The following is a 56221-nucleotide window of genomic DNA, read 5'->3' as shown; positions in this document are numbered from 1 at the left end:
CGGTCGCCGTCGATGGCCGTCACCGTAAGGCAGACGCCGTTGTGGGCCACCGAAGCGCCGAGCTCCAGCCCCTCGCGCAGAGATTGCGGCAAGCTCACGACATGAGTGCGGAATGCCTCGGCTTCCTTGATGGCGACGATCTCGGCCGTGCCTTGAACGATGCCTGTGAACATGACGTCTCCTGCGCGCCTCCCGGTCGAGGGAGAGAAGTGGATGGGGCTCGCAGTGTAAGAATTCACGCCACAGACGTCCATCCGTCAACAGACACTTCCCCAAAGGCGTGTCATCCAGCAGAGCATTCCAATAGGAATCCACGTCTGAAGAGCACTTTTTAGTGTTTTTCACCACATGTTCGCCTGACGAACCGAAGCATCTTTCGCTCCCGTTGACATGTTACGTCTTTGGTCTTACTATGCCGCCTCACATTTCAGGCGCCGATTTGTACCCGGCTTGCGGGCGCCCACGATGCAGACGGCTTTCGTCTGCCGCGTGAAGTGCAGCTAAAAGGGTGTGTCCAGCGTTGATGGCCACCCGCCAGGGTGGCCTTTTTTTTCGTTACGGCTATCCATTCTGGCTCTCGCTGCGCCCGCCCCACCGGGACGGCCTCTCAGGAAGCCAGATGATCACGCTAAGCAACGTTTCCAAGACCTATCATCTCACCGGCCCCAGAGGCCGGCTGCCGTTCGCTGCCCGCCGACGCGACACCTCGGCCCGCACCATCGAGGCGCTGAAGAACGTCGACCTTCACGTTCCGGCGGGCAGCATCCATGGTGTCATCGGCCTCTCCGGCGCCGGCAAGTCGACCCTGATTCGCTGCGTCAACCTGCTCGAGCGCCCTTCCAGCGGCAGCGTCGTCGTCGACGGCCAGGAGATGACCACCCTCTCCAACAGCCAGCTCAACCAGGCGCGCCATCGCATCGGCATGATCTTTCAGCACTTCAACCTGCTGACGACGCGCAACGTCTTTGCCAACGTCGCCCTGCCTCTGGAGCTGATGGGCATGAAGCGCGCGGCCATCCGCGAGCGCGTGCTGCCGCTGCTCGAGCTCACCGGCCTGACCGACAAGGCACGCCAGTATCCGGCCCAGCTCTCCGGCGGCCAGAAGCAGCGCGTGGCCATCGCCCGGGCGCTGGCCAGCGAGCCCCGCGTACTGCTGTGCGACGAGGCGACCTCGGCACTGGACCCGCAGACCACGGGCTCGATCCTGACCCTGCTGCGCGACATCAACCAGAAGCTGGGTCTGACCATCCTGCTGATTACCCACGAGATGGAAGTGGTCAAGTCGATCTGCCATCGGGTCAGCCTGATCTCCGACGGCGAGCTGGTGGAAGAGGCCGAGGTCGGCGACTTCTTCACCGCCCCGCGCACCCGTCTGGGCCGCGAGTTCCTCAACGACTTCCTCCAACTGGAGCCGCCCAAGGCGCTGATCGAACGCCTCGAAGACGCCCCCGGCGAGCATACCCACCCGGTGGTGCGCCTGGCGTTCTCCGGCGATACGGTTTCCACGCCGCTGATCTCGCGCCTGGCGCGCGAATGCGGGGTCGACGTCAGCATCCTTCAGGCCAAGGTAGAGTCGATTCAGGAGCGCACGCTGGGGCTGATGATCGCCGAGCTGCTCGGCCCTCCCGAGCAGACCCGCCGCGCCATCGACTATCTCGAAGACCACGACCTGCATGTGGAGGTGCTCGGCCATGTCCAGCGCGATGATTGATCTGATCCTGCAGGCGACCCTGGATACGCTCTACATGGTCGCAGTGTCGGGCACCATCTCAGCGCTGCTCGGCGTGCCGCTGGGCGTGCTGCTGTACGTCACCCGCCCGCGCCAGATCCTGGCCCGCCCGGTGCTCAACCAGGTGCTGGGCATGGTGACCAACATCGGTCGCTCGATCCCCTTCATCATCCTGATGGTGGCGATCATCCCCTTTACCCGAATGATCGTGGGCACCTCTATCGGCACCAATGCCGCCATCGTGCCGCTGACCATCGCCGCCATTCCCTTCGTCGCCCGACTGGTGGAAGGTGCACTGAACGAGATCCCACCCGGTCTGGTGGAAGCCGCCCAGTCGATGGGCGCCACGCCGCATCAGGTGATCACCAAGGTGCTGCTGCCGGAGGCTCGCGGCGGCATCATCACCGGGCTGACGATCACCGTCGTCACCCTGGTGAGCTACTCGGCCATGGCCGGCGCCGTGGGTGGCGGCGGCCTGGGCGACCTGGGCATTCGTTATGGCTACAACCGCTTCAACCCCACTGTCATGCTGATCACCGTGGCCATTCTGGTGGTCATGGTGCAGGGCTTCCAGAGCCTCGGGGATTATCTGGTACGCAAATCGGATCGCAAGTGACGCCACACCCAAGGAGAACGACCCCATGCAAGTGACCCTGACCCGCCTGTTCGGCGCCGCCACCCTGGCCAGCGCCATCCTGGTTGCCGGCTGCGGCAACGACGACGGCGCGACCGAAACGCGCTCGATCAAGGTAGGCACCATGTCCGGCCCCGAGTCGGAGGTGATGGAAGTGGCCGTCCAGATCGCCCGCGAGCGCTACGACCTCGAAGTCGAGATCATCGAGTTCACCGACTACGTCTCGCCCAACGCCGCACTGGCCGACGGCAGCCTGGATGCCAACGCCTTCCAGCACGAGCCCTACCTGCGCAGCATGATCGAAGACCGTGGCTACGACCTGGCCGTTGCCGGCTACACCTTCGTCTATCCGATCGGCGCCTACTCCGAGCGCCACGACAGCATCGAAGAGCTGCCAGAGCGCGCCATCATCGCCCTGCCCAATGACCCCACCAACGGCGGCCGCGCGATGATCCTGATGCACAACGCCGGCCTGATCGAACTGGACGACCCCGAGAACCTCGAGGCCACCCCGATCAACGTGGTCGAGAACCCGCTCGGTCTGCGCTTCCGCGAGATCGAGGCCGCTCAGCTGCCGCGCGTGCTGACCGACGTTGACCTCGCTTTCATCAACAACACCTTCGCTCAGCCCGCCGGGCTGCGCCTGGACGATGCGCTGATTCAGGAAGGCGCCGAGTCTCCCTACGTCAACCTGATCGCGGTACGTGCCGGCGACGAGGAGCGTGAAGAGATCCAGCAGCTGGTCTCTGCCTACCAGAGCGAAGAGGTGGCCGCCAAGGCACAGGAACTGTTCGATGGTGGCGCCGTGCCCGGCTGGCAGTGATGCCGCGCTGCGCTTCTGACGAGTGACAACGGGCCGACGCCATGCGTCGGCCCGTTCGTTTGGCAGGTGCCGGACTCAGCCGATCTTGCGCTCGACCTTGCCGATCCGGTCCTCGAGACTCTGATCCTTATCGGTAGCCGTGGCGATACGAATCGCGCTGTCCACCCGTGGCGCACCGCGCTCGTGCAGCACGTCGTGACAGCGCTGGATCACCTTCATCACCTCTTCCCAGGAACCTTCGATATTGGTCCCGTGGGCATGCAGGCGATACTTGAGCCCAGCCTCCTCTATCACCTCTTCGCAGGCGGCGATATGAGACGACAGCGAAGCTCCCGCCCCGATCGGGGTCACGTTGACATCGGCAACCACATGCATACTCAATCCTCCTGATTGACCTACGGCTTTCCCTCACCCGAAAGCTAGTGTCGCTCAGCCCATTGTTCAAACCTCTAATCTGTGAGCCGATAGAACAGGAGCACCCATGGCACCAGACATGTCCTATTCGCTGCTGACCCGTCAGCTCGAGGCCCTGCTCGACAGCCGCGACTGGCTGACCAACAGCGCCCAGACCTGCGCTTTCATCATGCAGCAGGTGCCGGACCTCAACTGGGTCGGTTTCTACCTGCAGCGCCAGCCCGAGCTGCTCACCCTCGGCCCCTTCCAGGGCAAACCGGCCTGCAACCCCATCCCCTTCAGCAAGGGCGTGTGTGGCGCCGCCGCCAGGAGCCGCCAGACCCAGCGCATCGACGACGTGCACACCATCGCCGACCACATCGCCTGCGATGCGGCGTCGAACGCGGAACTGGTGGTGCCGATTCTGTGCGGCGAAACGCTGTGGGGCGTGCTGGATCTCGACAGCCCGCTGCGCGGGCGTTTCAGCGCCGCCGATCAGGCGGGCCTGGAAGCCCTGGTCGAGGTATTCGTCAGATGCAGCGAGCTGCCCGACTTCTCACTCGCCTGGTAAGCAAAAGCCGTCGGCCCGGGAAAAAAGCCGCAGGTGCCGGAAAGCGAAACGCCCCCTGACAGATGCCAGGGGGCGTTTCGGAATGCTGGTAGGACCAAGCGGATTTGAACCGCTGACCTCCACGATGTCAACGTGGCGCTCTAACCAACTGAGCTATGGTCCTGAAACTATGTGAAACCGTATCGAAAAAGCCGATAGAGAAAGCTGGTAGGACCAGGCGGATTTGAACCGCCGACCTCCACGATGTCAACGTGGCGCTCTAACCAACTGAGCTATGGTCCTGTGTTCGGCTTTCTCGCTTTTCCGCGTTAACCGCCATTCAAGCTGCGGCAACGGATGCATATCTTACCGATATCGCTGGATTTTGCAAGCCTCACACTAGCTTTTTACCCGCTCCACCGCTTCGAGCCAGCCTTGATAGAGTCGCTCCCGTTCGGTTTCCGGCATGCTGGGCATGAAGCTGCGCTCGCAGCGCCACAGCTCGGCGATCTCCTCCAGATCGCGGTACCAACCGAAGCGCAAACCGGCCATGTAGGCGGCCCCCAGCGCAGTCGTCTCGAGCACCGTCGGCCGGTCGACCTGGACCCCCAGCATGTCGGCGAGGAACTGTACCAGCCAGGAGTTGGCCACCATGCCGCCGTCGACGCGCAGGGTTCCCGGCGGCACGCCCATGTCGTCGCTCATGCAGGCTTGCAGGTCGCGGGTCTGATAGCAGACCGCCTGCAGGCCGGCAGCCACGATTTCGGCAATTCCGGTGTCGCGAGTCAGGCCGAAGATCGCCCCTCTCGCCTTGGGGTCCCAGTGGGGCGCTCCCAACCCGGTGAAGGCCGGCACCAGATAGACGCTGTGACCGGCACGGGTCTGCTGGGCCAACGCTTCCGTCTCAGCGGCATCCTTGAACAGTTTCAAGCCGTCGCGCAGCCACTGCACCGCAGCGCCAGCGACAAAGATGCTGCCCTCCATGGCATAGGTGGTCTTGCCGTCCAGGCGATAGGCCACAGTAGAGAGCAGGCGGTTGCGCGATCTGGCCGGCCTGTCGCCGGTGTTGACGATCATGAAGCAACCGGTGCCGTAGGTGCTCTTGCCCATGCCGGGCTCGAAGCATGCCTGCCCGACCAGCGCCGCCTGCTGGTCGCCCACCACCCCACCGATGGGAAGCTCCGCTCCCAGCCAGCGCGCATCGGTGGTGCCGAAATCTGCGCTGCTGTCGCGCACTTCGGGAAGTAAGCCATGGGGAATCCTGAACAGCTCGAGCAGCTCGTCGTCCCACTGCTGGGCATGGATATCGAACAGCATGGTGCGCGAGGCGTTGGTGGCATCCGTGGCGTGGACCCGCCCTCCGGTAAGACGCCACAGCAGAAAGGTGTCCACCGTGCCGAAGGCCAGCTCGCCCCGCTCGGCACGCTCACGCGCCCCTTCCACGTTATCCAGCAGCCAGGCCAGCTTGGTTGCCGAGAAGTAGGGATCGATCAGCAGTCCCGTGTGCGATTGCACCAGCTCGGCATGTCCTTTTTTCTGCAGCTCGCGGCAGAAATCGGCGGTGCGTCGGTCCTGCCACACGATGGCATTGTAGAGCGGCTTGCCGGTCGCACGATCCCACAGCAGAGTTGTTTCACGCTGGTTGGTGATACCGACGCCGGCGATCTCGTCCAGCGCAACGCCCGAACCCTCGACCGCCTCCCGGCAGGTCGCAAGCACCGTGTCCCAGATGTCTTCAGGGTCGTGCTCGACCCAGCCATCGTGGGGAAAGTGCTGCGGAAACTCGCGCTGCGCAACTCGGATCACATGGCCGCCACGGTCGAAGAGGATGGCGCGCGAACTGGTGGTGCCCTGATCGATGGCAAGCAGATAGTCGGCCATGAGTCATCCTGTCACTGTATGTTCGTTTATGATCACCAAGAGTACCCGAGTATGTTCGCAATGCTTTACGACTTTCGTATAAGCATCCCTCGAATACCTGCGCAAGCGTACCGAATCGCTTACACTCGCGTGATCGATAGGGAGCCGTCATGAACCAGCAACAGCGACAAGATGCCATCGTTGAACTGGTACGCCGCCAGGGCTACGCCAGTATCGAACAGCTGACCGAGCATTTTTCGGTCACGCCACAGACCATACGCCGCGATCTCAACGCTCTGGCGGAAGAGGGCATGATCCGACGCGTGCACGGCGGCGCCGGGCTCGAATCGAGCACCGTCAACACCGCCTACAGCACGCGCAAGAACCTCAACCTCGAGGCCAAGCGACGCATCGCCGCTCTGGTGGCAAGCCACATTCCCGATCACGCCTCGCTGTTCATCAATATCGGCACCAGCAACGAGGTGGTCGCCGAGGCGCTACTCGATCACCAGGGGCTCGAGGTGATCACCAACAACCTCAATGTGGCGGCAATTCTGCAGCACAAGGAAGATTTCAACGTCATCATCGCCGGCGGCCAGGTACGCTCACGCGACGGTGGCATCATCGGCGAGGCCACCATCGATTTCATCAATCAGTTCAAGGTGGACTTCGGCATCATCGGTATCAGCGGTATCGATGAGGATGGCTCCCTGCTCGAGTTCGATTATCAGGAAGCTCGCGTGGCCCAGGCCATCATCCGCAATTCCCGTCAGGTCTACCTGACCGCGGACCATTCGAAGTTCCACCGCAACCCCGTCGTGCGGCAGGGCAACATCGCCCAGTTGGATGCGCTGTTCACCGACCGCCAGCCCCCCGAGCGCATCGTTCACCTGATGCAGGTCAATGACGTCGCCCTGCATATCGCCTGAGTTGCTCTTTCGATCTCTCCCTTTCGACCTGCCTTACAACTTGCCCCGCGCCGACCGAAACGTCGGCGCATTTTCCTCCGTGTCTTGATGTTCGATTTCGATTGATCTATGTTCGCTTTCAAACATACACTGTTTGAAAGCCAGCTCATTGCTGACGCGAGATCGGAGCCTTTCAGTCCATGGCGCACACGTCGCACCACCTACTCGACCTCTTCATCATCGGCGGCGGCATCAACGGCACGGGCATTGCCAACGATGCTGCCGGGCGCGGCCTGTCGGTCAGCCTGTGCGAGCAGGGGGACCTGGCCGGCGCCACGTCCTCGGCCAGCAGCAAGTTGATCCATGGTGGATTGCGCTATCTCGAACATCATGAGTTCCGCCTCGTGGGGGAGGCGCTACGTGAGCGCGAAGTGCTGCTGCACAAGGCGCCGCACATCATCTGGCCGCTGCGTTTCATTCTCCCGCACCGCTCTCACCTGCGCCCCGCCTGGATGATTCGGGCCGGTCTGTTCCTCTACGACCATCTGGGCAAGCGCAAGATGCTGCCCGGTTCACGCAGCGTTCGTTTCGCTGCGGATTCGCCCCTGCAGGAAGGCATCAAGCGCGGATTCGAATATTCCGATTGTTGGGTCGATGATGCTCGCCTGGTGGTGCTCAACGCGCTACAGGCACGCGAAGGTGGCGCGGAGATTCTGGTGCGCACCCGCTGCATCGGGGCGAAGGAGGAGAACGGCATCTGGCGCATCGAGCTGGAGGACGTCCGCAGCGGCGAGCGCTTCGAGCGCCAGGCGCGCACCCTGGTCAATGCCGCCGGCCCATGGGTCGAGCGGGTGGTGCGCGAGCAGGCGGCACGTAACTCCCGCTACAGCATCCGCATGATTCAGGGCAGCCACCTGATCGTGCCGCGGCTGAACGGCGACGACCGTGCCTACATTCTGCAGAACAGCGACCGACGCATCGTGTTCGTCCTCCCTTACGAGGACGACTTCAGCCTGGTCGGCACCACGGACCGACGCTATGAGGGCGACCCGGCCCAGGCCGCCATCAGTGAAGAAGAGATCGATTACCTGCTTGGTGTGGTCAATGCTCACTTCCGCCGTCAGCTCCAGCGCAGCGACGTCATCTCGAGCTTCTCCGGCGTACGCCCCCTGTGCGACGACGAATCGGCCGAGCCTTCGGCCATGACCCGGGACTACACCCTGGCGTTCGACGATCAAGGTGCCCCGCTGCTCTCCGTATTCGGCGGCAAGATCACCACCTATCGCAAGCTGGCGGAAGCCGCCTTGAAGCAGCTCAAGCCTGTTCTGCCAGCCATGGGGCCGAGCTGGACCGCCGAAGCCGCCCTGCCCGGCGGCGAGATCGGCAATCAGGAGAATTTCATGGCGCGGCTGCGGCACGACTACCCCTGGCTCGGGGAAGCGCGGACACGGCGCTTCGCGCGTAGTTACGGCAGCCTGTGCCTGCGCTTCCTCGCAGGCACCCAATGCGAAGAGGACCTGGGCGAACATTTCGGCGCCGGCCTCACCGTCGCCGAAGCCGACTATCTGGTCGACCATGAATGGGCCACCACCGTCGAGGACATCCTGTGGCGGCGCACCAAGCTGGGCCTGCGGCTGACGCCGCGCCAAGTTGAGCGACTACAGGCACACATGGAAGCCCACCGACAGGCCCTGGCCGCCTGAGCTATTCGGGAATACCACCGTAGGTCAGGCTGGCCGGATCGAGCAGCCGCTCGAGCTCCTCACGATCAAGGTCGGTCTGCTCTTCGGCCACGTCGATGATCGGCCGCCCCGCCTGATAGGCCTGCTTGGCGATGGCTGCCGCGGCGTCGTAGCCAATGACCCCGTTCAGGGCCGTGACCAGGATCGGGTTGCGCGCCAGCGGCTCCGCCAGCCGATCCTCGCGCACCCGGAAAGTGGCAATGGCGCGCTCGCCCAGCAGGCGCGCCGTATTGCTCATCAGCCGAATCGAGGTCAGCAGGTTGTAACCGATCAGCGGCAGCATCACGTTGAGCTGAAAGTTGCCGCTCTGCCCCGCCACGGTTATCGCCGCATCCAGACCGATCACCTGGGCAGCAGCCTGCGCCGCCGATTCAGGAATCACCGGATTGACCTTGCCCGGCATGATCGAACTCCCCGGCTGCAGCGCCTCGAGCTCGATCTCGCCCAAGCCGGCCAACGGCCCCGAGTTCATCCAGCGCAGGTCGTTGGCGATCTTCATCACCACGCAGGCCAGCCCCTTGAGCTGCCCCGAAAGCTCCACCGCCGCATCCTGCGAGCCGAGGCTGGCGAAAAAGCTGTCGTTGGGCGCCAGAGCGAGCCCTGTCTGCTCACTCAGTTGACGTGCCATGCGCTCGGCGAACTCGGGATGAGCGTTGATCCCGGTGCCTACCGCTGTACCGCCCTGAGCCAGCCGTGACAGCCGCACCATGGCGCTGTCGATACGCTCGATGGCCTGGCCGACCTGGCTCGACCAACCGCCGAGCTCCTGCCCCAGGCGCAGTGGCATGGCATCCATCAGATGGGTACGGCCGGTCTTCACCACGCGATCCAGTTCCAGCGCCCGTTCGTCGATGGTGGCACGCAATGCCACCAGCGCGGGACGCAGCTGCGCGGTCACCTCCAGCGCCGCGGAAAGATGGATGGCGGTAGGTATGACGTCGTTGCTCGACTGACCCATGTTGACATGGTCGTTGGGCCCCACCTTCAGCCCTTCGCGGCTGGCCAAGTGGGCTATCACCTCGTTGACGTTCATGTTGCTCGAGGTGCCCGAACCGGTCTGGAACACGTCCACCGGGAACTGGTCGTCGTGCTTGCCGTCGACGATCTCCTGAGCCGCCGCAATGACGGCTTCGGCTCGCTCGGCGTCGAGCAGGTCCAGCTCACGGTTGACCTTGGCCGCTGCCAGCTTGATGCGGGCGATGGCATGGATGAAGGCCGCCGGCATCGGCTGACCCGACACTGGAAAATTCTCCACCGCACGCTGGGTCTGGGCGCCATAGAGAGCCGCGGCCGGCACCCGCAGCTCCCCCATGCTGTCGCGTTCGATACGATGATCGCTCATGTCACTCCCTCGTTAGACGATCGCTCCCTTCACCATGGTGTTGGGAATCGTGGCTTGCAAGCCTTTCTCGCCGACAGGGCACGCTCGCTTCGTAGCCCCCTCGAGTTGACAACTGTCAAGCTTCCGCACTATTGGCTGAATATCGAACGCCAACATGATAACTGTCGTTGCGGCGTTAAAAAGGCATTCTCTAAGATCGCTTAGCCCACCCACTCGGGGCAATACCAACAAAGCACCAATCACGACAGCACAACGTGGATGAAACACCTCATGGACATGACTCGTTCCCTGCTTTTACTGCCGCACGAACAGCTCACTCTCGCTTACGAGCACGAAGCCGCCGAGCTCCAGCGCTACCGCCGCCTGACCCTTCGGTTTCTACCCAGGGCTCCGCAGACGAGCAGGTTAATGGCAACGCTGGGCCTGCAGTGCGAGAAGCGCCTCGGCCAGCTTCATCAGGTGGCCGTCTGCCTGGAACTCGAAGCCTGCATCGTTAGAGCGCCAGGCAACGTTGCACCCTTCCCGATTCCGGAACCTCACTTCTTCATCGTCGACGAGGTCATGGGCGAACAGATGATCGAGCACGCCATCCGGGCGGCCATGGAATCGAAGCACTTCTTCGACTGGATGTTGAATACCAACGCCACGGCGGAACTTCATCGGCCGTTGCTCAATTTCGTCAGCGAAAAGGAGGGCGAATGTCGAGTCCTGCTCGAGTACTGGGAACAGCACAGAGCGCCTGCGGTGGCTCAGCGAGCCTGATACATCAACCCTTCATGGCCTCTTCTGCCGCCTGCCGGTGGAAGAGGCCAAGCGCTCGAGTCTTGCAAGATCGAGAAGCTGATAGTCACGTCCCGTGACACGCAGCAGCCGCTGCGCCTGATAAGTGGCCAGGGTTCTACCGACCGTCTCCTGGGTCAGCCCCAGATAGCTGCCGATGTCGTTGCGCGATACGGGCAAGCGAAAGTGAGTAGGAGAATAGCCACGGCGATGAAAACAATCCGACACAGCCAGCAGAAAACTGGCCATACGCGCCTCCGCAGTACGGCTCAACAGTCGATGCAGGCTCATGCGCTCCTGCTGCATGCTGCGGCTGATCGTTCTCTGCAGGCGTCGACGCAATTTCGGCAATCTCTGCATCACCGCCTCGAGCCGCTCGAAAGGCAACTCGCACAAGGTCGCGGTGTCGAGAGCGCTGACAGTAGAAGGATAGCGCTCCAGGCCGATGGAATCACAGCCGATGATGCTGCCGGGCAGCCAGATCGCCGTCAGCAGCTGTTCGCTTTCGACGACAGTCTCCTGCTTGAGGCAGCCGGTACGCACGACATACAGGCTGGTGAAAGGTGCCTCCTGGCGATACAACACCTGCCGCTTTTCGAGACGGATGGGAGGAACGACCATTTCGCTGAGTAGCAATGTCTCCTCGGGCAACAGCTCCTCGGCAATGCACAGCGCATTGAGATAACAAGAGAGACAACCGGTACCGCTCTCAAGCCCGCCATATACGTACTTGCCACGGCTCGTCATGATGCGACTCTCCTTGCCTTGGCACACACTTAGCAATTATAGGTTTGCCGGGCCGCACCGTAGTCTGACTTACTTCATACCCTGGGCAGAGAAATGTGATAACCCACCCCACGTTGTCATGACGAAAACCATGCTGCACGAAAAATTACAGCCGCCTAGTGTTAATGCTGCATCGCACAGGATCGGTGTACCACTCGGTACAGGGAGGACACCACCAAGGGAGCAGAAACATGCAACAGAAATCCTGGTTGACGACGGACATCCTCAGTCAGCTCAATGCCAATACATGCCTGCTATTGGTGCGCAGCCTGTGGGAATACTGCCCGGAACACATGTTCATCGTTCGCGTCGAGGGACCGGGCAATTTCGTGATCGAGGCCATGAACTCCACTCACGAGACGACGAGCGCAGAGACGAACGCCGTCATCGGCAAGCGTATCGAACAGTCGCTACCCGCCCCGCTTTGTCACGGTGTGCTGGCCAACCTGGGTCGCTGCGTAGAGTCCGGGGCACCGGTGCGATATGAAGAGAATGGCGACTATCTCGACAGGGATGGTATTTATCAGCATATCCATCGGCAGACGCTGCTGGTTCCCATCACCAACACCGAGGGCACTGTGACCCATCTGTTCGGGATATCCCATGATCGGGCCTTCTCCCGCGAGCATCACATGCTCACCCCAGGGATCACGGGCGAGCTGGAGCGCCGAGTCTGCGAACGCACGGCCGAACTGATCGCGGCCAACGAGAAATTGGCCTACCTGGCGACTCACGATCATCTGACCGGCACCTACAACCGGCGCTATCTGATGGAGCTGGCCGAACAGGAGCTGAGGCGCGCCATCCGCTACGAGCTGCCGCTTTGCCTGCTGATGCTCGATATCGATCATTTCAAGACGCTCAACGACGCGCGCGGCCATCTAGTGGGCGACGAAGCCCTGCGCTGCGTGGCACGCACGATACTGGCGACCGTACGCGAGTGCGATCTGGTGGGCCGATACGGCGGGGACGAATTCCTGATCCTGATGCCGGAGACCACGGCCAGTGGCGCGCAGGAGTTGGCCGAGCGTCTGCGCAACACCCTCACCCAGACGAGCCGTCTCACGCTGAGTATCGGGATCGCCAGCCGGGCGCCGGGCGACGACGTCGTGATCGACCTGATCGATCGTGCCGACGCACTGTTGCTCCAGGCCAAGCGCAACGGGCGAAATCGCATCGAATGTGCGGCCTGATCGCCAAGCACCAATTCATCAAGCACCAATTCATCAAGCACATATTGCAATGCAGCAAGAACCTTTGCTATGCTGCATTGCAATAGAGCGGACATCCGTTCGAAATTACACAACACATCCGGAGATACCTTACTCATGATGAAATCATTCAGCTTCGACACCAAGCCTTTCGAAACCATGCTGCTGGGCCCGGCGCGTGCCTATGCCGCCCTGAGCATCGACTATTCCGAAAAGCTGGTCGGCGCCCAGCTAGAGGCCGTCAAGGCCTATACCGACACCAGCCTGGCGCAAGCCCGCAAGCTGCTCGAAGTCCGCGATGCCGACGGTCTGCGTAGCTACCTGGAAGGTCAGCAGCAGTTCGCCAAGGACGTGACCGAGCGTCTCAAGGGCGATGCCGAGAAGGCCGTTACCCTGCATCAGGACTTCTTCCAGCAGAGCCAGAAACTGGCTGAAAGCAGCCTGCAGGAAGCACAAAAGGTCGCCCAGAGCCAGACCGCCAAGGCCTGATGCTCTACCCGTCCTAACGCAAGGCCCGCCGAACCACGTTCGGCGGGCCTTCGTTTTTTCTCTCCAGTTTTCTCGCCAGTTTCATCTTTCCATCTGTCGCCAGCCGGCTCCCATCGTTTATGCTCGTCCTGCACGGGCATGTCGCAATGAGGAAGCAATCGAATGAAAGCCTGGTTACCCGTAGCCTTGGTGAGTCTCACTCTTGTCGGCTGCCAGATGATGGAGCCGGGGCCACCACCCGAGCGTATCGAGGTGATCGATATCGGCGACCCGCAACGCCCCGACGTCGAACGCCCCGACGCCGAGCGCCCTGCCCCCACCCCAGGGAGAATCGCTCGTCAGGTGGCTTTTCCGGCGAGCGAATATGCGGCGCTGCCGAAGAGCGGCACCGCCGCCATTTCAGGCAGGCTCAGTCTGAACGGCACTCCCGGCACCGGGGAGACGATCTCCGTGGCGCCGGTCACCACCTATTCGGCCGAAGCCGCCGAGCATGCCCTGGCAGGACGTGCGGTCGAGCCGGCCGACCCGCGGGCGCGTGAATACACCCACACCGCGCGCACCGATGGCAACGGCAACTTTTCCCTGCAGGGCCTGCCCCCCGGTGAGTTCTATGTCTCGGGAAGCGTGGTCAACCCCAGCAACGGCCAGCGCCAGGTGATACTGCGCCAGGTGTCACTGCGCAACGGCCAGCGCCTCGAGGTCAATCTGAGTCGCTGACACAACGCGCTACCAACCCAGCGCCTGCTTGACGAAGGGAATCGTCAGCTTGCGCTGGGCCGACAGCGAAGCACGGTCGAGCACGGCCAGCTCGTCGAACAGTTCGTCCAGACGTCGCGGTCCGCGATGAAGAATATAGCGGGCCACCTCCTCGGAAAGCTGCATGCCACGTATGCGCGCACGCAGCTGCAGAGCCTGCAACCTTTCGCCGTCATCCAGCCGCTGCAGTTGAAAGGTGACGCCCCAGGTAAGACGCGAGGCCAGATCGGGCAGTGCGACGGGCAGCTGGCGGGGCGCAGCCGACGCCGACATCACCAGACGCTTGCCGGCATCGCGCAAGCGATTGAAGGCATGAAACAAGCCCTCCTCCCAGCGACGTCGCCCGATGACGACGTCCACGTCGTCGATGGCCACCAGGTCGAGGCGCTCCACGTCCTCAAGCATCAAGGGTGGGAAGTGTCCCAGGTCGTGCAGCGGTAGATAGAGCGCGCGAAGGTCCCGGTCGGAAGCCGCATGGCAGGCCGCCTGCAACAGATGACTGCGACCGCTGCCGGACGCCCCCCATAGGAAGAGGAACGGCTCGCCGTCGGCATCGAGCTGGCGCGAAAGACGATCCAGCAAGGTGGCATTGGCGGCCGGTAGAAAACTCTCGAAAGTGGCATCGTCACGCAGCCCCACCCCCAGAGGCAGCTGCGCAGGCGCTCGACTCATGGTGAATCCTCGCTGCTACGCTCTTTTTTATCGGCGTCGTAAAGGCTGCTGCGCTTGTAGCGTTCGTTGAGTTCCCGCAAGAGTACCATGATCACCGCCGCAGCCGGCAGCGCTAGCAGCACCCCGGTGAAACCGAACAGGTTGCCGCCCGCCAGTACGGCGAAGATCACCGCCACCGGATGCAGACCGATGCGGTCTCCCAGCAGCTTGGGCTGCAGCACCACGCTTTCGATGATCTGACCGATGCTGAACACGATGACCACGCCAAGCAGCGCCACCCAACTGCCGAACTGGAAGAACGCCACGATCAGCGCCACGCTGATACCGACGATGAAGCCGAGAAACGGCACGATGCTGGCCAGCCCCGCCAGCATACCGATCAGCAGCCCGAAGCGAAGCCCCATGACGGTCAGCCCAATGGCGTAGATGGCCCCCAAAGTCAGCATGACCAGCAGTTGGCCACGCAGGAAAGCCGAAAGCACTTCGTCGCAGCGCAGGCTGAGACGCACCGCATCCGGCTCCAGGCGCCGCGGGATGAGATTGCGCAGATTGACGATCAGGCGGTTCCAGTCCAGCAGGAGATAGAACGTGACCACCGGAATCAGCGCGAAATAGGTCACCCAGGCCAGGAACGCCGCCCCCGAGCGTCCGATCTGTCCCAGGAACTGGGCCAGGTAACCACCGGCGTCCTGCCAGTGTTCGGCCAGCGTCTCCTGCACGTTATCGAGATCCGCCGCCACGTCCAGTCCCGTCCAACCGCGGATCTGCGGCGCCAGCACCGTTTCCACCCACTCGAAGATTCCCGGAATCATCAGCCCGAACTGGCGCACCTGCTGCACGGCCAGCGGGATCAGCACCAGCAGTGCTACCCCCAGCACCAAGGTCAGGATGAAGAACACGCCGCACACCGCCAAGGCGCGCGAAAGCCCCAGGCGCTGCAATCGATTGGCCAGTGGATCGCTCAGGTACGCCAGGATCATCCCGGCGATGAACGGCATCAGCATCGTTTCCAGTTGGAACAGCAGCCACACCAAGGCGACCGCGCCAATCAGCACCCACCATTCTTTACGCATCACAGCTCCACACCTCCCTGCGTTCTCCCTCCACGGCGATGCGAGCCGTGCGTCGTGATGCTACAATTCCGGCCCGATCTTGCCCACTGCTTCGGCCATCAGGCGTTGCGTCGCCTTGCGCCGGGCCACATAACCGCGCTACTTCGTACAGGACAGGCCATGACCGATTCCACCTCCCCCGACAATGCCAAGGCATCCCTGAGCTACAAGGACGCCGGCGTCGACATCGATGCCGGCAACGCCCTGGTCGACCGCATCAAGGGCGTCGCCAAGCGCACCATGCGCCCCGAGGTGATGGGCGGACTGGGCGGCTTCGGCGCCCTGTGCCAGCTGCCTTCCGGCTATCGCGAACCGGTGCTGGTCTCGGGCACCGACGGCGTCGGCACCAAGCTGCGTCTGGCCATGGACCTGGGTCGACACGACTCCATCGGTATCGATCTGGTCGCCATGTGCGTCAACGACCTGGTGGTGGCCGGCGCCGAACCGCTGTTCTTCCTCGACTACTATGCCACGGGCAAACTGGATGTGGACATCGCCGCCGACGTCGTCGCCGGCATCGGCGAGGGTTGCGAACAGGCCGGCTGCGCCCTGGTAGGCGGTGAAACCGCCGAAATGCCCGGCATGTACGAAGGCAGCGACTACGACCTGGCCGGCTTCTGTGTCGGCGTGGTGGAGAAATCCGAGATCCTCGACGGCAGCAAGGTCGGCGAAGGCGACGTACTGTTGGGCATCGCCTCCAGCGGCGCCCACTCCAACGGCTATTCGCTGATCCGCAAGATCCTCGAAGTGAGCGGTGCATCGCTGGATACCGCCATCGACGGCCGGCCGCTGGGCGACGCCCTGCTCGCCCCCACACGGATCTACGTCAAGCCGCTGCTGTCGCTGATCAAGGAGAGCGGCGTCGCCGTTCATGCCCTGTCGCACATCACCGGCGGCGGACTGCTGGAGAACATTCCCCGGGTGCTGCCTGACTCCCTGGCAGCACGCATCGACGTGAAGAGCTGGACGCGTCCGGCGCTGTTCGACTGGCTGCAGCAGCAGGGCAACGTGGCGGAGCACGAAATGTATCGCGTGCTCAACTGCGGTATCGGCATGGTCGTGGTCGTACCTGCGGAGAAGGCCGACCAGGCCCGCGCCCACCTGCAGGCACAGGGCGAGACGGTCTATCGCATCGGCGAGATCATCGCCCGCGGCGAAGGCGAAGAAGCGGTTCTGCTGGAGAACCTCGAGGCATGAGCGAAGCGTACGACGGCGACACCATGACGGACTTCACCCCCGAGCCCACCGGCACACGCCGGGTGGTGGTGCTGATCTCGGGTAACGGCAGCAACCTGCAGGCGCTGATCGACGAGCAGACCCACGACCGCCTGGGCGGCGAGATCGTGGCGGTGATCTCCAACGTTGCCGACGCCTACGGCCTGCAGCGTGCCCGTGATGCCGGCATCGATGCCGTAGTGCTGCCCCACGGCGAGTACGAGAATCGCGAAGCCTACGATGGTGCCCTGATCAAGGTGATCGAGCGCCACGAACCCGATCTGGTGGTACTGGCCGGCTTCATGCGCATTCTAAGCTCACGCTTCGTGCAGCGCTTCCACGGCCGCATGCTCAACATCCACCCCTCCCTTTTGCCCGCTTACCGTGGCCTCAACACCCATGCCAAGGCACTCGCCGACGGCGTGGCCGAACACGGCTGCAGCGTGCACTTCGTCACCGAGGAGCTGGACGGCGGCCCGGTCGCCATCCAGGCCGTGATAGCGGTTAACGAGGGCGAGACCGAAGCCAGCCTGAAGGAGAAGGTGCACGCCCGCGAGCACCTGATCTACCCCATCGCGGTGAAGTGGTTCCTCGAGGGGCGCCTGCGCCTCGAAGGCGAGAGCGCCCTGCTCGACGGCACCCCGCTGCCGCCCCAGGGGCTACGCCTCTCCCACGCCGACGCCGCCGAAGAGCTGGACGAGGAGTAGCGCCAAACTCGACGCAAAGTGGATGCCCCAAGACGCTAGCGGCGCCGGGGACAGTTCAGAGTGGAGGTCATTCTTCATGGGTGAGGCGACAGCCGAACGGGCACGCCATGGATGGCGTGCACCGGTCTTGCAAGCGGAGCAGGATGCGAGAGTGAAGCAAGAAGAATGTAGCGCCCAGGGAAGGGTTTACAGCGCCTCCACGAGAACTGTCGACGGATTAGCCGCGGGTTACGTCAGCCGGACTCAGGTACGGGGTAAGGTGACGCCCCTCTGCCCCATATACTTGCCGCCGCGATCCTTGTAGGAGGTCGCGCACACCTCGTCCGACTCCAGGAACAGCATCTGCGCCACACCCTCGTTGGCGTAGATCTTGGCCGGCAGGTTGGTGGTATTGGAAAACTCCAGGGTCACGTGCCCTTCCCACTCCGGCTCCAACGGCGTCACGTTGACGATGATGCCGCAGCGAGCGTAGGTCGACTTGCCCAGACAGATGGTCAGCACGCTGCGCGGAATACGGAAATATTCCACGGTGCGCGCCAGGGCGAAGGAGTTGGGTGGGATGATGCAGACGTCGCCCTTGATGTCGACGAAGCTCTTCTCATCGAAATTCTTGGGGTCGACCACCGCCGAGTGAATGTTGGTGAACACCTTGAATTCGTCGGCACAGCGGACGTCGTAGCCATAGCTGGAGGTGCCGTAGGAGATCACCCGCTGATCGTTGACGTAACGCACCTGATCGGCTTCGAAGGGTTCGATCATGCCTTCCCGCTCGGCCATGCGGCGGATCCAACTGTCGGGCTTGATGCTCATGGGACGTCCTGAGAGAAGTTGTGCCGGAGAATGAAGAAGTAGGCTTTGGCTGAAAAGTCGTCTAGGGCCGCTATCATAGCGGCCCTAGGTGCACTCGTCACGGCCCCACCACTAACGCGGGTGGAAACGAGCTCAATCGCTGAACGAGATGCTCGGCCCTTCGCTCGGCGACTGGCCGCCAAGCTCAGCGGCGATCTGCCGTGCCATGTCGCGGAAGGTCGCCGTCACTTCACCCTCGGGCTCGGCGATGACCGTGGGCCGACCGCCATCCACCTGCTCGCGGATCGACAGTGCCAGCGGCAGCCTGCCCAGCACCTTGGTCTCGTACTCACCGGCGATACGCTCACCGCCACCTTCGCCGAAGATCGGTTCGGCATGACCGCACTGGGAACACACGTGGAGGCTCATGTTCTCCACCACGCCCAGCACCGGCACGTTGACCTTGCGGAACATCTCGATACCCTTGCGGGCATCGAGCAACGCGATGTCCTGGGGCGTGGTCACGATGACCGCTCCATCCACCGGCACCTTCTGCGCCAGCGTCAGTTGGATATCGCCGGTGCCCGGCGGCATGTCGATGAACAGTACATCGAGGTCGTCCCAGGCCGTTTGGGTCAACAGCTGCTGAAAGGCTCCCGCCACCATCGGGCCGCGCCACACCATGGGCTCCCGGGTGTCGACCATGAAGGCCATCGACATGGCCTGTACGCCATGGGTCTCCAGCGGCCGGAACTTGTTCTCGCCGGCCTGCTGGGGCCGCACGCCTTCCGGAACACCCAGCATCTGCGCCTGACTGGGGCCGTGGATGTCGGCATCGAGAATACCGACACGATACCCTTCGGCAACCATGGCCAGTGCCAGATTGACGGTAACGGTGGATTTTCCCACCCCACCCTTGCCGGATGCCACGGCCACGATATGCTTGACCCCTTCGATCACGACTGACTCCTTATTCCTGCAGATGAGTGTCCTGCGAATGGCAATTGTCTGACACGCTCAGTATAACGCGCCAGCTCCCGAGATGAGCGCGACCAAGCGACATCGAAGTCTCCATAAAGACATGCGGCGGGCCAAGGCCCGCCGCATCGTTTCGCCCTCACGGCGCTCAGTTGCTCTCGGCCTCTTCGGCCTCTTCCTCTTCTTGCGGCGTCTGCTGAGTGGCCTGCTGGCCCTGTTGCTGGCCCTGCTGCTGCCCTTGTTGAGTGCGCAGCTCAAGATCCCCCAGCGCATCGCGCCACTGGGCAAGCTGCTCCTCGACCTGCTCGAGCTGCTGCTGACGACGCTGAACCTGGGCCTCCAGCTCCTCGAGTTCACCACGGGCCGATTCGATCTCTTCGTTGGTTTCATCGCGCTCCTGGCGAATCGCCTCGAGTTCTGACGTGGCCGCCTCGCGCTCGTCGCGGATTTCGCCCACTTCGCCCTCGACCTCGCTACGCCAGGCCTCCAGCGCCTCGATGTCGTTCTCCAGCGCTTCGATCGTCTGCTGGCGCTCCTCGATGGCCTGATTCAGCGTATCGAGCTGCTCCTGGCCAGCTGCGGCCTCCTCTCGCATGCGCTCCAGCTCACTGGATATCTGCTCGAGTTCCTCTTCAGCCTGGCGGCGCGCTGCTTCTGCCTCCTGGCGCTCCTCTTCGGCGGTCTGGCGCGCGGCCTCGGCTTCCTGGCGTGCGCTTTCCGCATCCTGACGGGCCTCATCGGCATCGGCACGAGCCTCGTCTACCGCCTGGAAGTCATCGCGCAGCGCCGTCAGGCTCTCCTCCATTTCGGCCTGCTCGCCACGGCGTGCCTCGAGGTCGCCCTCCAGCGCCTCGCGCTCCTCCTGCAACTCGTCGACACGGGCAGAAGCCTCTACCGCCTCGGCTTCGAGACGCTCGATCTCGCCGCGAGCGGCTTCCTGCTCATCGTGCAGGGCGGCTTCCGCCGACTGCCGCTCCTCCTCGAGTTCGGCCAGCCGCCGCTCCAGCGCCTCGATGTTCTCCCCCGCCTCATTACGCTCGTTGAGTTCCCTTACCAACTCCTGGTGCTCACCTTCCAGCGCAGCCAGCTGCTCCTCGAGCGCGGCGCTGCGTTCACGCTGGTTGCCGGCGCTGTTATGAGCAAGAATCGCCCAGAGGATGGCCAGCACGGCGATGGCCACCAGGGCCATGACGCGTCTGTCCTTGTAGAGTGGACTTTCGGGTGTTTCCGACATGGGCAAGACCCTCCAGATGGTCCATGTTGATCGTCACGCTTGGCGTGACGCTCGCGTAGGTTCCTTCCTCAGCATACATAGGCAGCCAAGGCAGCGAAAGGAAGCCGCCGGCTAACCGTTCGTCAAGCTTAGCGTATGAAAAATCGCGCGCCGTCAGCGCGGAGTGACCCGCCAATTCGACAGCCAGGGCGAACCGCGGACCTCGAAGTCGAGTTCGCGCAGCCATTGGGCAACCACCAGATTCGATTGATGAGCGGCGGAATAACCGCGTGGATAGGGCACGAACTCCAGACCGTACTGCTCGCTCGGCACCGGTTCCACATCGGCACGCTCGAAGTGTGCATCGAGCCGCCGTTTCAAGGCCTGCACACGTCCCATGTCGGCTTCCAGGGGATAGATGTCGGTCAGGCCCTCCGGGGCCAGCCGGTGAAACTGCTCGGGAGCGTCGATGTCGGGGTGCACGGCTCGACCAATACCCGCATCGGTGGGCCACAACATGGCCGCGGCACCGCTCAGTGCGTGCTGACGCCCCTCGACGTACCAGCGCCAGTCGCCATAGCTGTAGCGCACCACGCCCCCCGATTCACGCGGTAGTACCAGGCTGGCGTGCCGGCCATGATCCAGCAGATAGATATCGACGGGTTGTTCGAGCAAGCTCGGTTCGGGCGGCACGACGCGGCCGGCACAGCCGGTCAAGAGCACAATGGCCATCATGGCCAACAAGGTGCCCAGCCAGCGTCGCAGCTGCTCTCGATATGCCATATCCCTCCATTGCGACCGATAGAGCGCCAGCACCACGATCTGAGATTCAATGGAATTCACTCTGCTTGGACTGGCCGAAAGGCTACTCAGGCAAGCCCTGCAGCAGCCTTCCGTTCCCGCTCGTCATGACCCACGGTCATGACATCGGACCTAGCGCAGCCCCAGCATCGACAGGATGAACAGCACCACCACGATCAGGCCAATGATATAGATGATATTTCGCATACAGCTCTCCTTGCTGTCGGGTTCAATGTAGTCGACGTGGTGACGACCGAGCCACCGTCAGCCCCAGTGTAGCGGACCAACGAAATCCAGCCAGTGAAGCAACCGACTTGTGGTCGCCTACCGAGGCGAATACCTTACGAGGCAGGATCTCGCAAAACGGCACAAGGAGCGATGCTCGCCATGCCCAAGGCTCACCAATCGCGGCATGTCATGTTCGTGCTGTTGCCTCGTACGGGCGCCTTCCTTTGGCGCGTGCTGACCAACTTCCTGCGTAACCGCGGTATCCTGCTTGCCGGTGGTGTTGGTTACAACATCCTGCTCTCCATCGTCCCGCTGTTCGCACTGCTCGCCGTGCTGCTGACCCAGATCATGGATGAAAACGTACTCCTCGAGGTGCTTGCCGTTCAGCTGGATCACCTCGCGCCCGCTCATGCCGCAGGCTTGCTGGAAGCTGTGCGAGCCCTGCTCGAGTCGCGAGACGTGATCGGTATCTTCGGTATTCTGGTGTTACTGGTCTTCAGTTCCTTCGCCTTTCGCATGCTGGAGGATGCACTAGCCATCATCTTCCACACGCCGGAAGCCCATCCGAAGCGCAGCGTGTGGGTTTCAGTGCTGCTACCTTATCTCTTCATGCTGGTACTGGGTGCCGGGCTGGCCGCCCTCACCCTGATGGTGACCCTGGCCGAGGCCATCGGCACGCTATGGATGGCAGTGGTGGGGCGTGAAATGCCCCTGGCCGGGCTCTCCGACCCGCTGCTCAACCTGTTCAGTTTCTTCGGCGTGTTCCTGCTCTTCAGCGGTATCTACAAGGTGCTGCCTGTCGTCAGAATTCAATTGCGCAGAGCCTTGGTCGGCGGCTTCGTCGCAGCGTTGCTGTGGGAGGGGGTGCGCTTCCTGCTGATGTTCTATTTCCTCAATGTCTCACTGGTCAATGTGGTCTATGGTTCGCTTGCCACCATCATCGTGGTGCTGCTAACGCTGGAAATCGGCGCCATGATCCTGCTACTCGGCGCTCAGGTGATCGCAGAACTCGAGTACAACGCCCGCCGCGGTCTGCCGTGGTACGTGGATCCTCGCCGCGAACCGGTCACCCATGTCGATTGAGACCTCACTGCCCCCACTGCCCGCTGCGCTTCATCACGCCCCACTGATGCTTGCGTCGGGCGAACCACTGCCACAGGCCGCGACAGCGCCAAATCGTGTTGAGCTGCCGATAGCCGAAGTTCTCCAGCACCGCGACGAGGAACAGCCGCAGCATGTCGCGGCGACGCTGATAGACACGAAACGACAGCGTTTCAAGCAGCAGACCGTTCACTGATAGCAGTATGCCCATGCCAATGGCCACCAGCAGGAACACGGTAAGGGCAACCGGTGAGACGATGCCCATGGCGAAGCCGCCGATCATGAAGGCGTAACCGGCCAGTTCCACCAAGGGGCCCAGCCACTCGAACAGCGTCATGAAAGGCCAGGCCAGGTATCCAGGCGCCCCACCCCGCCGCCCGAACGCCAACCGCGCATGACGACTCAGGCTTTCCGCCAGCCCACGCTGCCAACGGCTGCGCTGGCGCCCCAGCGTACCCAAATCCTCCGGCGCCTCTGTCCAGCAGATCGGATCGGGCAGGTAACGAATACGGTAGGGAATCTTTCGTTCACGGTGGTAGCGGTGCAGCCGCACCACCAGCTCCATGTCCTCTCCCACGGTAGTGGTGCTGTAGCCCCCGATCTCGGCGACACGCTCACGGTCGAACAGGCCGAAAGCTCCCGAGATGATCAGCACTGCATTGAGCGGCGACCAACCCAGCCGACCGAACAGGAAGGCGCGCAGGTACTCGACGATCTGGAAACGCGCCAGCAGGCTGTCAGGGATTCCCGCCTCGAGCAGAAAGCCGCCGCGCACCGTCGAACCGTTGGCGATACGCACCGTCCCGCCGGCAGCCACGGTTCGCTCGTCCTCCAGGTAGGGCTGTACCACGCGCAGCAGGCTGTCGCGCTGCAGGATGGAATCGGCATCCACGGCGCAGAACAGCCCGTGACGAGCGGCGTTGATGCCGGCGTTCAGCGCATCGGCCTTGCCGCCGTTGACCTTGTCGACCACCTTCAGGTTGGCGTAACGGCGAGAGCGGTAGATACCTCTGACTTCCTGGTGCGGCACGCTGCGGCGTAGCGGCTCCGGGTGCAGCTCGAGTTCGAAGGCCTCGATCAGCACCTCCAGGGTCTCGTCCTTGGAGCCATCATTGATCACCACCAGTTCGAATTCGGGGTATTGCAGTTGGAGCAAGGAGAGCAGCGAGGTTCGTATGGTGGCCGCCTCGTTGTAGGCCGGCACCAATATCGATACGGCGGGTTCGATGCCCAAGTAAGGTACTTGCTCTCCCAGCTCGGCGCGCTGGCGCATATAACGCCGCAAGCTCACCATGGACATTAGATTGAGGGCCAGATAACCACCGTTGAGCAGCACGAAATAGCCGATGAAGCCGATCTGCGCCCACCACATCCAATCGATGCCCATTCTGCCCTCCTCAACGGCGCCGCTCGGCGATGGCGCGAGTCAGGGCATCACGCCCATAACGATCCGTCAGCTCATGCTGCCAAGCTGCGATGTCGGCATCGCCGATACCGGGAAGTTCGACCAGCGCGTCCGCCGCTGCCTGACGCACCCACCAACTGCTGTCAGTCAGCCGCTCGAGCAGGAAGGGAGCATCTTCGAGCCCCGCCTGACGGCGCAGCGCCTGGACCGCAACCAGCCTGACCTGAGGGGAGTCGGCGCCCAACCAGCGTAGAAGGAGCGGCTTGTCACGGGGATCGCGCTGCTGCCCTAGGCAGCTCAACGCGGCACAGAGCGAGGTCTCGGTACCCTCTTGCTCCTCGATATTTCCCTCCAGAAAACGCCTTGCCCAGGGTGCCACACGGTTCGGCTCGGCCCAGGCCAGCAGTGCGACCAAGCGAGCGGGCGGCTCTTCTCCTTCGACAAGACGTGACAGCAGCGGGCCGCTGACCGCCGCCGGGCCAGCCTGACGACACAGCGCTTCCAGCCGCGGAATGGCCCAGTCACGGCGCAGCTCTACCAGCGGGATCAAACGCTGCATGGCTCGCGCGGGGTCCATGGCCACCAAGGTTTGCGCGGCTGTGAGCGCCACCACAGGATTGGTGTCATCCACCAGCGGCGTCACCTCGGACCAGTAGCGTGGGTCGGCCAGGTACTGCAGGCAGCTAAGCGAGAGCAGTCGACGGTGTACACCCCGCCCACGTAGCAGCCGCACTACGCGACCGCTCATGCCGATACCTTGGAAGAGCGCGTTCAGTCGCTGCTGTGACTGCCCCCGCACCTGCCGGCGCAGCCGCAGCCACAGCAGCATGAACCAGACCTCTTCTTGCCTGCCACGGGGCGGCCAAGGTAGCGCATCGCCATGCTCCACGCTCCATGCGGTAAGGCGCGGGCGCCAGTGGCCGGTGAAAGCCTCTCTTCGGCGCTCGCGACGACTGGCCAACTCGGTCAGCACCAGTACCTGGAGCATGATCAGCAGCGTCAAACCGGCCAGGGCGAGGGCACTGTAGACGGCAAAGCGCAATACCGGGTCCGCAGGCGGAGTCGCCAGTACCTGCAACGTCTGATTCAGCAGAGCCGCAAGCTCAGAAGGCATATCTCACACCCAACTGAACGCCGTAACGGTCGTATAGATCGCCCTGGCTGAGGCCACCCAATTCCCAGCTCAACGCCCAGTCGTCACGCAACCAGTGCCTCCCGTGTAGAGCCACGGATGCCACGTCCGTCGTCACCACCTCGCCGCCGGGTAACCCCTCCTCCTCGCGACCGAGCGCCCCGCGCACCCCCACCAGGCTGCGCTCGCCGTAGTAGTAGTCCAGCGCCACGGCATGCCCCACCGGGGTGCCCGCCACGTCCACGTCGCTGACGTTGAGGGTATAGGCACCACGCCAGTTGCCCCAGTAGCGCTCCATGCCCAGCGCCAGCCTGTCGACCTGGGAGCCCTCGTAGCGGGTACGCCGCAGACTGGCGTTGCCCACGTAGCCGCCACCCAGCACGCGCTGTACGCCGAGATCGGCATGCCAGCGGGCAAGGAAATCGGCCGAGAAGGCGCGCCCCACTTCGGGCTGCACGATCCATCCATCGCCCAACGGCAGCGCAGCCCCCGCCACAAGCGCTTCATCCCAGGTGCCATAGCGACGCTCGCGGTGCAACGCGCCATACCAGGTCGGCTCTCCGCGGCGGCTCGACTGCACGTCGAGACGCTGGGTCAACCAGTCGTCGAAGCCGCTGTCCAGCGCATCGTAACGCAGCGAAGCCTCCACCTCGGTGCGCCGCTCCTGTGCCTGCGCAGCGGCAAACAGCGTCGAGCCAATCATCAGCGCCCCGATCAGGCACCCCACGGCAGCAGATCGGGCATCGACCATCCGTTGCATCAACGCCTCCTCATGAAACGCCGCAGCCGAGCCAGGAGTTCCTCCGGCTGAAATGGCTTGGTCACGTAGTCGTCGGCCCCCAGCTCGAGCGCCCGTACCACGTCGGCCTCGCGCGCCTTGGCCGTGAGCATGATGACGGGCACATCCTGCCACGCCGGCAGGCTGCGCAGCCGCTCCAATACCTCCAGGCCATCATGGTAGGGCAGCATGATGTCGAGCAGCGCCAGATTCACCGGGGAAATATCGGAAAGAAGCTCCAGCGCCCGTCGTCCGTCAGGTGCATGCTCCACTTCGAAGCCCTGACGCTCGAGCAGAAAGCGGATCAAAAAGGCGATGTCCTCTTCGTCCTCCACCATCAGGATGCGAGGCTTGGGTTCGCTCGTCGTCATCGTCACCTACCCTCTTCGTGATTCGCATGCCCGTCGGCTTCCGACAGGGCGGGAAAACGCACTCGAAACTCGCTGCCGTTGCCGGGAACCGAGCTGAAGTCGATTTCACCGTTCATGGCATGAACCAAGCCACGAGTGATCGATAGCCCGAGCCCGGTGCCGCCGATACGACGCCGGTCGGAGCCGTCGGCCTGAGCGAAGCGCTCGAAGACACGGGATTGAAACTCCAGCGGTATCCCCTCACCCACATCACGAACCGCCACCTCCCACCAGTCAGCGGCAGCGTTCGTCACTGGCCTGATGCCAACCGTGACGGCAGCGCCTGATGGCGAGTGTTTACAGGCATTGGAGATTAGATTGGCGAGCACCTGGGCGAAGCGATGCGGATCCAGTGCCGCCTCAGCTTGGCGCTCGGCACGCCGCAGCTCAAGCGTCACACCAAAACTGTCGGCATAGGGGGTGTTGTCAATCAGCGCCTGCTCAACCAACGCGGTCAGATCGGCACGCTGCAACCGCACCTCGAGCTGACCGGCCTCGAGCTTTTCGATATCGAGGATGTCGTCGATGAGATGTACCAGACGCTGGCCGTTCTTCTCGGCCACCTGGACCAGGGTCCGGGCATCGTCGGGCAGCTCTCCTCCATAGCCCTGCTGCAGCATGCTCAAGGCCCCCTTGACGGCGGTCAGCGGTGTGCGCAGCTCATGGCTGACAGTGGCGATGAATTCAGCCTTCATGCGCTCCATCTCGCGCCGCTGCGTGATGTCCACCGCCACTGCCAGCAAATGCTGGCTGCCATCGGAAAGGGTCAGCGGCCGTTTGAGCATCTGCAGCCAGTGCTCGTTTCCATCGCTGTCGCGAATTTTGAGTTCCGGAACACGCAGCTCGTCACGACCGGCCAGCACTTCACTATCACCCACGCTCAAAGGGCGCAATAACGAGGCCTGATCCAGCTCCGACGGCTGACGCCCCTCCACCTCGCTTGGCTGCAGCCCGAAAAAACCGGCGAAGGACTGGTTGCAGAGTAGGAAGCGCCCATCCGCATCGCGTGAGAAGATCAGATTCTCGTCGGCATCCACCACCCGGCGGAGGTACATCTGCTGATCGCGCAGCCGCCGGCGGCTGCGCAGCCGATCGGTGATATCACGAGCGATGACCAGATGCTCACCGTCCCGCGTCGGCAGCATGCGCACCTCGTACTCGGTATCGTCGGGGTCGTGCCAGACGAAGCTGTGCAGCAATCCCTCGCTGCCAGTCTCATCAAGGCGTTCATGCAGCTCGCGGGCAAAGGGCTCGGTCACCGGCGCCTCGCCCACCAGACGATGGACGCATCGCTCGGCATCGATGACGTAGAGTTCGTCAGGCACGGTATGCAGCAGGGCCTGCAGCCTTGCCTCGCGATGTTCGGCATCTTCGAGCAGCTGGCGACGAATGGTGAGCACGCGGTTCAGCGCCCCGTATGCTGCCACGAAGAGGATCACCACGAATGCGACGCCGATGATGGCCACCTGTCTAGCTCGGCCGGCCTGCTCGGCGGCACGATCGCTCTGCATTGCGAGCAGCTCTCGCTCCTCGTTCTTGAGGGGATCGAGGATGTCGCGTATGCGAACCATGGTTTGACGTCCGCCTGCTGCCAGCAGCCGCAACGATGCAGCCTCGAGCCCATCGCTCTCACGCACGGCGATGTTACTCTCGGCGATGCTCACTCGCTGATCGATCAAGGACTCCAGTAGCGCCAATTGCTCCGCCGACAGGCGCTCGTTGGATTCAAGGCGTTGGTGTAGCAAACGGCGTTCGGCGTCGAGACGCTCCCGGGCACTGCGGTAAGGAATCAGGTAGTCGCTGCGCCCTGTGATGACGAAGCCGCGCTCACCGGTTTCCACTTCGAGCAGGGTCAACTGGAGATCCTGAATCGATGAGATCAGTGCAAGGCCGTCATCGACGGCTTCATTGGCAACCAGAAGGGACTGTTGGACCCGCCCTGCCTGAACCGCAAGACCGATCAACAGCAGAAAGGCAAGTAACGAGGCGAGACGATGCAAGGCAACGGCAGAGGGGCGATTCAGCAACGGACTTACCTCGTTGGCCGCTTGCGATCATTGCGTAGCCGACCCAGGAGGTGGAACAGCGCCTTCCCGCTTACTATGCCCAACCCATAGATCACCAGCAGCAGCAGCGCCAACGGCATCCGCATCCCCCAGGTAAGGAAACGCACCTCGACCAGGTTGATGTTCTGCACGAAAAGAATCGCGACCAGCAGGGTGACGACGATCTTGATCGCCAGCAGTAGCGTATCCATGCGCTCTCCTTTCCCCAAGAATCCCCTTAAAGCTGGGTGGCAGAGCGTTTTCTGTCAACTTTCGCTAATACGTCGCGCCCGGATGAAGCCGGGCGCGACGATAGCGGATGACGGTTCAACCGATGGCGAATAGCGCCCCGGCAGCGGTGATCGCAACGCCCAGCACCCGCAGGATACGATTCTCACGCGCCATCAGGAACACGCCCGCCGCACGCCCCGCGTAGGTAATGGCCAGCGTCGCCAGGGTGAAGCCGGCCAGGTAGGCCAGCATGGAGGCGCCGTGGGGCATCTCGCTGCCATGGGCATGGCCGTGGAACAGCATGAACAGCACCACCACGCCCGCACCAACCACGGTGGGGACCTTGACCAGCGCAGCGATCAGCACCCCTGCCAGCAGTACCGACATGGCGATGCCGAACTCCACGCCCGGCAGTGACATGCCGGCCCAGGCCAGCCCCGCCCCAAGCAACATGCCGCCTGCCGCCAGGGCCGGCGCAGCGAGACTGAAAGCACGGCTCTGACGCAGGCTCCACAACCCCACCGCCAGCATCGCCAGCAGGTGGTCGAGCCCCAGCAGGGGATGCGCCAGGCCGGCGGCAAAACCGCCGCCGTGGACATGGTCGTGTCCCGGGTGCGCCACGGCAAGGCCGGCCAAGAGGAGCAGCGCCGGTGCCGCGAGCAGAGCCAGCTGGGTGGATGATGAACGAGTCGTTTTCATGATGGCGATCTCCTGGCCGAAGGTAGTCGAATGGTCGTCAGGCACTGGCCGGCTGGGCCTGGGGCCGGCGCTCCGGCAGCATGCCGCGGTCGAGAATGAAACGAATGATCTCCTCGAGACCGACACCGTCGTAGAGGTTGGTGAAGACGAACGGGCGCTCGCCGCGCATCTTCTTTGAATCGCGCTCCATCACCTCGAGCGAGGCGTGAACCTGCTCGGCGATGTCGATCTTGTTGATGATCAGCAGATCCGACTTGGTAATACCGGGACCGCCCTTGCGCGGGATCTTGTCGCCGGCGGAGACGTCGATCACGTAGAGCGTCAGGTCGGAGAGTTCGGGGCTGAAGGTGGCAGACAGGTTGTCGCCACCGGACTCCACCAGCACCAGCTCGAGATTGGGGTGCCGTTCTTGCAGTTCGTCGATGGCGGCGAGGTTCATCGAGGCATCCTCGCGGATCGCCGTGTGCGGGCAGCCTCCGGTTTCCACGCCGAGGATGCGGTCGGCCGGCAGCGCCTCGTGGCGCAGCAGGAAGTCGGCATCCTCGCGGGTGTAGATGTCGTTGGTCACCACGGCAATGTCGTAGTGGTCGCGCAGCGCCAGGCACAGCTGCTTGAGCAGGGCCGTCTTGCCGGAACCCACCGGGCCACCGACGCCGACGCGTAGGCAATGTGTCATCTTGGTCTCCTTGGCCACCTAAGCGGCACTGTTATGTCGACAGGCGCCAGACCAGTTGCTGCCGAATCCACCTCACGCGATCGCTGGGGCGATGGCCGAGACGATGCGGGCGATCTTCATGGATGAAGATCGAGGAAAGCCGGCACAGGGATGTGCCGTCTTTCCGACCGCGGGAGTCCGGCCGGAGCGCCAGGGTTTCGAGCGCGTGGTGTGGTGAGCGCAGCGGACTGGCTGGCTGACCATCACAATCAACTCCGAAACAGCCTCGAGTACTGCGTTTCGTGCAACGCGCTGGCCAGTGCCAGCCCAGGCAGCACCGGGCCGAGCTCGTCGTCATCGAGCTCGATTGCTGCATCCACCGCGGCTACCAGCGCCGGGCGCAGCCGCTCGATCAGGCGCTGGGCAGCGGTATGCCCCAGCGGCAGCGCCTTGCAGGCCACTGCCAACTGGTTCTCCAACCAGGCCCAGGCGAAGCCGAGCATGGCCTGGCGTGGCGCCACCCCACGCACCTGAGCGGCCCAGGCAAAAACCGTCACGTAGCCTGCCCCGGCCGGCAGCGCGGGAGTCCCATTCGGCAACTCAGCGGGCAACAGCCCCAGGCTGCCCAGCAACCGAGCCAGCGAAGCACCCAAGCGCGAATCCTCGGCGGCCAGCTCGGCAGTTTCGCGGTTGGCGGCCAGCCAGCCATCCCACTGCGCTATCGCCTCGACATCCTGCTCTGCCCAGGCGTGCTGCAGGCGCGCCAGTACCGGCAGCTCGCAGCGGGTCAGGCCATCATCGAGCACGCCTTCCAGCCAGTCACCGAGGCTCTCTTCGTCATCTACCCAGCCCAGCTCGAAAGCGCTCTCGAGCCCCTGGGAGAAGGCAAAGGCCCCGATCGGCAGCGCCGGGCTGACCAATTGCAGCAGTCCCAGCAGCGCCAGATCGTCGCTCTGGGCCGTGACATTCACGGGTGTCGCCTCACGGGGCATGGTGATGCCCATGGCCGTGGTTATGGCTATGGTCATGGTCGTGGTCATGGCCATGACTGGGGTCGTCGTGGTCGTGACCATGAGCGTGTGAATGGCCGAGTTGGTTGTAGGCGCCTGGCTCGGGATCGAAAGACGCCTCATGCCGCTCCAGACTCGCTCCCAGCAACTCGGCCAGCTCTTCCAGCACGTGATCCGGTGGGAAGCGCACGTAACCACCTCGCCAGTCCTCGCCCAGCGCCAGTTGCACGTGACGATTGCCAAGGTGGTAGGCGAGCCGCGCCAGGGGCAAGCCCGCTTCGACCCGGGCGGTCACCACCGGCTCGTCGGCAGCCCTGACCCGCACGATCTCGCCGCTCTCGGCGCGCAGCCCCTCGCCATGGCGCAGTACCGGGCCACGGTCGAGAAACAGCCCCAGCTCGTGACCGGAGTCGCTCACCGCCTTGAGCCGACCGCGAATGCGCAGCTCATAGGGCAGCGTGAGGGTGTCGCTGGCCTGGCGCCCCTCGACGGGTCCCAGGCGTTCGATCAGTTTCAGCATTGCTATTGCCTCGTTGAGTTCAGGTCCTGGGCCAGCCTGGCGCCAGGCCGCACCCCGCCGAACCACCTCGCGCGACCGCTGGCAGTCCGGGCGAGACGATGCGGGCGATCTTCATGGATGAAGATCGAGGAAAGCCGGCACAGGGATGTGCCGTCTTTCCGACCGCAGGAGTCCGGCCGGGATGCCAGGGTTTCGGGCGCGTGGCGTGGTGAGCGCGGGGTTGCGAGCATGGCGTCATCCTCGAATGCTTCAGAACAGGTGGTAGCGCTGCGCCAATGGCAACTCGGTGGCCGGCTCACAGGTCAGTAGCTCGCCGTCACAGCGCACCTCGTAGGTCTGCGGATCGACGCTGAGCTCGGGGCAGGCGTCGTTGAGCTTCATGTCGCTCTTGCGCACCCCGCGCACGTTCTTGCAAGCCACCAGCGGGCTCTGCAACCCCAGCTTCTCCCCGATGCCGGCGTCCAGTGCCGCCTGGCTGACGAAACTCACGCGGCTCTGGCTCGCCGCCCGGCCGAAGGCGCCGAACATGGGGCGGTAGTGCACCGGCTGCGGCGTGGGGATCGAGGCATTGGGATCGCCCATCGGCGCCGCCGCGATCATGCCCGCCTTGAGGATCAGCGCCGGCTTGACGCCGAAGAAGGCCGGGCTCCACAGCACCAGATCGGCCAGCTTACCCACCTCGATGGAGCCCACCTCATGGGCGATGCCGTGGGTGATCGCCGGATTGATGGTGTACTTGGCGATGTAGCGCCGGGCGCGGAAGTTATCGGCGCCGAGCGCCTCGTCCTCCGGCAGCAGCCCGCGCTGCACCTTCATCTTGTGCGCGGTCTGCCAGGTACGACACACCACCTCCCCCACCCGCCCCATGGCCTGGGAGTCCGAGGCGATCATCGAGATCACCCCCATGTCCTGCAGGATGTCCTCAGCGGCAATGGTCTCGCGACGGATGCGCGAGTCGGCGAAGGCCACGTCCTCGGGAATGTTCGGGTCGAGGTGGTGGCACACCATCAGCATGTCGAGATGCTCGTCGATGGTGTTGATCGTGTAGGGCCGCGTCGGGTTGGTCGACGACGGCAGCACGTAGGGCTTGGAACAGGCAATCAGGATGTCCGGCGCATGGCCGCCACCGGCGCCCTCGGTGTGATAGGTGTGGATGCCGCGCTCCTTGAAGGCGGCCAGGGTATCCTCGACGAAGCCCGACTCGTTGAGGGTGTCGGTATGAATGGCAATCTGCACGTCGTACCTTTCGGCCACACCCAGGCAGGTATCGATGGAAGCCGGGGTGGTGCCCCAGTCCTCGTGCAGCTTGAGGCCGATCACCCCGGCCTCGATCTGCGCCTCGAGTGCCTCAGGCAAGCTGGCATTGCCCTTGCCAAGCAGGCCGACGTTCATCGGCAGCTCGTCCACCGCCTGCAGCATCCTACCGATGTGCCAGGCGCCCGGCGTACAGGTGGTGGCATTGCTGCCGGTGGCAGGTCCGGTGCCGCCGCCAAGCATGGTAGTGATGCCGCTCATCAACGCCTCTTCCACCTGCTGCGGGCAGATGAAATGGATGTGCGCGTCGATGCCGCCGGCAGTGAGGATCTTGCCCTCACCAGCGATCACCTCGGTGCCGGGGCCGATGACGATCTCCACATCGGGCTGGGTGTCGGGGTTGCCCGCCTTGCCGATGGCCGCGATACGGCCCGCCTGGATGCCCACATCGGCCTTGACGATGCCCCACCAGTCGAGGATCAGGGCGTTGGTGATCACGGTATCCATCACCGTGGCGTCGGCGCGCTGGCTCTGGCCCATGCCGTCGCGAATCACCTTGCCGCCGCCGAACTTAACCTCTTCGCCATAGTGGGTGGCGTCGCGCTCCACCTCGATCCACAGCTCGGTGTCGCCCAGGCGCACGCGATCGCCTACGGTGGGGCCGTACATGTCGGCATAGGCCTGCCGGCTGATGCTGGTGCTCATGCCTCACCTCCTTCAAGCGATCCCATTACCTCGCCGCGGAAACCGTAGATATGGCGACTGCCGGCAAAGGGGATCAACGTAACCTCACGGGTCTGGCCCGGCTCGAAGCGAATCGCCGTGCCCGCCGCCACGTCCAGGCGAAAGCCGCGCGCCCTCGTACGGTCGAAGACCAGTGCCGGGTTGGTCTCGGCGAAATGATAGTGGGAGCCGACCTGGATCGGCCGGTCGCCGGTATTGGCCACCTCCAGCGTGATCCGCTCGCGCCCGGCGCAGAGCTCGATCTCGCCGTCCTGTAATTGATACTCACCGGGAATCATGGATGGCTCCTTAGACAATCGGTGTATGCACCGTCACAAGTTTCGTTCCGTCAGGAAACGTGGCTTCGACCTGCACCTCGTGCACCATCTCGGCCACCCCGTCCATGACATCGTCACGGCCGAGGATCTCGCGTCCGTAGCTCATCAGCTCGGCCACGCTGCGCCCATCGCGCGCGCCTTCCATGATCTCGAAGCTGATCAGCGCCACGGCCTCGGGATAGTTGAGCTTGAGGCCGCGTGCCCGGCGTCGTTCGGCCAACTGGGCGGCGGAGAACAGCAGCAGCTTGTCCTTGTCTCTCGGGGTCAGTTCCATGCGTCTCTCCTGGTGAGTCAGGTGAACCAGATACGGGGCGGATGAGCGGGCACACCGATCAGCAGTGGCCTCAGGCAGGCCCAGGCTTGCCGGCAGATCTCCCAGGCTTCGTTGCGTTCATGACCCAGGTAACGCAACAACAGCACGCCGTGGCGCACGGTCACCGCCCAGCGCGGGCTCGCCGTTATCGCATCGCGCAGCGCCTCGATGGCTGCGGGTTCGTCGGCGAGACCCACGGCCCACAGGGTGGCCTGCACGCTGGCGCCACCCTGGCCCCAGCGACCGGCAAAGCGCGGATGTGCCGGGTCAAGCGGTTGGCGCTCCAGCCACAGTGGCTTGCCATCGCGAAACAGCCGGAAGCGCTGATCGATGCGTCCCGATACATAGGGCAGCCGGCTCGCCGGCCGGCCCAGCGCCAGCACTTCCCAGCCCAGGCAGCGTGCGCCCGCGTCGAGTTCGATGAGCGTCTCCTGCATGCCCCGCGAGCCATCGAAGGCGATGGTCTCCTGGGGCAGCCATTCGAGAATGCCGTGCGGCGATACCTTCAGGCTGGTGCGCTGTTCCCACGCCACGCCGTGGCTGTCGGCCCGGTAGAGCTTGTTGGCGGCCGGCGTGGTCAGCAGCGCATGGGCTTGCGCCTCGACCCGCGCGGCGATGCTCAAGGCATCACCGCTGACCAACCCGCCGGGCGGGTGCAGCAGGTAAACGTGGCAGGCGCCATCTCGCCCTTCCGGATAGAAAGGCCGCTGCACCCGCAGCGGGCCGCGGTGGCACGCCTCGACCATACGCGTGCGCCCATCGCGGCAGTCAAAGCCGAGCGCCAGCGACGCCGCCCAGTGACGCTCGGCATCGAAGCGATGGCCGGAGTGCGTTGCTGGCTTGGCGAAAGCAGAGGTGGCGAAAGCGGTCATTGGCGGCTCATGGCATGGCGTGTCTGACCAACCCTTCAGCAAGGGACGTACCAGCTTGGTGAATCGCCCCGACACGCTTTTATAAACAATGCCTTATAAAAAATTCGGCGGGGCGTATACACGTCCCACCGACTCTTTTTGGTGCGTCAGATCAGTAATTTCGCACCAATCTCGCGCGCCCTTGTCGCTAATAGCACCTTTCTGGTGCAGTCGTCGTCACAGCCGCCCTATACCGTCAGGTGTTCCTTGATCAGCGTATCGGAGAGTTCCGCGATCTCCCCCTTGGCCACCGGCCTGCCGCGATCCATGATCACGAAACGGTCGGCGTACTTACGAGCGAAAGGCAGCTTCTGCTCCACCAGCAGCACGGTGAGACCGTCCTCCTCGATCAGCTTGCGAATCACCTCGCCGATCAGGGTGACGATATTGGGCTGAATGCCCTCGCCCGGTTCGTCGAGGATCAACAAGCGGGGTTCGATCACCAGGGCACGACCGATGGCCAACTGCTGCTGCTGGCCGCCGGAGAGATCCCCGCCCCGGCGGTGCTCCATCTCCTTGAGCACCGGGAAGAGCTCATAGATGCGCTCCGGAATGGTGCGTCGACCATCTCCGCGAGCCGCCAGACCGGTGCGCAGGTTCTCCTCCACGGTCAGCAAGGGAAAAATCTGCCGCCCCTGGGGCACGTAGCCGATCCCGAGACGCGAGCGATCTTCCACCCGACGCTTGGTCAGCTCCACATCATCGGCATAGCGAATGCTGCCAGAGGAGACCTTCACCTCGCCCATGATGGCCTTCATCAGGGTAGTCTTGCCCACCCCGTTGCGGCCCATCACGCAGGTGCACTGCCCCGCTGGCACGGCCAGGTCGAGATCCCACAGGGTGTGGCTCTCGCCATAGAACTGGTTGAGCTTGTCGATTGCCAGCATTAGAGCGTCTCCTCCTCGACTTCGGCGCCGAGGTAGACTTCGATCACCCGTGGGTCACTGGAGACCTGATCCATGCTGCCCTCCGCCAGTACGCTGCCCTGATGCAGCACCGTCACCTTGCGCGCGATGGAGCGCACGAAACCCATATCGTGCTCGACCACGACAACAGATTGTTTTCCCGCCAACCCGGTGAGCAGTTCGGCGGTACGCTCCATCTCCTGCTCGGTCATGCCGGCCACCGGTTCGTCCACCAGCAGCAGACGCGGTCGTTGCATCAGCAGCATGCCGATCTCCAGCCACTGCTTCTGGCCGTGGGAAAGAATGCCCGCCGGGCGGGCGTGCAGCGCCTTCAGGCCGATGATCTCCAGCACCTCGTCGATGTGATCACGTATCTCACCGTTCATGCGCGCAGTGAGCGTGGGCAGGATGCGCTTGTCGGCGGCCATCGCCAGCTCCAGGTTCTCGAACACCGTGAGCACCTCGAACACCGTCGGTTTCTGGAACTTGCGGCCGATGCCGAGACTGGCGATATCCGGCTCGTTCATGCTCAGCAGGTCGTGACGGCTGCCGAACCACACCTGGCCGCTGTCGGGCCGGGTCTTGCCGGTGATGATGTCCATCATGGTGGTCTTGCCGGCGCCGTTGGGTCCGATGATGCAGCGTAGCTCGCCGTCGTCGATGGTCAGGTTGAGATCGTTGATCGCCTTGAAGCCGTCGAAGCTGACCGTCACATCCTCCAGGTAGAGGATCGGCCCGTGCCGCACGTCTACCGGCGACTCCGCGGGCACCAGAAAATCGAATACCCGATCACGGCTGGCCAGGGAACGCAGAATGCTCATGCCGATGCCTCCTTGCCGGAAAACGAACCGTCAGCGTCGCGACGGCGGCGTAGCCTGAGCGCCAGCAGCCCTGCCACGCCCTTGGGCAGGAACACCGTGACCAGCACGAAGAGTCCGCCCAGGGCGAACAGCCAGGCGTCCGGCATCGCCCCGGTGAATACCGTCTTGGCGTAGTTGACCAGTATCGCCCCGATCACTGCCCCGTAGAGCGTCGCCCGTCCGCCGAGGGCCACCCACAGCACGATCTCGATGGAGAACAGCGGCGAGAACTCGCTGGGGTTGATGATGCCGACCTGAGGCACGTAGAGCGCCCCGGCAAGCCCCGCCAGCATGGCCGAAACCACGAACACGAACAGCTGGAAGCGCTCGACCCGATAGCCGAGGAAGCGCGTGCGAGCCTCGGCATCACGGGTCGCCACACACACCCGACCCAGCTTGCTGGTGACGATGGCCCGACACAGCACGTAGCCCAGCGCCAGCGCCACGCCTGAGGCCAGAAACAGGCCCAGCCGGGTCTCGCTGCTGCGCAGGTTGAAGCCCAATAACTCACGGAAGTCGGTCAAACCGTCGCTACCGCCGAAGCCCATCTCGTTGCGGAAGAAGGCTAGCATCAGGGCGAAGGTGAGCGCCTGGGTGATGATCGACAGGTAGACCCCGGTGACCCGCGAACGGAATGCCAGGAATCCGAACACCAGCGCCAACGCTCCCGGCACCAGCAGCACCATCAAAAAGGCGAACCAGGCCATGTCGAAGCCCAGCCAGTACCACGGCAGACTGTCCCAGTTGAGGAACACCATGAAATCGGGCAGCACCGGGTGGCCATAGACGCCGCGGTCGCCGATCTGACGCATCAGGTACATGCCCATGGCGTAGCCGCCCAGAGCGAAGAAGGCGCCGTGCCCGAGGCTCAAGATACCGAGATAGCCCCATACCAGATCCACCGCCACCGCCAGCAGCGCATAGCTCAGATACTTGCCGAACAAGTTAACGGTATAAGCATTGACATAGAGGGGATGCCCCGGTGGCAGCGCCACATGCAGCAACGTCACCAGCGTCATGGCGGCCAGCAGCACGCCGAGAAAGATCAGCGTCGAGCGCTCACCGAACGGCCGTAGCAACCAGAGTCGAGAAGAATCCATGGATCAGCCCTCCGCCGCCCGGCCCTTCTGCGGGAAGAGTCCGCGGGGGCGCTTTTGAATGAACAGGATGATGAACACCAGCACGATGATCTTGGCCATCACGGCCCCGGCCCAGGGTTCGAGAACCTGATTGATCACGCCCAGCGAGAGGCCCGCCACCAGGGTGCCCCACAGATTGCCGACGCCGCCGAACACCACCACCATGAAGGAGTCGATGATGTAGTTCTGGCCCAGGTTGGGCCCCACGTTGGTGAGCTGGCTGAGCGCAACGCCGGCCAGCCCCGCCACTCCGGAACCCAGGGCAAAGGTGAGAATGTCGACTCGGGTGGCGCGGATGCCCATGGAGCGCGCCATGGCGCGGTTCTGGGTCACCGCCCGCACCTCGAGCCCCAGGCGGGTACGGCGCATGATCAGCATCAGTGCAGCGAACACCACCAGGGCGAAGCCGAGCACATACATACGGTTGAGCGTCAGAGAGAGCGCATCGTTGACGGCGATGGAGCCGCTCATCCACTCCGGTGTGATCACGGTACGGTTGAGCGGTGAAATACCGGTGCGCACCAGTTGCTGCAGGATCAGACTGATGCCGAAGGTGGCCAGGAGCGTTTCCAGCGGCCGCCCTTTCAAGAACTGAATGACGCCGCGCTCGATGGCGATACCCGCCAGCGCCGCGACCATGAACCCGGCGGGAATCGCCAGTATCAGGGCCAGCCCCGGCTGACCGGGTAGCAGTTGCTGCATGGCCCAGGTGGTATAGGCGCCCAGCATGATCAGCTCGCCGTGGGCCATGTTGATCACCCCCATCACCCCGAAGGTGATGGCCAGGCCGATGGCGGCGAGCACCAGCACCGAGCCGAGCGAAAGGCCGAAGTAGAGCGTCTCGGCGGCGCGGTTGACCTTGAGCATCTGTTCGATGCCGTTCAATGCCTCTCGGGCGGCGTCGGCCACGATCGGATCGTCGCCGTTGGTGGCACGGTTGAGGGCCACACGTACCCGGGAGTGCAGGCTGCCTTGCAGATCGTCTATGGCCTCGAGCTCACCCTGTTCGAGACGGTAAATTGCCAGTGCCTGAACCAGGCGTCCGCGCACCCGCGCATCAGGCTCCTCTTCAATTACCTCGGCCAGCGGACCGGCCAGATCGCCATCGACTTCACCCAGCAGACGCTCGGCGGAAGCGCGGCGCAGCCCGACGTCGGCGGCGTAGAGATCGACCACGGCAATGGCACTGCGCAGCTGGTTACGCAGCGCGTTGTTGATGCCGATGCGGTCCAGCTCGCGGCGAGACATCTGGCCCAGCGGCTCACCGCTCAGCGCATCCTGTACCGGCCAGTCACGTCCGGTATTGTCCAGCACCACCACGAAGCGGCCGTCACCGGCGCGCTGCAGGCGGCCGTCGAGCAGCGCCTGCAGCCAGTCGCGGGCGCGGGGATCGTCGCTGTGCACGATGGCATCGATGGCATCGCCCTTGGCGGGAAACGAATCGACATCCAGCGCCTCGAGCAGCGTCATGGCGGCGACATCGTCGTTCGGCGCGGCTTCCTGGGCCGCAGCGGGGGTCGTGATGGAGAGGCCGAGCACCAGCACGAGGCTCAGAGCGAGAGCCAGCAGCCATGAGCCCCGGCTCTGGGAGGTACGTTCATCCTCGGCGGCATCGGTGCCGGCCCTCGCCCCGGCCGTCGCTGGCCCAAGCATGGGGGGGTATCTCATCGGAGCGTTCCTCGGAAACGATGGAGAAGGCGTGCTCCCCCGCTGCACTTGGGCAGCGGGGGGCGGGGTACTGCTTACTCGGCGAGCGCCGCTTCGGCCTCTTCGGCCGCCGTGCTGCCACCACAGCGACCGGTAGCGACATTGAAGTTGCCGCAGCGCATCGGCGCCTGCCAATCGGCCATCAGATCGCGGGAGCCCGGCAGGTAATCGGACCAGGCATCGCCGGCAACCGTGGAGGGCGTCTGCCATACGATGTCGAACTGGCCGTTGTCCTGGATCTCACCGATCAGCACCGGTTTGGTGATGTGGTGGTTGGGCATCATCGCCGCATAGCTGCCGGAGAGATTGGGTACCACCACGCCAATGATGGCGTCCTTGATGGCATCGGGATCGGTGGTGCCTGCCTTGCGTACCGCCTCGGCCCACATGTTGAAGCCGATGTAATGGGCCTCCATCGGATCGTTGGTCACCGCCTCTTCGTCGCCGGTCCACTCGATCCAGGCGTCGATGAAGTCGTAGTTGGCATCGGTGTCCACGCTCATGAAGTAGTTCCAGGCGGCCAGATGGCCGACCAGCGGTGCAGTGTCGACACCGGTCAGTTCCTGCTCACCCACCGAGAAGGCGATGACGGGGATGTCGCCGGCGTCCACGCCCTGGTTGCCCAGCTCACGGTAAAACGGCACGTTGGCGTCGCCGTTGATGGTGGAGACCACCGCGGTGGGCTTGCCCTCGCTGCCGAAGCGACGCACCTCGGCGACGATGTTCTGCCAGTCGCTGTGCCCGAAGGGGGTGTAGTTGATCATGATGTCGTCATCCGCCACGCCGTGCTCTTCCTTGAGGTAGGCCTCGAGGATGCGGTTGGTGGTACGCGGATAAACGTAGTCGGTGCCGAGCAGCGCGAAGCGCTCGATTCCCATCTCGTTGATCAGGTAGTCCACGGCCGGAATGGCCTGCTGGTTGGGGGCCGCCCCGGTGTAGAAGACGTTCTCGGAAGACTCCTCACCCTCGTACTGCACGGGGTAGAACAGCAGACCGTTGAGCTCCTCGAACACCGGCAGCACCGCCTTGCGCGATACCGAGGTCCAGTTGCCGAAGACCACATCCACTTGGTGCTGTTCGAGCAACTCACGAGCCCGCTCGGCGAACAGTGGCCAGTTCGAGGCCGGATCCACCACCACAGCTTCGAGCTGACGTCCCAGCAGACCGCCCTGCTCGTTCTGCTGCGCGATCAGCATCTCCACGGTATCTTTAAGGGTCGATTCGCTGATGGCCATGGTGCCGGATAGCGAGTGCAGGATGCCCACCTTGATGGGGCCTTCCTCGGCCAGGGCCTGACTGGCGGACGCGAGGGAAACCGCTGCCATCAGAGCCAGGGTGGTGGAACGAAACGGGAAAGGCATGATGCGTCGGGAAGCGTTCAAGCGAACCTCCTTGCGCCCTCTGAGGGAGGGACTTGTTGTGAGGGATCATGTGCAGCCGGCATTGGCTACACAGCGCTAGGCATCCTGTCGTTGCAAAGCGTGCGCCATGATGCGGCAAGCTCTAAAAATTCTTTGCGTGACATTTAGTTGCACAAAGCTGCCAAGTAAAAATGAATCACCTACGCACCTCAGACGTGCAGCTTTGGGCGCCATGAACGCGCCGCGACGGAGCGGCTGCACCACCACGAAGCACCATGGCGGTGCAGTGGGAAGAAGCGGAAACGAAAGCGGGGGCGCCGATCGCTCGGCACCCCCGTTTCAAAGGCAGGAAGGTTCGGGTTGTCAGACGCTGCGGCGTGCCATCATGCGCTTGATCAGCGGCAGAGTCAGCGACAGCGCGGCAATGATCAGCAGCCACATGGAAATCGGCTTGTCGATGAAGATCGACCAGTCACCGCCGGAGATCTGCAGCGCCCGGCGCATGGACTCCTCCATGATGTCGCCGAGAATCAGCGCCAAGATCAGCGGAGCGGCCGGGAAGCCGAACAGGCGCATGCCCAGCCCCAACAGGCCGAAGCCGAGCAGGAGCAGCAGATCGAAGACGCTGAAGCTCATGCCGTAGACACCAAGCATGCAGAAGATAAGGATCAGCGACAGCAGCAACGGTCGAGGCATGTCGAGGATCTTGGCGATCAGCGGTATCAGCGGCAGGTTGAGCACCAGCAGGAAAATGTTACCCAGGTACATGCTCGCCACCACGCCCCAGAAGACGTCAGGACGGTCCACCAGCATGGCCGGACCGGGCGATACACCCATCACCAGCAGCGCACCCAGCAGCACCGCGGTAGAGCCGGAGCCGGGCACGCCCAGGGTCAGCAGTGGCACGAAGGAGCCGGTACAAGCCGCGTTGTTGGCCGACTCCGGCGCCGCTACGCCCTTGATGTTGCCCTTGCCGAAGGTGTCTCCATCCTTGGCCAGACGCTTCTCCATGCTATAGCCCAGGAAGGAGCCGATGGTGGCGCCAGCCCCCGGCAGCACACCGGTGAAGAAACCCAGGATCGAGCTACGGCCGATCGGTGCCGCGATCTCCTTCACTTCCGACTTCGACAGCTTGAGCGAGCCGATGGCATTGCGCGGCTGCTCCTTGCCACCACCGCCTCTGAGCAGCATGAAGAACACCTCGGTCAGGGCGAATATACCCAGCGCCACGACCAGGAAGTCGATGCCATCCAGCAAATGCACGGTGCCGAAGGTGAAACGCTCGGTACCGGTCTGCAGGTCGATACCCATGATCGAGATCATCACCCCGACCACGGCAGCGATCAGTCCCTTGATCAGCGACTTGTCGGACAGCGACACCACTGCGGTAAGGCCCAGCACCATCAACGAGAAGTATTCGGCGGGGCCGAAGCTTACCGCTACCCGACCCAGCAACGGCGCCACCAGCATCAGGAAGATGATGGAAACGGTGCCGCCAATGAACGACGCGTAGGCGGCAATGGCCAGCGCCTTGCCCGCCATGCCCTGCTTGGCCATGGGATAGCCGTCGAAGGAGGTCGCCACCGTACCTGCCACGCCAGGGGCATTGAGCAGGATCGACGAGGTCGAGCCGCCGAAGATCGCACCGTAGTAAACCCCCGCCATCAGGATCAGGCCCGAGGACGGCTCCATGCCAAAGGTCAGCGGAATCATCAGCGCCAGGGCGCTGATCGGCCCCAGACCCGGCAGCATGCCGATGATGGTACCGGCAAAGACGCCGGCAAAGACGTAGAGGATATTGATCGGCTCCAGCGCGATGCTGAAGCCGTACATCAGATTATTGAAAGCTTCCATGGGCTCACTCTCCGGCCAGTCAGATCGGCAGCACGCCGGTGGGTAGATAAACGCCCATGATGCGCGTCATGGTCAGATAGAGCCCCAGCACCACGCCCAGCGCCGTGGCCAGATTGACCCAGTGGCGACGGTAGCCGTAGTAAGCCGCCAGCCCGAAGACCAGGGCGACGGAAGTTAACACGAAGCCCACCGGCACCAGCAGCAATGCGTAGAGCGCCAGAGCGATGGCCGTGACCACCACACGCGCCCAGGGCCGCAGCAGCAATGGCTGCTGAAGTTCATTGGGATCCAGCGCTTCCGGCACGTCCTTGGCCTTGGGTTTCTCGAGAAACAGCAGCACCGAAAGCCCCAGCAACGTGAAGCCAAGCACCTTGGGGAAGAGGTCGGAATCGATCGGGCGCGGCAGCGGAAAGGAGGGAATCTGCCAGGCCATGGCCAGATAACCTACCGACAGCAGCGCCAGCAAGAGAGCAATGACCTGGTTGGAGTTGAGTCGTGTCATGGGAGTCGGTCCCGGGCTACCACCGCGTGAGCAGCGCCCAAGTTCTTGGCGTTCGAGAATGCCCGGACCTCGCTAGGCGAGGCCCGGACCCGGGAAGCGAAAATCGCGAAGCGTTGGTGGGTTATTCGCCCAGCAGGCCGAGGTCGCCCAGAATGGTGCTGAACTGCTCTTTCTGCTCATCGAGGAAAGTGCCGAACTCTTCGCTGTCCTGATAGGCATCGATCCAGCCCAACTGGTCGCGAGCCTGCTGCCAGCCGTCAGTCTCGAGCATCTGAGCGAACAGATCTTCGTAGTAGGCGACCGCCTCGGCCGGCATGTCCGGGGTGCCCATCACGCCGCGCCAGATATCGAAGGTGTAATCGATATCCTGCTCCTGGTAGGTCGGCACCTCCGCCAGAGCACCACTCAGACGCTCGGGGGCGGATACGCCCAGCGCGCGGATCTGGCTGTTCTCGCCGAGCTGACCGGAGGCTTCGCCGGCACCAGTGATCACCGCTTGCACGTGGCCGCCCATCAGGCTGGTCATGGCTTCGCCACCGCCAGAGAACGGGATGTAGTTGACGTCGGAAGCGTTCAGACCCGCCGCCGCCGCCAGACCGGCCATGGAGATGTGGTCCATGGAGCCCGGGGCGCTGCCGCCACCGACGCTGAGCTGGGGATTCTGTTCCATGGCTTCGATCAGCGACGGCAGATCCTCGTAGGGAGAGTCGTTGCGCACCAGCACGATGGAGTAATCGGTGATCAGCCTGGCAATAGGCGTGAAGTTGGTGTGGTCGTAGCGGGACGCACCGGCCAGCGGCACCAGAATCATCGGCGGACTGGTGGCGAACAGCTTGTGCGGGTTGCCGCTGTCACGGGCGATCTGGGCCCAGGCCACCGCACCGCCGCCGCCCGGTACGTTGATGGCACCGAAGCTGCGCTCGGCCAGCCCCTCTTCCTGGATGACGCGGGAGGTGGTGCGCACCAAGGTGTCCCAGCCGCCGCCGGGGTTGGCCGGGGCGATGAACTCGATATTGCGGGTCGGGGTCCACTCGTCGGCCTGAGCCGCACTGCTCATGCCCACCACCGCAGCGAGCGGCAGCACGATGGCACTGAAACGGGTGAGGTGTTGCTTGGCAGTCATGGCGTTCTCCTGGATAGGATCTTGTTGTGACAGCGGGTCTGATGCCCACGTACAGGTTGAACGTTAGAAGAACCAGATACGAAGCGGCAAGTTTATGGGCATAAACGATAAATTGTTCGTTGTGAGCATTTTGTTCATTTTGCTCACGGGGCGCCCTACCACCCTCAGCCCTCTTCGCACCAGGCCGCCGCATCACCTACCAGGCGGTAGCGTCTTTCAGGTCTCCCTACATCACCGTAGCCCAGTTCTGCGCCAACTACCTGCACCGACACCAGAAATTCCAGATAGCGTCGTGCAGTGGAACGGCTCGCCCCCATGGCACGTGCCACGTCCATGGCCGCCAGAGGCTTGCCGGCGCTGCCCAGCGCCGCCACCACGGCACGCAACGTCAGACGATCGATGCCCTTGGGCAGGCTACGCGCGGCACTACCCGACGTCCCCTCCGGTCGCAGCCTGGCCAGTACCCGGTCGAGTTCCTCTTGATTGAGCTCGTGACGTGCCGCCAAGGCTTCGCGCTCACGACGAAAGCGAGCCAGCATCTGCGCCATGCGCGCCGCCTCGACCGGCTTGATCAGGTAGTCGAAGATTCCCCCGCGCAGCGCCTCGGAAATGGTATCGACCTCCCTCGCCGCGGTGATCATGACGATATCCACGTGCACATGATCCCGGCGCAGCGCCCATAGCAGTTCCAGCCCTTCCACATCGGGCAGGTAGGCATCCAGCAGCACCAGATGGACCTCTACTGCGTGTTGCGCCATCAGCTCACGCGCTTCGGCGCCACTGCGAGCCATCCCCACGACTCGGAAGCCCTGGCTCTGCTCGATGAAGGCACGATGTATCTCGGCGATGCGAAAATCGTCTTCGATGATCAGGATGCCGTATTCTTCAGGCGTCGAGCCTGCCTCGTACATTCTCTCCCCCATAAATCTTGGCATTATGATAATGGGTGGTCGGCTTGCGCCGGCTGCACGGTGCGACACAGAGAGCGAGAGAGCACCACCGTGAAACAGGCACCGCCCAGTTCGCTTTCCTCCAGCGTGATCGCTCCACCATGTTCGCGACACAGACGATTGACCAGCGCCAGACCGATGCCGCGGTGCTTGCCGGGCTTGGTGGAAAAACCTTCCTTGAAGATCGCCTCGACGTGTTCGGGCGGCACGCCGGGGCCGTTGTCCTCCACTTCGATCAGCACCTGTTCACCGAGATCGGTGAAGAACAGCCGCACCTGCCCCTTTGCCCCACCCTGACGCACCGCATGGAAGGCGTTGTCGATCAGGTTGCCGATCACCGTCATGACGACTTCCTGGCCGGTGAGGGTCAGCGCGGTGGAGAGCGAACTCTGCTCGTCGATCTCGAGATGTACGTCGAGCTCCCGCGCCCGGGTCAGCTTGCCCAGCAGCGTGCCGCTGACCACCGGGTCGGCCACGTGCTTCATCAGGAAAGTCATCTGGGCCTGCTGACGCTCGCTCTCCTGGTGAATCAGGGCCAGGGCGTCTTCGACTCTGTCGAGCTGCAGCATGCCCGAAATGGTGTAGAGCTTGTTGGAATACTCATGGGCCTGGGCGCGCAGCATGTCCACGTCGCGGCTGGCAGCGCTCAGTGCATCGGAGAGCTCGACGATCTCGCGGCGACTGCGGAACGTCGCCACCGCCCCTTCCACTTCGCCGGCGTCGACGATCGGCACCCGGTTCACCACCACGGGATGATCGCCCAGCCACATCTCCTGATCGAACTGCCGCTCGCCCCGCTCCAGCACCTCGGAGAGACGCGAGTTGGGCACCAGCTCCTGGATCGGCCGCCCCAGCACCTCTTCCTCAGGTGGCAGACCGAGGAAGCGCCGGCCCTGCTGATTCACCAGGGTGATCTGCCCTTCGCGGTTCACCGCCAGAATCCCCTCGTGAATCGACTGCAGGATCGCCTCCTTCTCCATCGCCAGCCGCGCGATCTCGTAGGGCTCCAGGCCGAGAATCACCTTCTTCAGATGGCGCGAGAGCAGGTAGGCACCGGCGAAGCCGAACACGATCATCAGCGCCACCAGCCACCACCCCAGGCTGGTGTGCTCGACCACGTCCATGGCCACGCGGTCGAGCATGAAGCCCACCGAGACGATGCCGATGATGTTGCCTTCGGCATCGAATACCGGGGTCTTGCCGCGCATCGCCTTGCCCAGCGAGCCGACCGCCTCGGAGACGTAGGACTCGCCGTGCAGCAGTGCCCGGTCATTGTCGCCGCCGACCATGGACTCGCCCAGGCGCTCCGGCAAGGGATGGGAGTAGCGCAGGCTCTCGGTATTGCCCACCACCACGTAGCGGGCTCCGGTTTCGCGGCGGATGCGTTCGGCGATGGGCTGGATGGTGGCGCTGGGATCGGGGTCGTCGAAAGCGGCGATCAATTCGGGGATGCTGGCCACGCTGAGCGCCACGGCCAACGCGCGCTCGCCCATCTGGTGGCTGATGATCTCGCCCTTGCGATGATTGAGATAGGCGCCCTGGGCCAGCAGCATGGCGGCGAGCAGCACACCTACCAGCAACATCACCTGCAGGCGAAAGCTGCGCGTCAGCCAGTTGCGCCGCGCCCGGCCGCGACGCAGACCTTGTAACTCGGCAATGGATTCACTGCGCGGGGATGACATGAGCGAAGCCCGACGTGAACGAAAGCGTCATTGTCGCATGGCTGGACGGCCGAGGCATCCGCCGGCCGGGCTCGCTCACTCCGGCGTCAGGCGCACGTTCACCACACCGGGTCCGATCATGTCGAGTTCCTCCGCCGCGCGGCGCGAGACGTCGATGACCCTGCCGCGTACGAAGGGGCCGCGGTCGTTGATGCGCACCACCGTCTCACGACCGTTGTCCAGTCGCGTGACGCGCACATGGGTGCCGAACGGCAGGCTGCGGTGGGCCGCCGTCAGTGCATTGCGGTCGTGGCGTTCACCGCTGGCGGTCTGGCGGCCGTGATAGCGGTCGGCATAGAACGATGCCTGGCCCTGCTCACCGTTCCAGCCGGACGGTGCCGAGACGCGCTCGCCCTGCCCGCCGCCGCGCCCGGCACAGCCGGCGATCAGCACGGACATGAACAACACGAGCGCGACTCTCATCATCTCTCTCACCTCGCAGGACGTTCCCAACGAACCGGCCCGACATTAGCTCCAAGCTCGACGACAGGCAAGCACTCAGCCGGCCAGGGTGCGCCGCAGCCTTGGGCTCACCAGCTCACCGAGCAGGGTGACCAGCGCCAGCACGCCCAGCAGCCAGGGCCAGTGCATGCCGAACTCCAGACGCGCGATACCCAACGCATCGACGAAGATCACCAGAATGCCCAGCGGGCTGACGTAGCGCACCATGAACAGCCACAGTGCATGCCAGTGGGCCGAGAGGCCCAGTTCCTCGCGGAAGCTCTCGCTCTTCAGCACGAAGCCGGCCAGCAGCGCCATGCCCAGGCCGCCCAGCGGCATCATCCAGCGCGAGGTGAGGTAGTCCAGCCAGTCGAAGAAGTGGCGGCCGGCCAGGGCCCAGTCCGCCCCCAGATTGAACGACAGCATCGCCAGGGTGCTCACCAGCCACAGCACGAGCCCGGTGCCCCAGGCCGCCGTACGCCGGCTGATGCCCTTGTTGTCCACCAGCCAGGAGACGGTGGCCTCGACCATGGAGATCGACGAGGTCAGCGCCGCCATGGAGAGCATGACGAAGAACAGGATGCCGAACAGCGTGCCCAGCGGCATGGCCTGGAACGCCAGCGGCAGGCTCATGAAGATCAGGCCCGGCCCCTCGCCGGGGTTCATGCCGTTGGCGAAGATGATGGGGAAGATCGCCAGCCCCGCCATCAGCGCCACCAGGGTATCGGCGATTGCCACACTGAAGGTGGTGCGTGCGATGGAGGTACGCGACGGCAGATAGCTGCCGTAGGTGAGGATGGCCCCCGAGGCCAGCGACAGGGTGAAGAACGCATGGCCCAGGGCGGCCAGCATGCCGTCGCTGGTCAAGCTGCCGGCGTTGAACGAGAACAGGAAACGCCAGGCCTCGCCGAAGCCGCCGGAGAAGATGCCGTAACCGATCAGTATCAGCAGCATGATGACCATACCCGGCATCATCCAGCTGACGCTGCGCTCGATGCCCGCCTGTACCCCCTTGCCCACGATCAGCATGGTCAGCAGCGTCACCAGGGTGCTCCAGAACCCGAGGTTGAAGGGGTTCTCGTTATTGGCGACGAAGATCGCCACCATGTCGTCCACGCCACTGCCGATGAGCTGGCCGGTCACCATCTTCCACAGATAGGAGAACGACCAGCCGGCCACCACCACGTAGAAGGAAAGAATCATGAAGCCGGCCAGCATCGCCATCCAACCCAGCAACGACCACAGCGGCGAACGCCCCGACTCCGTCACCACGCGGCGTACCGCATCGATGGGGCTGCCGCGGCCGCGCCGACCGAAAGCGATTTCGGTCATCATAACCGGCACGCCCACCGCCAGGATGCAGGCCAGATAGACCAGCACGAAAGCGCCGCCGCCGTGCTCGCCGGTGATATAGGGAAACTTCCAGATATTGCCCAGGCCGACGGCAGAGCCGGTCGCCGCCAGCACGAAGCCCCAGCGGCCCAGCCACTGAGCGCGAGGTTGTTGGGTAGTCGTCATCGTGTCACCAGGGGGAGTTGTTATCGCGCGGACGCAGCAATATGCCCGCCATATTGTCAGGTTTGCAACGTCATTTATTGTCTAGCATTGTAATTCCATGACATCTGCCTGAGGACAGATAAAAAAACGGCTCCCGTCCGATGGGGCGGGAGCCGTGGCGTGGATCAGTCGGCCTTGAGAACGCCGCGCCGGATCTGATCCTCTTCGATGGATTCGAACAGGGCTTTGAAGTTGCCCTCGCCGAAACCGTCATTGCCCTTGCGCTGGATGATCTCGAAGAAGATCGGACCGATCACGGTCTCGGTGAAGATCTGCAGCAGTACGCCTTCGTCCGGACCGCCGTCGATCAGCAGGCTCAGCTCGCGCAGGTCCTCGACGTTCTCTTCGTGGTTGGGCACGCGAGAATCGACCTTCTCATAGTAGGTGTCCGGGGTGGTGAGGAAGGTCACGCCGTTGGCGCGCAGGCCGCGCACCGTGGCATAGATGTCGTCGGTGGCCATGGCCAGGTGCTGGATGCCCTCGCCGTTGTACTCGCGCAGGAATTCGGCGATCTGCGAGGTGTCGTCGGCGGACTCGTTGATCGGAATATGCATCTTGCCGCAGGGCGCGGTCATGGCACGGGAGTGCAGGCCAGTCTTCTTGCCCTTGATGTCGAAGTAGCGGTTCTCGCGGAAGTTGGCGATCTCGGTGTAGAAATCGGCCCACACGTCCATCTGGCCGCGGTCGACGTTGTGGGTTAGGTGATCAAGCACCTTCAGGCCCACGCTGTTGTCGTTGGGCGAACGGCCGGGAATCGGCTCGAAGTCGATGTCGTAGATGGTGCGTCCTTCGCTGTCGACCTTGTTGTCGACGAAGTAGAGCAGCGAGCCACCGATGCCGCGCACCGCGGGAATGCCCACCTCACCGGGGCCGATCGGGTTCTCCACCGCCTCGGCACCGTGGGCCAGGGCGTATTCGAAGGCCTGCTTGGCATCGGCCACCTTCCAAGCCATGGCGCAGGCACAGGGGCCGTGCACCTTGGCAAACTCGGCAGCATGGCTGTCGGGCTCGGCGTTGAGCACGAAGTTGACGTTCTCCTGCTGGAACAGGAACACCTGCTTGGAGCGGTGCTTGCGCGTCTCGGTGAAGCCCATGCGATTGAACAGCGCACGCAGTTCCTCGATACCTTCGGCGCTGGGGGCGCTGTACTCGACGAACTCGAAGCCGTTGGTACCGATCGGATTGTCTTGTGAAATCGGTGAAACGGTCTTGGCGGGTGCGTTCATTGTTTCCTCCAGGGGGTGGACATTGTTGTGCAAGCGCAGTGTCTGCGTCGGGTTCGGCACCCCTCGAGGTGCCGACTGGTGACTCCAGACTAGTGCGCGCCCTCTCCCCGAGAAACGCCCGGCGAGCGCCTTTGGCAGCGCCCGCTGGGGATAACTCGCCTGCGCCATGTAAAAGAACCCTTACAGCCGATCCAGGTGCGGCGACAGCGCACTTCGGGCGGTGCGATATCGTGACAGGGCGTAAAGCCCTCTTTACACCGGAGCCACTAAGGCATCATGGAGCCACTCGCCAACCTCCACGCCACCCAGGCCAGAATGAGCCCGATCACCAGGTCGATGGCGCGCCACACTCGCGGACTGGCCAGCCGTGGCGCCAGCCAACCCGCTGCCGCGGCCAGACCGAAGAACCAGCCGAATGAAGCCATCGCCGCACCGATGAAGAAACCCAGCGGACTCGGCTGCACCGCGCCGATGGCGCCGAGCAGTACCACCGTTTCGAGATAGACCTGCGGATTGAGCAGGGTCACCGCCAGCGTTGCCGCCAGAGCGGCCTGCCACGACTGGATGCCGCCGCCACCCGCTACCAGCGCCTGGCCGATGAAGACCCGACGAAACGCTAGCGATGCCTGCCAGGCCAGGAAGGCGGCACCGGCCCAACGCGCCACTTCCATCAGCGTCTCCTGCTGGGCGATCAATATGCCCAGGCCCAGCACGCCGACACCGACCAGCAGCCAGTCGCACAGTGCACAGACCCCGGCCACCAGCCAGGCATGCTGCCGGCGCAGGCTCTGCTGCAGCACGAAGGCATTCTGGGCACCGATGGCGACGATCAGCCCGGCGCAGATCAGCAACCCGTTGAGCCATGACAACCACATCGTTTTTTCTCCCTGGCAAGTCGATGCCGCCAAGGCTAAGCTCTCTGCCATAATTAGAGAAATGAATAAAACAACTAGGGAATAAGCATTACTGATGCTCGACTACAAACTGCTCGAGGCGCTGGTGGCGGTGATCGATCAAGGCGGTTTCGAACGCGGCGCGCGATATCTGGGGCTCACGCAATCAGCGGTGTCGCAGCGTATCAAGCTGCTCGAGGCGCGCCTGGGCCAGCCGGTGCTGGTGCGCAGCCCACGCCTCGCGCCCACCCCGCTGGGGCGGAAGCTGCTCAACCATGCCCAGCAGGTACTGCTGCTGGAAGGCGACCTGCTCGGCGAGGTGCCGGCGCTCGGCAGCGGCGAGCAGCGCCTGCGCCTGGCGATCAACGCCGACAGCCTGGCTACCTGGTGGCCGGAGGCCATCGGACGCTTCTGCGAGCGTCATCCCGTGCTGTTCGATCTGGTAGTGGAGGATCAGGAGGTGGCGTTAAAGCGCATGCGCGACGGTGACGTGGCCGGCTGCATCTGCGACTCGCCCACGCCAGTGCAAGGCGCACGCAGCCACCCACTCGGCAGCATGCGCTATCGCGCCCTGGCCAGCCCCAGCTTCGTGGCACGCCATTTCGGCGATGGCGTAACCCCGGAGGCGCTGCGCCGGGCGCCGGCCATCGTGTTCGGCCCCGACGACCGCCTGCAACATCGCTACCTGGCCATGCACGGTGTGGAGCCGCCCTTCCCCCATCACCTCTGCCCTTCTTCGGAGGGTTTCGTCGGCCTGGCCCTGGCCGGACTCGGCTACGGCATGGTGCCGGAGCGTCAGGCCCAGCGCGAACTGAGCGAGGGCCGGCTGCAGGAGATCGACGCGGGACCACACCTGGCCGAGGGCCGGCTGATCGATCTCTCGCCGGGCCAGGTGATCGACGTGCCGCTCTACTGGCACCACTGGCGCCAGGGCGGCAAGGTGCTCGACACCCTCACCGACCACCTGCTGCGCCTCGGCGATGCCTGGCTTACGCCGCTCTCCAAGATATAAGCGCCACGGTCTGCACGGCGAGGAACGAAGCGCTCAACCGTTACGCAGCTTGGTCTCGACACTCGAAACCTTGTCGGCCATGGACTGCTCGCGGTCGGTGCGGGTACCCAGCTTGATGGTGGTGGTGATACGCGGCGCACCCATCTCGTGCACCACCTCGTGGCAGCGCTTGACCACCGCCATCACCTCATCCCACGGCCCCTCGATGTTGGTGCCGTAGGCGTGCATGTTGTGTTCCAGGCCCGAGGCCTCGATCACCCGCTGACAGGCGGCGATCTGCGGCGAGACCGACACGCCCACTCCCAGCGGGACGACGCAGAGATCGATGATGACGTGCATGGCAAGACGCTCCTTCTACAATTCACCAAATCAAGATATTCGTAACCGGCACATCAATGAGCACGACAGGACATCACTGGCACTCTGTCATACAGTCTTGTCATCTGGTGGGCGGATGTAAACGTGATCGAGGCTTTCCTCAGGGAAAGCAAAACTTCCCGGCCGCCAGAAGCGAGCTTCCACGCTGCCATGGGCTAGCACAGGAGCCTCAAGATTGATTTCTCCCTGACTTTGGTCCTCGCGTCCGAAATCAAGAAGCAACGAGGCAAGTTCACATAACCCCTCAGGCGTTGTCGCTACGATGAGCTGATCGGCTTCGGCACGCCTGCGCCGATGGCGTGCCTCTTGGTCCGACCAACCGAAATAGAAGCCGGGAAAGTCGATTTCCTCCAGTGCTCGCGAATCATGACTCAACGGGTGGCGATCGACCTCCTTGGGGCTGTATTTGAAGGAGATATAGCGAGGTGGAGCTTCAGTCTTGAGAAAGTAATGGCGATGATGAACCATGCGGTCGCATATCACGTATAACTGTTTTAGAGAATTTCGAGGGTGGGTCAAATTCAACCCCGCCCACTCCCTGCCACTGAAGAGCAGATGCAGCAGCCACAACCCCATTTTCTGCCAGCTTTCCGGCAGCCCATACCACTCCACCGAGGGGTAATTCAGCAAAATCTCGAATGGCGACTCATCATCTTCCCCAGCCGCACCGGCGAAACCAAGGGAGCGTTGACGAAACGGATCGAGAAGAAGCCCATCGAAGTCAACTTGGTTAGCCAAACTCGCAGAAAACTGTGAAGGCTCAAACCGGTAGCTATCCTTCGTCGGTGGGCACTTCAACATATCGAGCAATGCAGTATATGCATTATTCACTCACCAGCCTCCCCTTCTCCATACGCCTGCATTCCCACCCCCAGCACTGCACCTCATAGTATTATTTATTTATGCTTATCGGAGTACCATTGGGGACGAGTGACCATATTTCCCGCATCTCCCGATTGGTAACCGCTATGCAGCCATCCGTCCAGTCCCAGTAGCGGTGCAGCCTTCCAAGCCAGCCCCAACCATTCAGTATGCCGTGGATCATGATGTTGCCACCCGGGGAGACACCGAGCTCATGCGCTACCGCTCGATCATGTTCGTTGGGATAGGAGACATGCAGTGAGAGATGGGCAATCGAGCGTGGGTTACGCCAGTCGATGATGTATTCACCTTCGGGCGTACGTTGATCGCCCTCTTGTTGCTTGTGTCCTTCCGGGCTGGCACCAAGCGCAATGCGGTATTCCGCAATGACCTCTCCTTCCCGCAGCAGCCGCATGACACGCTCGGACTTGATGACCTGGACGGCGTCCGCACGCTGACTGGGCGGCGCCATGTCAGGCACGGTTGGCGGGAAAAATCGCGGCGCCGCCTTGCCGTAGAGGCTGAAACCTAAGAACAGGACGACCAGCAAGCCGCCCATATACAGCAAGGTGCGCAACATGACATGCCCCTTTTTTATTGGCCAGGGAGTTCGCCTGAACCATTCCCTCACCACCACTCGCGTCGTTCTTAGTCGCTCCCGTTCGAGCCAGGCCAGGGCTTTCCTGGCCTGGCTCGTTCAGCAGAGAGCCGGTTCGCTTTACTCCTGGGTCGCCGGCTCGCTGACGTGGATGCCGAACAGGCTGGCCTCGCCGACGCTGCGGCCCAGCGATTCCGGCGCGGCGATACGGCCATCGCGCACCATCACGTGGCCGCCCTGCCCCTGAGCGCCGCCGATCACGCTGCCCACCAGGTAGGTGGGGAAGATGTCGGGGTCGTTCTCGTAGTTGGGGTTGTGGATCAGGCCGATCATCTGGAAGCGGCCGCGGGTGTTGCGCAGCGACTCCAGCGAGTCCTGGATCAGGCGGCGGTGCGAGAGCTTGGAGAACAAGCCGTCGAGCAGGATCACGCTCTCGCGGCTGGTGCGGGCGCGGCGACGGTGATGCCCCGGCAGTTCGCGCAGCTCGCGCTCGATGGCGAACTCGGAGAGCTTGACCAGCCACATCAGCGATACCGCCTCGCGCTGGCCCTCCGACATCTCCTCGTTGAGCGAGAACAGCCGCCCGTGAGGACGGATGGCGTCGTGCTTGAGGCGGATCGCCACGTCGTGGAACAACCCGCGGTAGATGCGCCGGCGGATCTGGCGCAGCAGGTCGTCGTCGCGGCGGCGTGCCTCACCGTCGACCATGCCACCGTCGCGCTCGGCGCGGCGGCGCATGGCGGCCTGGTGCTCGTCGATGTCGGCCAGCAGCGTGGCGATCAGCTCGCGCAGCTGGTCGGGGCCGATCAGCGAGGCCTTGACCTCGAAGAAGGCGCCGCCCTCGCCGCTGCTCTTGGCCACGCGTTTGAGGATGTCGAGGTTGCCGGCGGCATCCGAGATGATCGAGCTGAGACGCTCCACCAGGGTGCCTTCGATCTGCTCGCGAGAGGCATGCAACCGTTCGACCCGTATCTTGTGGTCGTCGAGCTGACCGGCAAGCTGGTCGTGCAGGCGCGAGAGATCGTCCAGCGCCTCGGCGTTGGCATGCGTCAGCCCGGCCAGGCGGGCGCGCTCGGTGTCGCTGAACATGCGGCTGTGTGCTGCTTCGGCCAGGGCCTCGGCCAGCTTGCGCTCGCCGCCCTCGACCTGGCGCGCCTGGCGTTCGCGGTTGCGCGCCTGCTCGCCCAGGTTGAGTTCGCCCAAGGCATCGACCAGGGTCTGCTGACAGGCTTCCAGCGCTTCGATGTCGAGCTCGCCCTGCCTTTCGCTTGCGACCATGTCGTGCCAGGCATCGAGGGCGGCATTGCGCGCCGCGTGCTCGTCCGCCTCTCCGGGCCAGCGGCTGGCTTCGGCGAGATCGACCAGTGCCGCCAGACGCCGCGGCCAGCCCTCGGGCAGGTCGCGCAGCACCCGCAGCCACTCCACCGCCAGCTGATCGATGCAGGCCAGCGCCCGGCGCTGCTCGGCCAGGCGTGCTTCCAGGGCGTCGCGCTCTTCCCCACGGGCCTTGCGCGTCTCGCGCAGCTCACCCAGCTCGCGCCGCACCCGGGCGATCTCGCGCTCGAGCTTCTGGCTGCCGCCGGCGGCATCGCGCACCTCCAGATAGGCGCGAATGCGGGTGAAGTCGAAGTCGGCACGGCGGGTCGCCCGAGCCTGAGCGGCCTCCAGTTCCTCCTGCATCTCGGCGGCAGTGGCCATGAAATCGACGCCGCCCTCGGCTTCGAAACGCGCCAGGGCGCGCAGGCGGTCGCGCTCGCCGTCGCTGAAGATGCCGCGCAGTTGGGCCTCGCTCTCTTCGACCTGACGCTTGAGCGTCTCGCGCTGCTCCTCGGCGGCGGCCAGTCGCTCACTCGCCTCGCTCAGGTGCCGCTCGAGTTCGGCTCGCGATAT

General features: G+C 63.6%; 56 protein-coding genes, 2 tRNA genes and 1 pseudogene (1 of these 59 cut by a window edge). 14 read left to right on the top strand and 45 right to left on the bottom strand.

From position 1 onward, the window contains the following. Positions 1-173 carry the start of a riboflavin synthase gene (locus tag B8115_RS13345; RefSeq protein WP_010628311.1) on the bottom strand. Its footprint begins 457 nt before the window's first position, so only the first 173 of its 630 coding nucleotides appear in the window; its start codon is at positions 171-173; its stop codon lies beyond the left edge, outside the window. 446 nt (positions 174-619) lie between these two features. Between B8115_RS13345 and B8115_RS13340 the strand changes: the two genes are divergently transcribed. From B8115_RS13340 to B8115_RS13330, 3 genes are read left to right on the top strand one after another with little or no spacing between them, the layout of a single operon-like run. Next, positions 620-1711 carry a methionine ABC transporter ATP-binding protein gene (locus tag B8115_RS13340; RefSeq protein WP_026038112.1) on the top strand — a complete coding sequence of 364 codons (1092 nt, stop codon included), beginning with the start codon at positions 620-622 and terminating at the stop codon, positions 1709-1711. Beyond that, positions 1692-2345, top strand: coding sequence for a methionine ABC transporter permease (locus tag B8115_RS13335; protein ID WP_010628309.1), 654 nt, complete (start codon positions 1692-1694; stop codon positions 2343-2345). Before B8115_RS13340 ends, B8115_RS13335 begins: the two co-directional genes overlap by 20 nt. Before the next feature lie 25 nt (positions 2346-2370). Then, positions 2371-3186 (top strand): MetQ/NlpA family ABC transporter substrate-binding protein, encoded by an 816-nt coding sequence (locus tag B8115_RS13330; RefSeq protein ID WP_010628308.1) that lies wholly within the window; start codon positions 2371-2373, stop codon positions 3184-3186. Between the two features lie 75 nt (positions 3187-3261). Here B8115_RS13330 and B8115_RS13325 read toward each other — a convergent pair whose 3' ends face one another. Next, positions 3262-3561: an MTH1187 family thiamine-binding protein gene (locus B8115_RS13325; RefSeq protein ID WP_010628307.1), complete on the bottom strand. Its 300-nt coding sequence runs from the start codon at positions 3559-3561 to the stop codon at positions 3262-3264. A gap of 106 nt (positions 3562-3667) precedes the next feature. On the opposite strand from B8115_RS13325, the gene B8115_RS13320 reads away from it, so the two are divergent. Further along, positions 3668-4150: a GAF domain-containing protein gene (locus B8115_RS13320; protein WP_035591075.1), complete on the top strand. Its 483-nt coding sequence runs from the start codon at positions 3668-3670 to the stop codon at positions 4148-4150. A gap of 86 nt (positions 4151-4236) precedes the next feature. Here the strand turns inward: B8115_RS13320 and B8115_RS13315 are convergent. The 3 genes from B8115_RS13315 to glpK form a co-directional block, all read right to left on the bottom strand. After that, a tRNA-Val gene (locus tag B8115_RS13315) sits at positions 4237-4313 on the bottom strand. A gap of 42 nt (positions 4314-4355) precedes the next feature. Next, positions 4356-4432 (bottom strand) — tRNA-Val (locus B8115_RS13310). A 96-nt stretch (positions 4433-4528) separates the two neighbouring features. Then, a complete protein-coding gene (gene glpK / locus B8115_RS13305; protein WP_010628305.1) occupies positions 4529-6010 on the bottom strand; it encodes a glycerol kinase GlpK in 1482 nt (493 codons plus the stop codon). Positions 6011-6159: 149 nt separating this feature from the next. Here glpK and B8115_RS13300 point away from each other — a divergent pair, with 149 nt between their 5' ends. After that, positions 6160-6918, top strand: coding sequence for a DeoR/GlpR family transcriptional regulator (locus B8115_RS13300; protein ID WP_010628304.1), 759 nt, complete (start codon positions 6160-6162; stop codon positions 6916-6918). Positions 6919-7097: 179 nt separating this feature from the next. After that, entirely contained in the window at positions 7098-8600 is a 1503-nt protein-coding gene (gene glpD / locus B8115_RS13295) for a glycerol-3-phosphate dehydrogenase (protein ID WP_010628303.1), read from the top strand. A 1-nt stretch (position 8601) separates the two neighbouring features. Here glpD and B8115_RS13290 read toward each other — a convergent pair whose 3' ends face one another. Then, a complete protein-coding gene (locus B8115_RS13290; RefSeq protein ID WP_010628302.1) occupies positions 8602-9981 on the bottom strand; it encodes a lyase family protein in 1380 nt (459 codons plus the stop codon). Between the two features lie 408 nt (positions 9982-10389). Between B8115_RS13290 and B8115_RS13285 the strand changes: the two genes are divergently transcribed. Continuing rightward, on the top strand, positions 10390-10743 hold the full coding sequence (locus tag B8115_RS13285; RefSeq protein ID WP_141638592.1) for a hypothetical protein: 354 nt from the start codon (positions 10390-10392) through the stop codon (positions 10741-10743). A gap of 12 nt (positions 10744-10755) precedes the next feature. Here B8115_RS13285 and B8115_RS13280 read toward each other — a convergent pair whose 3' ends face one another. Beyond that, on the bottom strand, positions 10756-11508 hold the full coding sequence (locus tag B8115_RS13280; RefSeq protein ID WP_010628300.1) for a helix-turn-helix domain-containing protein: 753 nt from the start codon (positions 11506-11508) through the stop codon (positions 10756-10758). A 230-nt stretch (positions 11509-11738) separates the two neighbouring features. Here B8115_RS13280 and B8115_RS13275 point away from each other — a divergent pair, with 230 nt between their 5' ends. The 3 genes from B8115_RS13275 (at position 11739) to B8115_RS13265 (ending at position 13964) form a co-directional block, all read left to right on the top strand. Further along, on the top strand, positions 11739-12740 hold the full coding sequence (locus B8115_RS13275) for a sensor domain-containing diguanylate cyclase (RefSeq protein ID WP_010628299.1): 1002 nt from the start codon (positions 11739-11741) through the stop codon (positions 12738-12740). Positions 12741-12875: 135 nt separating this feature from the next. Beyond that, positions 12876-13247: a phasin family protein gene (locus B8115_RS13270; RefSeq protein WP_010628298.1), complete on the top strand. Its 372-nt coding sequence runs from the start codon at positions 12876-12878 to the stop codon at positions 13245-13247. 162 nt (positions 13248-13409) lie between these two features. Further along, on the top strand, positions 13410-13964 hold the full coding sequence (locus B8115_RS13265) for a carboxypeptidase-like regulatory domain-containing protein (protein WP_010628297.1): 555 nt from the start codon (positions 13410-13412) through the stop codon (positions 13962-13964). A gap of 9 nt (positions 13965-13973) precedes the next feature. Here B8115_RS13265 and hda read toward each other — a convergent pair whose 3' ends face one another. Next, positions 13974-14675, bottom strand: coding sequence for a DnaA regulatory inactivator Hda (hda, locus tag B8115_RS13260; RefSeq protein ID WP_010628296.1), 702 nt, complete (start codon positions 14673-14675; stop codon positions 13974-13976). Continuing rightward, entirely contained in the window at positions 14672-15748 is a 1077-nt protein-coding gene (locus B8115_RS13255) for an AI-2E family transporter (protein ID WP_010628295.1), read from the bottom strand. The genes hda and B8115_RS13255 overlap by 4 nt, the downstream gene beginning before the upstream one ends. Before the next feature lie 159 nt (positions 15749-15907). Here B8115_RS13255 and purM point away from each other — a divergent pair, with 159 nt between their 5' ends. Together purM and purN are read left to right on the top strand one after the other, a co-directional pair. Next, entirely contained in the window at positions 15908-16984 is a 1077-nt protein-coding gene (gene purM, locus B8115_RS13250) for a phosphoribosylformylglycinamidine cyclo-ligase (protein WP_010628294.1), read from the top strand. Further along, positions 16981-17709: a phosphoribosylglycinamide formyltransferase gene (purN, locus tag B8115_RS13245; RefSeq protein ID WP_010628293.1), complete on the top strand. Its 729-nt coding sequence runs from the start codon at positions 16981-16983 to the stop codon at positions 17707-17709. The genes purM and purN overlap by 4 nt, the downstream gene beginning before the upstream one ends. 243 nt (positions 17710-17952) lie before the next feature. Here purN and dcd read toward each other — a convergent pair whose 3' ends face one another. From dcd to B8115_RS13225, 4 genes are all read right to left on the bottom strand, one after another. Beyond that, complete coding sequence (dcd, locus tag B8115_RS13240) at positions 17953-18519, bottom strand: dCTP deaminase (RefSeq protein WP_010628292.1); 567 nt, start codon at positions 18517-18519, stop codon at positions 17953-17955. A gap of 132 nt (positions 18520-18651) precedes the next feature. Beyond that, complete coding sequence (gene apbC / locus B8115_RS13235; protein WP_083861837.1) at positions 18652-19482, bottom strand: iron-sulfur cluster carrier protein ApbC; 831 nt, start codon at positions 19480-19482, stop codon at positions 18652-18654. A gap of 142 nt (positions 19483-19624) precedes the next feature. Beyond that, complete coding sequence (locus tag B8115_RS13230) at positions 19625-20710, bottom strand: hypothetical protein (RefSeq protein ID WP_141638591.1); 1086 nt, start codon at positions 20708-20710, stop codon at positions 19625-19627. Between the two features lie 153 nt (positions 20711-20863). Next, positions 20864-21472 (bottom strand): hypothetical protein, encoded by a 609-nt coding sequence (locus B8115_RS13225; protein ID WP_010628289.1) that lies wholly within the window; start codon positions 21470-21472, stop codon positions 20864-20866. Between the two features lie 405 nt (positions 21473-21877). Here B8115_RS13225 and B8115_RS13220 point away from each other — a divergent pair, with 405 nt between their 5' ends. Continuing rightward, positions 21878-22801 (top strand): YihY/virulence factor BrkB family protein, encoded by a 924-nt coding sequence (locus B8115_RS13220; protein ID WP_026038108.1) that lies wholly within the window; start codon positions 21878-21880, stop codon positions 22799-22801. 4 nt (positions 22802-22805) lie between these two features. Here B8115_RS13220 and B8115_RS13215 read toward each other — a convergent pair whose 3' ends face one another. The 28 genes from B8115_RS13215 to B8115_RS13080 form a co-directional block, all read right to left on the bottom strand. Beyond that, positions 22806-24206, bottom strand: a complete 1401-nt coding sequence (locus tag B8115_RS13215) for a glycosyltransferase (RefSeq protein WP_010628287.1) — start codon at positions 24204-24206, stop codon at positions 22806-22808. A gap of 10 nt (positions 24207-24216) precedes the next feature. After that, the gene (locus B8115_RS13210) at positions 24217-25338 is read right to left on the bottom strand and encodes a HEAT repeat domain-containing protein (protein WP_010628286.1); all 1122 of its coding nucleotides are present in this window, start codon (positions 25336-25338) and stop codon (positions 24217-24219) included. Then, positions 25328-26116: a YaiO family outer membrane beta-barrel protein gene (locus B8115_RS13205; RefSeq protein ID WP_010628285.1), complete on the bottom strand. Its 789-nt coding sequence runs from the start codon at positions 26114-26116 to the stop codon at positions 25328-25330. Before B8115_RS13205 ends, B8115_RS13210 begins: the two co-directional genes overlap by 11 nt. After that, positions 26116-26505 carry a response regulator gene (locus B8115_RS13200; protein WP_010628284.1) on the bottom strand — a complete coding sequence of 130 codons (390 nt, stop codon included), beginning with the start codon at positions 26503-26505 and terminating at the stop codon, positions 26116-26118. The genes B8115_RS13205 and B8115_RS13200 overlap by 1 nt, the downstream gene beginning before the upstream one ends. Positions 26506-26507: 2 nt before the next feature. Next, a complete protein-coding gene (locus B8115_RS13195) occupies positions 26508-28571 on the bottom strand; it encodes an ATP-binding protein (RefSeq protein ID WP_010628283.1) in 2064 nt (687 codons plus the stop codon). A 5-nt stretch (positions 28572-28576) separates the two neighbouring features. Next, positions 28577-28801, bottom strand: coding sequence for a lipopolysaccharide assembly protein LapA domain-containing protein (locus tag B8115_RS13190; protein ID WP_010628282.1), 225 nt, complete (start codon positions 28799-28801; stop codon positions 28577-28579). Positions 28802-28916: 115 nt separating this feature from the next. Beyond that, entirely contained in the window at positions 28917-29519 is a 603-nt protein-coding gene (locus B8115_RS13185) for a HupE/UreJ family protein (RefSeq protein ID WP_010628281.1), read from the bottom strand. 37 nt (positions 29520-29556) lie between these two features. Beyond that, a complete protein-coding gene (ureG, locus tag B8115_RS13180; RefSeq protein WP_010628280.1) occupies positions 29557-30195 on the bottom strand; it encodes an urease accessory protein UreG in 639 nt (212 codons plus the stop codon). Between the two features lie 248 nt (positions 30196-30443). Further along, a complete protein-coding gene (locus tag B8115_RS13175) occupies positions 30444-31178 on the bottom strand; it encodes an urease accessory protein UreF (protein WP_010628279.1) in 735 nt (244 codons plus the stop codon). Further along, complete coding sequence (gene ureE, locus B8115_RS13170; protein ID WP_010628278.1) at positions 31156-31704, bottom strand: urease accessory protein UreE; 549 nt, start codon at positions 31702-31704, stop codon at positions 31156-31158. The genes B8115_RS13175 and ureE overlap by 23 nt, the downstream gene beginning before the upstream one ends. A gap of 249 nt (positions 31705-31953) precedes the next feature. Then, positions 31954-33663: an urease subunit alpha gene (gene ureC, locus B8115_RS13165; RefSeq protein WP_010628277.1), complete on the bottom strand. Its 1710-nt coding sequence runs from the start codon at positions 33661-33663 to the stop codon at positions 31954-31956. Beyond that, entirely contained in the window at positions 33660-33980 is a 321-nt protein-coding gene (locus B8115_RS13160; RefSeq protein ID WP_010628276.1) for an urease subunit beta, read from the bottom strand. The genes ureC and B8115_RS13160 overlap by 4 nt, the downstream gene beginning before the upstream one ends. Before the next feature lie 10 nt (positions 33981-33990). Next, positions 33991-34293 carry an urease subunit gamma gene (locus B8115_RS13155; RefSeq protein WP_010628275.1) on the bottom strand — a complete coding sequence of 101 codons (303 nt, stop codon included), beginning with the start codon at positions 34291-34293 and terminating at the stop codon, positions 33991-33993. A 17-nt stretch (positions 34294-34310) separates the two neighbouring features. Next, positions 34311-35204 carry an urease accessory protein UreD gene (locus B8115_RS13150; RefSeq protein WP_010628274.1) on the bottom strand — a complete coding sequence of 298 codons (894 nt, stop codon included), beginning with the start codon at positions 35202-35204 and terminating at the stop codon, positions 34311-34313. A 227-nt stretch (positions 35205-35431) separates the two neighbouring features. Further along, entirely contained in the window at positions 35432-36130 is a 699-nt protein-coding gene (gene urtE, locus B8115_RS13145; RefSeq protein WP_010628273.1) for an urea ABC transporter ATP-binding subunit UrtE, read from the bottom strand. Beyond that, positions 36130-36969, bottom strand: coding sequence for an urea ABC transporter ATP-binding protein UrtD (gene urtD, locus B8115_RS13140; RefSeq protein ID WP_010628272.1), 840 nt, complete (start codon positions 36967-36969; stop codon positions 36130-36132). The genes urtE and urtD overlap by 1 nt, the downstream gene beginning before the upstream one ends. After that, positions 36966-38108 (bottom strand): urea ABC transporter permease subunit UrtC, encoded by a 1143-nt coding sequence (gene urtC, locus B8115_RS13135; protein WP_010628271.1) that lies wholly within the window; start codon positions 38106-38108, stop codon positions 36966-36968. Before urtC ends, urtD begins: the two co-directional genes overlap by 4 nt. Before the next feature lie 3 nt (positions 38109-38111). Then, on the bottom strand, positions 38112-39815 hold the full coding sequence (gene urtB / locus B8115_RS13130) for an urea ABC transporter permease subunit UrtB (RefSeq protein WP_234254598.1): 1704 nt from the start codon (positions 39813-39815) through the stop codon (positions 38112-38114). A gap of 74 nt (positions 39816-39889) precedes the next feature. Beyond that, entirely contained in the window at positions 39890-41179 is a 1290-nt protein-coding gene (gene urtA / locus B8115_RS13125; protein ID WP_370542920.1) for an urea ABC transporter substrate-binding protein, read from the bottom strand. Positions 41180-41578: 399 nt separating this feature from the next. Then, positions 41579-43069: a tripartite tricarboxylate transporter permease gene (locus tag B8115_RS13120; RefSeq protein WP_010628268.1), complete on the bottom strand. Its 1491-nt coding sequence runs from the start codon at positions 43067-43069 to the stop codon at positions 41579-41581. Between the two features lie 19 nt (positions 43070-43088). After that, positions 43089-43571: a tripartite tricarboxylate transporter TctB family protein gene (locus tag B8115_RS13115; RefSeq protein ID WP_010628267.1), complete on the bottom strand. Its 483-nt coding sequence runs from the start codon at positions 43569-43571 to the stop codon at positions 43089-43091. Positions 43572-43692: 121 nt separating this feature from the next. After that, positions 43693-44694, bottom strand: a complete 1002-nt coding sequence (locus B8115_RS13110; protein WP_010628266.1) for a tripartite tricarboxylate transporter substrate binding protein — start codon at positions 44692-44694, stop codon at positions 43693-43695. 164 nt (positions 44695-44858) lie between these two features. Next, a complete protein-coding gene (locus B8115_RS13105) occupies positions 44859-45605 on the bottom strand; it encodes a response regulator (RefSeq protein ID WP_010628265.1) in 747 nt (248 codons plus the stop codon). 23 nt (positions 45606-45628) lie between these two features. Next, on the bottom strand, positions 45629-47326 hold the full coding sequence (locus tag B8115_RS13100) for a sensor histidine kinase (protein WP_010628264.1): 1698 nt from the start codon (positions 47324-47326) through the stop codon (positions 45629-45631). 75 nt (positions 47327-47401) lie between these two features. Next, positions 47402-47791, bottom strand: coding sequence for a septal ring lytic transglycosylase RlpA family protein (locus B8115_RS13095; RefSeq protein WP_010628263.1), 390 nt, complete (start codon positions 47789-47791; stop codon positions 47402-47404). A 72-nt stretch (positions 47792-47863) separates the two neighbouring features. Continuing rightward, on the bottom strand, positions 47864-49324 hold the full coding sequence (locus B8115_RS13090; protein WP_010628262.1) for a sodium-dependent transporter: 1461 nt from the start codon (positions 49322-49324) through the stop codon (positions 47864-47866). A gap of 164 nt (positions 49325-49488) precedes the next feature. After that, positions 49489-50589 (bottom strand): 4-hydroxyphenylpyruvate dioxygenase, encoded by a 1101-nt coding sequence (gene hppD, locus B8115_RS13085; RefSeq protein WP_010628261.1) that lies wholly within the window; start codon positions 50587-50589, stop codon positions 49489-49491. Positions 50590-50855: 266 nt separating this feature from the next. Beyond that, positions 50856-51464: a LysE/ArgO family amino acid transporter gene (locus B8115_RS13080; protein WP_010628260.1), complete on the bottom strand. Its 609-nt coding sequence runs from the start codon at positions 51462-51464 to the stop codon at positions 50856-50858. 94 nt (positions 51465-51558) lie between these two features. Between B8115_RS13080 and B8115_RS13075 the strand changes: the two genes are divergently transcribed. Continuing rightward, a complete protein-coding gene (locus tag B8115_RS13075; protein WP_010628259.1) occupies positions 51559-52494 on the top strand; it encodes a LysR family transcriptional regulator ArgP in 936 nt (311 codons plus the stop codon). Between the two features lie 33 nt (positions 52495-52527). On the opposite strand, the gene B8115_RS13070 is transcribed toward B8115_RS13075, so the two are convergent. From B8115_RS13070 to B8115_RS13055, 4 genes and pseudogenes are all read right to left on the bottom strand, one after another. Then, a complete protein-coding gene (locus B8115_RS13070; RefSeq protein ID WP_010628258.1) occupies positions 52528-52833 on the bottom strand; it encodes an MTH1187 family thiamine-binding protein in 306 nt (101 codons plus the stop codon). Positions 52834-52920: 87 nt separating this feature from the next. Further along, a complete protein-coding gene (locus B8115_RS13065) occupies positions 52921-53703 on the bottom strand; it encodes a hypothetical protein (RefSeq protein WP_141638589.1) in 783 nt (260 codons plus the stop codon). 61 nt (positions 53704-53764) lie between these two features. Continuing rightward, a complete protein-coding gene (locus tag B8115_RS13060; protein WP_010628256.1) occupies positions 53765-54313 on the bottom strand; it encodes a murein L,D-transpeptidase family protein in 549 nt (182 codons plus the stop codon). A gap of 138 nt (positions 54314-54451) precedes the next feature. Further along, a pseudogene (locus B8115_RS13055) lies at positions 54452-56221 on the bottom strand (hypothetical protein); the annotation flags it as partial.

Source organism: Halomonas sp. KM-1 (genome assembly GCF_000246875.1).
Classification (GTDB): Bacteria; Pseudomonadota; Gammaproteobacteria; order Pseudomonadales; family Halomonadaceae; genus Halomonas; species Halomonas aerodenitrificans.
This window is presented reverse-complemented; position numbering and strand designations above follow the sequence as displayed.

Coding starts and splice junctions, on each gene's coding strand:
- B8115_RS13340 (WP_026038112.1), top strand. CDS start 620: ATGATCACGCTAAGCAACGTTTCCAAGACCTATCATCTCACCGGCCCC.
- B8115_RS13335 (WP_010628309.1), top strand. CDS start 1,692: ATGTCCAGCGCGATGATTGATCTGATCCTGCAGGCGACCCTGGATACG.
- B8115_RS13330 (WP_010628308.1), top strand. CDS start 2,371: ATGCAAGTGACCCTGACCCGCCTGTTCGGCGCCGCCACCCTGGCCAGC.
- B8115_RS13325 (WP_010628307.1), bottom strand. CDS start 3,561: ATGCATGTGGTTGCCGATGTCAACGTGACCCCGATCGGGGCGGGAGCT.
- B8115_RS13320 (WP_035591075.1), top strand. CDS start 3,668: ATGGCACCAGACATGTCCTATTCGCTGCTGACCCGTCAGCTCGAGGCC.
- glpK (WP_010628305.1), bottom strand. CDS start 6,010: ATGGCCGACTATCTGCTTGCCATCGATCAGGGCACCACCAGTTCGCGC.
- B8115_RS13300 (WP_010628304.1), top strand. CDS start 6,160: ATGAACCAGCAACAGCGACAAGATGCCATCGTTGAACTGGTACGCCGC.
- glpD (WP_010628303.1), top strand. CDS start 7,098: ATGGCGCACACGTCGCACCACCTACTCGACCTCTTCATCATCGGCGGC.
- B8115_RS13290 (WP_010628302.1), bottom strand. CDS start 9,981: ATGAGCGATCATCGTATCGAACGCGACAGCATGGGGGAGCTGCGGGTG.
- B8115_RS13285 (WP_141638592.1), top strand. CDS start 10,390: ATGGCAACGCTGGGCCTGCAGTGCGAGAAGCGCCTCGGCCAGCTTCAT.
- B8115_RS13280 (WP_010628300.1), bottom strand. CDS start 11,508: ATGACGAGCCGTGGCAAGTACGTATATGGCGGGCTTGAGAGCGGTACC.
- B8115_RS13275 (WP_010628299.1), top strand. CDS start 11,739: ATGCAACAGAAATCCTGGTTGACGACGGACATCCTCAGTCAGCTCAAT.
- B8115_RS13270 (WP_010628298.1), top strand. CDS start 12,876: ATGATGAAATCATTCAGCTTCGACACCAAGCCTTTCGAAACCATGCTG.
- B8115_RS13265 (WP_010628297.1), top strand. CDS start 13,410: ATGAAAGCCTGGTTACCCGTAGCCTTGGTGAGTCTCACTCTTGTCGGC.
- hda (WP_010628296.1), bottom strand. CDS start 14,675: ATGAGTCGAGCGCCTGCGCAGCTGCCTCTGGGGGTGGGGCTGCGTGAC.
- B8115_RS13255 (WP_010628295.1), bottom strand. CDS start 15,748: ATGCGTAAAGAATGGTGGGTGCTGATTGGCGCGGTCGCCTTGGTGTGG.
- purM (WP_010628294.1), top strand. CDS start 15,908: ATGACCGATTCCACCTCCCCCGACAATGCCAAGGCATCCCTGAGCTAC.
- purN (WP_010628293.1), top strand. CDS start 16,981: ATGAGCGAAGCGTACGACGGCGACACCATGACGGACTTCACCCCCGAG.
- dcd (WP_010628292.1), bottom strand. CDS start 18,519: ATGAGCATCAAGCCCGACAGTTGGATCCGCCGCATGGCCGAGCGGGAA.
- B8115_RS13230 (WP_141638591.1), bottom strand. CDS start 20,710: ATGTCGGAAACACCCGAAAGTCCACTCTACAAGGACAGACGCGTCATG.
- B8115_RS13225 (WP_010628289.1), bottom strand. CDS start 21,472: ATGGCATATCGAGAGCAGCTGCGACGCTGGCTGGGCACCTTGTTGGCC.
- B8115_RS13220 (WP_026038108.1), top strand. CDS start 21,878: ATGCCCAAGGCTCACCAATCGCGGCATGTCATGTTCGTGCTGTTGCCT.
- B8115_RS13215 (WP_010628287.1), bottom strand. CDS start 24,206: ATGGGCATCGATTGGATGTGGTGGGCGCAGATCGGCTTCATCGGCTAT.
- B8115_RS13210 (WP_010628286.1), bottom strand. CDS start 25,338: ATGCCTTCTGAGCTTGCGGCTCTGCTGAATCAGACGTTGCAGGTACTG.
- B8115_RS13205 (WP_010628285.1), bottom strand. CDS start 26,116: ATGCAACGGATGGTCGATGCCCGATCTGCTGCCGTGGGGTGCCTGATC.
- B8115_RS13200 (WP_010628284.1), bottom strand. CDS start 26,505: ATGACGACGAGCGAACCCAAGCCTCGCATCCTGATGGTGGAGGACGAA.
- B8115_RS13190 (WP_010628282.1), bottom strand. CDS start 28,801: ATGGATACGCTACTGCTGGCGATCAAGATCGTCGTCACCCTGCTGGTC.
- B8115_RS13185 (WP_010628281.1), bottom strand. CDS start 29,519: ATGAAAACGACTCGTTCATCATCCACCCAGCTGGCTCTGCTCGCGGCA.
- ureG (WP_010628280.1), bottom strand. CDS start 30,195: ATGACACATTGCCTACGCGTCGGCGTCGGTGGCCCGGTGGGTTCCGGC.
- B8115_RS13175 (WP_010628279.1), bottom strand. CDS start 31,178: ATGGGCATCACCATGCCCCGTGAGGCGACACCCGTGAATGTCACGGCC.
- ureE (WP_010628278.1), bottom strand. CDS start 31,704: ATGCTGAAACTGATCGAACGCCTGGGACCCGTCGAGGGGCGCCAGGCC.
- ureC (WP_010628277.1), bottom strand. CDS start 33,663: ATGAGCACCAGCATCAGCCGGCAGGCCTATGCCGACATGTACGGCCCC.
- B8115_RS13160 (WP_010628276.1), bottom strand. CDS start 33,980: ATGATTCCCGGTGAGTATCAATTACAGGACGGCGAGATCGAGCTCTGC.
- B8115_RS13155 (WP_010628275.1), bottom strand. CDS start 34,293: ATGGAACTGACCCCGAGAGACAAGGACAAGCTGCTGCTGTTCTCCGCC.
- B8115_RS13150 (WP_010628274.1), bottom strand. CDS start 35,204: ATGACCGCTTTCGCCACCTCTGCTTTCGCCAAGCCAGCAACGCACTCC.
- urtE (WP_010628273.1), bottom strand. CDS start 36,130: ATGCTGGCAATCGACAAGCTCAACCAGTTCTATGGCGAGAGCCACACC.
- urtD (WP_010628272.1), bottom strand. CDS start 36,969: ATGAGCATTCTGCGTTCCCTGGCCAGCCGTGATCGGGTATTCGATTTT.
- urtC (WP_010628271.1), bottom strand. CDS start 38,108: ATGGATTCTTCTCGACTCTGGTTGCTACGGCCGTTCGGTGAGCGCTCG.
- urtB (WP_234254598.1), bottom strand. CDS start 39,815: ATGAGATACCCCCCCATGCTTGGGCCAGCGACGGCCGGGGCGAGGGCC.
- urtA (WP_370542920.1), bottom strand. CDS start 41,179: ATGGCAGCGGTTTCCCTCGCGTCCGCCAGTCAGGCCCTGGCCGAGGAA.
- B8115_RS13120 (WP_010628268.1), bottom strand. CDS start 43,069: ATGGAAGCTTTCAATAATCTGATGTACGGCTTCAGCATCGCGCTGGAG.
- B8115_RS13115 (WP_010628267.1), bottom strand. CDS start 43,571: ATGACACGACTCAACTCCAACCAGGTCATTGCTCTCTTGCTGGCGCTG.
- B8115_RS13110 (WP_010628266.1), bottom strand. CDS start 44,694: ATGACTGCCAAGCAACACCTCACCCGTTTCAGTGCCATCGTGCTGCCG.
- B8115_RS13105 (WP_010628265.1), bottom strand. CDS start 45,605: ATGTACGAGGCAGGCTCGACGCCTGAAGAATACGGCATCCTGATCATC.
- B8115_RS13100 (WP_010628264.1), bottom strand. CDS start 47,326: ATGTCATCCCCGCGCAGTGAATCCATTGCCGAGTTACAAGGTCTGCGT.
- B8115_RS13095 (WP_010628263.1), bottom strand. CDS start 47,791: ATGATGAGAGTCGCGCTCGTGTTGTTCATGTCCGTGCTGATCGCCGGC.
- B8115_RS13090 (WP_010628262.1), bottom strand. CDS start 49,324: ATGACGACTACCCAACAACCTCGCGCTCAGTGGCTGGGCCGCTGGGGC.
- hppD (WP_010628261.1), bottom strand. CDS start 50,589: ATGAACGCACCCGCCAAGACCGTTTCACCGATTTCACAAGACAATCCG.
- B8115_RS13080 (WP_010628260.1), bottom strand. CDS start 51,464: ATGTGGTTGTCATGGCTCAACGGGTTGCTGATCTGCGCCGGGCTGATC.
- B8115_RS13075 (WP_010628259.1), top strand. CDS start 51,559: ATGCTCGACTACAAACTGCTCGAGGCGCTGGTGGCGGTGATCGATCAA.
- B8115_RS13070 (WP_010628258.1), bottom strand. CDS start 52,833: ATGCACGTCATCATCGATCTCTGCGTCGTCCCGCTGGGAGTGGGCGTG.
- B8115_RS13060 (WP_010628256.1), bottom strand. CDS start 54,313: ATGTTGCGCACCTTGCTGTATATGGGCGGCTTGCTGGTCGTCCTGTTC.